Annotated in this window: 59 protein-coding genes, 1 rRNA gene and 1 riboswitch (1 of these 61 running past the window's edge); of the genes, 50 read left to right on the top strand and 10 right to left on the bottom strand. The window is 71.9% G+C overall.

The window, feature by feature from the left end:
- From BLR90_RS14470 to BLR90_RS14460, 3 genes are all read left to right on the top strand, one after another.
- A protein-coding gene (locus BLR90_RS14470) for a dihydrolipoyl dehydrogenase family protein (protein WP_091025944.1) crosses the window boundary here: on the top strand, window positions 1-842 show its 3' portion. It extends 532 nt beyond the left edge of the window; 842 of the gene's 1,374 nt are visible here — the last part of the coding sequence; its start codon lies off the left edge, out of view; its stop codon occupies window positions 840-842.
- A 112-nt stretch (window positions 843-954) separates the two neighbouring features.
- Window positions 955-2,283 (top strand): MinD/ParA family ATP-binding protein, encoded by a 1,329-nt coding sequence (locus tag BLR90_RS14465; protein ID WP_091025943.1) that lies wholly within the window; start codon window positions 955-957, stop codon window positions 2,281-2,283.
- A 35-nt stretch (window positions 2,284-2,318) separates the two neighbouring features.
- On the top strand, window positions 2,319-3,335 hold the full coding sequence (locus tag BLR90_RS14460; RefSeq protein ID WP_091025942.1) for an NADPH:quinone reductase: 1,017 nt from the start codon (window positions 2,319-2,321) through the stop codon (window positions 3,333-3,335).
- Window positions 3,336-3,379: 44 nt separating this feature from the next.
- Here BLR90_RS14460 and BLR90_RS14455 read toward each other — a convergent pair whose 3' ends face one another.
- On the bottom strand, window positions 3,380-3,781 hold the full coding sequence (locus tag BLR90_RS14455) for a YkvA family protein (protein WP_091025941.1): 402 nt from the start codon (window positions 3,779-3,781) through the stop codon (window positions 3,380-3,382).
- An 89-nt stretch (window positions 3,782-3,870) separates the two neighbouring features.
- Between BLR90_RS14455 and BLR90_RS14450 the strand changes: the two genes are divergently transcribed.
- Window positions 3,871-4,338 (top strand): NUDIX hydrolase, encoded by a 468-nt coding sequence (locus BLR90_RS14450; protein ID WP_091025940.1) that lies wholly within the window; start codon window positions 3,871-3,873, stop codon window positions 4,336-4,338.
- 50 nt (window positions 4,339-4,388) lie between these two features.
- Here the strand turns inward: BLR90_RS14450 and BLR90_RS14445 are convergent, their stop codons facing one another.
- Window positions 4,389-4,796: a PPOX class F420-dependent oxidoreductase gene (locus tag BLR90_RS14445; protein WP_091025939.1), complete on the bottom strand. Its 408-nt coding sequence runs from the start codon at window positions 4,794-4,796 to the stop codon at window positions 4,389-4,391.
- A 185-nt stretch (window positions 4,797-4,981) separates the two neighbouring features.
- Between BLR90_RS14445 and pyrR the strand changes: the two genes are divergently transcribed.
- The 20 genes from pyrR to rpe all read left to right on the top strand — a co-directional run bounded on the left by pyrR (window position 4,982) and on the right by rpe (window position 25,703).
- Entirely contained in the window at window positions 4,982-5,584 is a 603-nt protein-coding gene (gene pyrR, locus BLR90_RS14440; protein ID WP_091025938.1) for a bifunctional pyr operon transcriptional regulator/uracil phosphoribosyltransferase PyrR, read from the top strand.
- Window positions 5,581-6,537 (top strand): aspartate carbamoyltransferase catalytic subunit, encoded by a 957-nt coding sequence (locus BLR90_RS14435; RefSeq protein ID WP_091025937.1) that lies wholly within the window; start codon window positions 5,581-5,583, stop codon window positions 6,535-6,537. The genes pyrR and BLR90_RS14435 overlap by 4 nt, the downstream gene beginning before the upstream one ends.
- Window positions 6,534-7,820: a dihydroorotase gene (locus BLR90_RS14430; RefSeq protein ID WP_091025936.1), complete on the top strand. Its 1,287-nt coding sequence runs from the start codon at window positions 6,534-6,536 to the stop codon at window positions 7,818-7,820. Before BLR90_RS14435 ends, BLR90_RS14430 begins: the two co-directional genes overlap by 4 nt.
- Window positions 7,817-8,935 (top strand): glutamine-hydrolyzing carbamoyl-phosphate synthase small subunit, encoded by a 1,119-nt coding sequence (gene carA, locus BLR90_RS14425; protein WP_091025935.1) that lies wholly within the window; start codon window positions 7,817-7,819, stop codon window positions 8,933-8,935. Before BLR90_RS14430 ends, carA begins: the two co-directional genes overlap by 4 nt.
- 1 nt (window position 8,936) lies before the next feature.
- Window positions 8,937-12,269, top strand: coding sequence for a carbamoyl-phosphate synthase large subunit (carB, locus tag BLR90_RS14420; RefSeq protein WP_091025934.1), 3,333 nt, complete (start codon window positions 8,937-8,939; stop codon window positions 12,267-12,269).
- Complete coding sequence (locus BLR90_RS14415; RefSeq protein ID WP_245715328.1) at window positions 12,266-13,303, top strand: quinone-dependent dihydroorotate dehydrogenase; 1,038 nt, start codon at window positions 12,266-12,268, stop codon at window positions 13,301-13,303. The genes carB and BLR90_RS14415 overlap by 4 nt, the downstream gene beginning before the upstream one ends.
- On the top strand, window positions 13,300-14,124 hold the full coding sequence (gene pyrF / locus BLR90_RS14410) for an orotidine-5'-phosphate decarboxylase (RefSeq protein ID WP_091025932.1): 825 nt from the start codon (window positions 13,300-13,302) through the stop codon (window positions 14,122-14,124). Before BLR90_RS14415 ends, pyrF begins: the two co-directional genes overlap by 4 nt.
- The gene (locus BLR90_RS14405; protein ID WP_091025931.1) at window positions 14,121-14,567 is read left to right on the top strand and encodes a hypothetical protein; all 447 of its coding nucleotides are present in this window, start codon (window positions 14,121-14,123) and stop codon (window positions 14,565-14,567) included. Before pyrF ends, BLR90_RS14405 begins: the two co-directional genes overlap by 4 nt.
- A gap of 115 nt (window positions 14,568-14,682) precedes the next feature.
- On the top strand, window positions 14,683-15,003 hold the full coding sequence (gene mihF, locus BLR90_RS14400; protein ID WP_091025930.1) for an integration host factor, actinobacterial type: 321 nt from the start codon (window positions 14,683-14,685) through the stop codon (window positions 15,001-15,003).
- Window positions 14,996-15,604, top strand: a complete 609-nt coding sequence (gmk, locus tag BLR90_RS14395) for a guanylate kinase (RefSeq protein ID WP_091025929.1) — start codon at window positions 14,996-14,998, stop codon at window positions 15,602-15,604. Before mihF ends, gmk begins: the two co-directional genes overlap by 8 nt.
- A gap of 50 nt (window positions 15,605-15,654) precedes the next feature.
- Window positions 15,655-15,987, top strand: coding sequence for a DNA-directed RNA polymerase subunit omega (gene rpoZ, locus BLR90_RS14390; protein WP_091025928.1), 333 nt, complete (start codon window positions 15,655-15,657; stop codon window positions 15,985-15,987).
- A gap of 58 nt (window positions 15,988-16,045) precedes the next feature.
- The gene (gene coaBC, locus BLR90_RS14385; protein ID WP_245715327.1) at window positions 16,046-17,254 is read left to right on the top strand and encodes a bifunctional phosphopantothenoylcysteine decarboxylase/phosphopantothenate--cysteine ligase CoaBC; all 1,209 of its coding nucleotides are present in this window, start codon (window positions 16,046-16,048) and stop codon (window positions 17,252-17,254) included.
- A 75-nt stretch (window positions 17,255-17,329) separates the two neighbouring features.
- Entirely contained in the window at window positions 17,330-18,532 is a 1,203-nt protein-coding gene (gene metK, locus BLR90_RS14380; RefSeq protein WP_091025926.1) for a methionine adenosyltransferase, read from the top strand.
- A 107-nt stretch (window positions 18,533-18,639) separates the two neighbouring features.
- Window positions 18,640-20,688: a primosomal protein N' gene (locus BLR90_RS14375; protein WP_091025925.1), complete on the top strand. Its 2,049-nt coding sequence runs from the start codon at window positions 18,640-18,642 to the stop codon at window positions 20,686-20,688.
- A 48-nt stretch (window positions 20,689-20,736) separates the two neighbouring features.
- On the top strand, window positions 20,737-21,282 hold the full coding sequence (gene def / locus BLR90_RS14370) for a peptide deformylase (protein ID WP_091025924.1): 546 nt from the start codon (window positions 20,737-20,739) through the stop codon (window positions 21,280-21,282).
- On the top strand, window positions 21,282-22,208 hold the full coding sequence (gene fmt / locus BLR90_RS14365; RefSeq protein ID WP_091025923.1) for a methionyl-tRNA formyltransferase: 927 nt from the start codon (window positions 21,282-21,284) through the stop codon (window positions 22,206-22,208). Before def ends, fmt begins: the two co-directional genes overlap by 1 nt.
- A 24-nt stretch (window positions 22,209-22,232) precedes the next feature.
- Window positions 22,233-22,649, top strand: coding sequence for an MmcQ/YjbR family DNA-binding protein (locus tag BLR90_RS14360; protein ID WP_091025922.1), 417 nt, complete (start codon window positions 22,233-22,235; stop codon window positions 22,647-22,649).
- Window positions 22,642-24,030 (top strand): RsmB/NOP family class I SAM-dependent RNA methyltransferase, encoded by a 1,389-nt coding sequence (locus BLR90_RS14355; protein ID WP_091025921.1) that lies wholly within the window; start codon window positions 22,642-22,644, stop codon window positions 24,028-24,030. Before BLR90_RS14360 ends, BLR90_RS14355 begins: the two co-directional genes overlap by 8 nt.
- Window positions 24,031-24,048: 18 nt before the next feature.
- Window positions 24,049-25,014: a non-homologous end-joining DNA ligase gene (ligD, locus tag BLR90_RS14350; protein ID WP_371863154.1), complete on the top strand. Its 966-nt coding sequence runs from the start codon at window positions 24,049-24,051 to the stop codon at window positions 25,012-25,014.
- A 26-nt stretch (window positions 25,015-25,040) separates the two neighbouring features.
- On the top strand, window positions 25,041-25,703 hold the full coding sequence (gene rpe / locus BLR90_RS14345) for a ribulose-phosphate 3-epimerase (protein ID WP_091025919.1): 663 nt from the start codon (window positions 25,041-25,043) through the stop codon (window positions 25,701-25,703).
- On the opposite strand, the gene BLR90_RS14340 is transcribed toward rpe, so the two are convergent.
- Both BLR90_RS14340 and BLR90_RS21065 read right to left on the bottom strand, forming a co-directional pair.
- A complete protein-coding gene (locus tag BLR90_RS14340; protein WP_091025918.1) occupies window positions 25,634-26,077 on the bottom strand; it encodes a hypothetical protein in 444 nt (147 codons plus the stop codon). The genes rpe and BLR90_RS14340 overlap by 70 nt on opposite strands.
- 2 nt (window positions 26,078-26,079) lie before the next feature.
- Window positions 26,080-26,217 (bottom strand): hypothetical protein, encoded by a 138-nt coding sequence (locus tag BLR90_RS21065; protein WP_170254287.1) that lies wholly within the window; start codon window positions 26,215-26,217, stop codon window positions 26,080-26,082.
- Window positions 26,218-26,363: 146 nt separating this feature from the next.
- Window positions 26,364-26,519, top strand: a riboswitch (FMN riboswitch).
- An 80-nt stretch (window positions 26,520-26,599) separates the two neighbouring features.
- Here BLR90_RS21065 and ribD point away from each other — a divergent pair.
- From ribD to BLR90_RS14305, 7 genes are read left to right on the top strand one after another with little or no spacing between them, the layout of a single operon-like run.
- Window positions 26,600-27,634, top strand: coding sequence for a bifunctional diaminohydroxyphosphoribosylaminopyrimidine deaminase/5-amino-6-(5-phosphoribosylamino)uracil reductase RibD (gene ribD / locus BLR90_RS14335; RefSeq protein WP_245715326.1), 1,035 nt, complete (start codon window positions 26,600-26,602; stop codon window positions 27,632-27,634).
- Window position 27,635: 1 nt separating this feature from the next.
- Window positions 27,636-28,268 carry a riboflavin synthase gene (locus tag BLR90_RS14330; protein WP_091025917.1) on the top strand — a complete coding sequence of 211 codons (633 nt, stop codon included), beginning with the start codon at window positions 27,636-27,638 and terminating at the stop codon, window positions 28,266-28,268.
- Window positions 28,265-29,539 carry a bifunctional 3,4-dihydroxy-2-butanone-4-phosphate synthase/GTP cyclohydrolase II gene (locus BLR90_RS14325; protein WP_091025916.1) on the top strand — a complete coding sequence of 425 codons (1,275 nt, stop codon included), beginning with the start codon at window positions 28,265-28,267 and terminating at the stop codon, window positions 29,537-29,539. The genes BLR90_RS14330 and BLR90_RS14325 overlap by 4 nt, the downstream gene beginning before the upstream one ends.
- Window positions 29,539-30,027: a 6,7-dimethyl-8-ribityllumazine synthase gene (gene ribH, locus BLR90_RS14320; protein WP_091025915.1), complete on the top strand. Its 489-nt coding sequence runs from the start codon at window positions 29,539-29,541 to the stop codon at window positions 30,025-30,027. Before BLR90_RS14325 ends, ribH begins: the two co-directional genes overlap by 1 nt.
- Window positions 30,028-30,086: 59 nt before the next feature.
- Window positions 30,087-30,350, top strand: a complete 264-nt coding sequence (locus tag BLR90_RS14315) for a phosphoribosyl-ATP diphosphatase (protein WP_091025914.1) — start codon at window positions 30,087-30,089, stop codon at window positions 30,348-30,350.
- Window positions 30,351-30,360: 10 nt separating this feature from the next.
- The gene (hisG, locus tag BLR90_RS14310) at window positions 30,361-31,209 is read left to right on the top strand and encodes an ATP phosphoribosyltransferase (protein ID WP_091025913.1); all 849 of its coding nucleotides are present in this window, start codon (window positions 30,361-30,363) and stop codon (window positions 31,207-31,209) included.
- Window positions 31,193-31,654 (top strand): PH domain-containing protein, encoded by a 462-nt coding sequence (locus BLR90_RS14305; protein ID WP_091025912.1) that lies wholly within the window; start codon window positions 31,193-31,195, stop codon window positions 31,652-31,654. Before hisG ends, BLR90_RS14305 begins: the two co-directional genes overlap by 17 nt.
- Here the strand turns inward: BLR90_RS14305 and BLR90_RS14300 are convergent.
- From BLR90_RS14300 to BLR90_RS14285, 4 genes are all read right to left on the bottom strand, one after another.
- Window positions 31,642-33,366 (bottom strand): sulfatase family protein, encoded by a 1,725-nt coding sequence (locus BLR90_RS14300; protein WP_143016224.1) that lies wholly within the window; start codon window positions 33,364-33,366, stop codon window positions 31,642-31,644. The two genes, BLR90_RS14305 and BLR90_RS14300, sit on opposite strands and share 13 nt — an antisense overlap.
- 63 nt (window positions 33,367-33,429) lie before the next feature.
- Window positions 33,430-34,017 carry a uridine kinase family protein gene (locus BLR90_RS14295; RefSeq protein ID WP_091025910.1) on the bottom strand — a complete coding sequence of 196 codons (588 nt, stop codon included), beginning with the start codon at window positions 34,015-34,017 and terminating at the stop codon, window positions 33,430-33,432.
- Complete coding sequence (locus tag BLR90_RS14290; RefSeq protein ID WP_091025909.1) at window positions 33,995-35,236, bottom strand: amino acid deaminase/aldolase; 1,242 nt, start codon at window positions 35,234-35,236, stop codon at window positions 33,995-33,997. The genes BLR90_RS14295 and BLR90_RS14290 overlap by 23 nt, the downstream gene beginning before the upstream one ends.
- On the bottom strand, window positions 35,236-35,676 hold the full coding sequence (locus BLR90_RS14285) for a cellulose synthase (RefSeq protein WP_143016223.1): 441 nt from the start codon (window positions 35,674-35,676) through the stop codon (window positions 35,236-35,238). Before BLR90_RS14285 ends, BLR90_RS14290 begins: the two co-directional genes overlap by 1 nt.
- 40 nt (window positions 35,677-35,716) lie before the next feature.
- On the opposite strand from BLR90_RS14285, the gene BLR90_RS14280 reads away from it, so the two are divergent.
- The 8 genes from BLR90_RS14280 to pheT all read left to right on the top strand — a co-directional run bounded on the left by BLR90_RS14280 (window position 35,717) and on the right by pheT (window position 43,623).
- Window positions 35,717-36,211 (top strand): SseB family protein, encoded by a 495-nt coding sequence (locus BLR90_RS14280; RefSeq protein WP_091025907.1) that lies wholly within the window; start codon window positions 35,717-35,719, stop codon window positions 36,209-36,211.
- Between the two features lie 303 nt (window positions 36,212-36,514).
- The gene (gene infC / locus BLR90_RS14275; RefSeq protein WP_091025906.1) at window positions 36,515-37,198 is read left to right on the top strand and encodes a translation initiation factor IF-3; all 684 of its coding nucleotides are present in this window, start codon (window positions 36,515-36,517) and stop codon (window positions 37,196-37,198) included.
- A 77-nt stretch (window positions 37,199-37,275) separates the two neighbouring features.
- Complete coding sequence (rpmI, locus tag BLR90_RS14270) at window positions 37,276-37,470, top strand: 50S ribosomal protein L35 (protein WP_091026162.1); 195 nt, start codon at window positions 37,276-37,278, stop codon at window positions 37,468-37,470.
- Window positions 37,471-37,537: 67 nt separating this feature from the next.
- The gene (gene rplT / locus BLR90_RS14265; RefSeq protein WP_091025905.1) at window positions 37,538-37,930 is read left to right on the top strand and encodes a 50S ribosomal protein L20; all 393 of its coding nucleotides are present in this window, start codon (window positions 37,538-37,540) and stop codon (window positions 37,928-37,930) included.
- Window positions 37,931-37,934: 4 nt separating this feature from the next.
- A complete protein-coding gene (locus BLR90_RS14260) occupies window positions 37,935-38,780 on the top strand; it encodes a TrmH family RNA methyltransferase (RefSeq protein WP_245715325.1) in 846 nt (281 codons plus the stop codon).
- Window positions 38,781-38,812: 32 nt separating this feature from the next.
- Window positions 38,813-39,868: a sensor histidine kinase gene (locus tag BLR90_RS14255; RefSeq protein WP_091025904.1), complete on the top strand. Its 1,056-nt coding sequence runs from the start codon at window positions 38,813-38,815 to the stop codon at window positions 39,866-39,868.
- Window positions 39,869-40,027: 159 nt separating this feature from the next.
- Window positions 40,028-41,140, top strand: a complete 1,113-nt coding sequence (gene pheS / locus BLR90_RS14250) for a phenylalanine--tRNA ligase subunit alpha (RefSeq protein ID WP_091025903.1) — start codon at window positions 40,028-40,030, stop codon at window positions 41,138-41,140.
- 2 nt (window positions 41,141-41,142) lie between these two features.
- Entirely contained in the window at window positions 41,143-43,623 is a 2,481-nt protein-coding gene (gene pheT / locus BLR90_RS14245) for a phenylalanine--tRNA ligase subunit beta (protein ID WP_091025902.1), read from the top strand.
- A 25-nt stretch (window positions 43,624-43,648) separates the two neighbouring features.
- Here the strand turns inward: pheT and mgrA are convergent, their stop codons facing one another.
- Window positions 43,649-44,704, bottom strand: coding sequence for an L-glyceraldehyde 3-phosphate reductase (mgrA, locus tag BLR90_RS14240; RefSeq protein WP_091025901.1), 1,056 nt, complete (start codon window positions 44,702-44,704; stop codon window positions 43,649-43,651).
- Between the two features lie 30 nt (window positions 44,705-44,734).
- A complete protein-coding gene (locus tag BLR90_RS14235) occupies window positions 44,735-45,541 on the bottom strand; it encodes a maleylpyruvate isomerase N-terminal domain-containing protein (protein ID WP_245715324.1) in 807 nt (268 codons plus the stop codon).
- An 83-nt stretch (window positions 45,542-45,624) separates the two neighbouring features.
- On the opposite strand from BLR90_RS14235, the gene argC reads away from it, so the two are divergent.
- The 11 genes from argC to BLR90_RS14180 all read left to right on the top strand — a co-directional run.
- Window positions 45,625-46,662: an N-acetyl-gamma-glutamyl-phosphate reductase gene (argC, locus tag BLR90_RS14230; protein ID WP_218029390.1), complete on the top strand. Its 1,038-nt coding sequence runs from the start codon at window positions 45,625-45,627 to the stop codon at window positions 46,660-46,662.
- A complete protein-coding gene (locus BLR90_RS14225) occupies window positions 46,659-47,156 on the top strand; it encodes an ACT domain-containing protein (RefSeq protein WP_091025899.1) in 498 nt (165 codons plus the stop codon). The genes argC and BLR90_RS14225 overlap by 4 nt, the downstream gene beginning before the upstream one ends.
- A complete protein-coding gene (argJ, locus tag BLR90_RS14220; protein WP_091025898.1) occupies window positions 47,153-48,304 on the top strand; it encodes a bifunctional glutamate N-acetyltransferase/amino-acid acetyltransferase ArgJ in 1,152 nt (383 codons plus the stop codon). The genes BLR90_RS14225 and argJ overlap by 4 nt, the downstream gene beginning before the upstream one ends.
- The gene (argB, locus tag BLR90_RS14215; protein ID WP_091025897.1) at window positions 48,301-49,224 is read left to right on the top strand and encodes an acetylglutamate kinase; all 924 of its coding nucleotides are present in this window, start codon (window positions 48,301-48,303) and stop codon (window positions 49,222-49,224) included. The genes argJ and argB overlap by 4 nt, the downstream gene beginning before the upstream one ends.
- A complete protein-coding gene (locus BLR90_RS14210; protein WP_091025896.1) occupies window positions 49,221-50,411 on the top strand; it encodes an acetylornithine transaminase in 1,191 nt (396 codons plus the stop codon). The genes argB and BLR90_RS14210 overlap by 4 nt, the downstream gene beginning before the upstream one ends.
- The gene (gene argF / locus BLR90_RS14205) at window positions 50,408-51,343 is read left to right on the top strand and encodes an ornithine carbamoyltransferase (protein ID WP_091025895.1); all 936 of its coding nucleotides are present in this window, start codon (window positions 50,408-50,410) and stop codon (window positions 51,341-51,343) included. Before BLR90_RS14210 ends, argF begins: the two co-directional genes overlap by 4 nt.
- A complete protein-coding gene (locus BLR90_RS14200; protein WP_091025894.1) occupies window positions 51,336-51,878 on the top strand; it encodes an arginine repressor in 543 nt (180 codons plus the stop codon). The genes argF and BLR90_RS14200 overlap by 8 nt, the downstream gene beginning before the upstream one ends.
- Window positions 51,875-53,305, top strand: coding sequence for an argininosuccinate synthase (argG, locus tag BLR90_RS14195; protein WP_091025893.1), 1,431 nt, complete (start codon window positions 51,875-51,877; stop codon window positions 53,303-53,305). The genes BLR90_RS14200 and argG overlap by 4 nt, the downstream gene beginning before the upstream one ends.
- Window positions 53,305-54,744, top strand: coding sequence for an argininosuccinate lyase (gene argH, locus BLR90_RS14190; RefSeq protein WP_091025892.1), 1,440 nt, complete (start codon window positions 53,305-53,307; stop codon window positions 54,742-54,744). Before argG ends, argH begins: the two co-directional genes overlap by 1 nt.
- Entirely contained in the window at window positions 54,728-55,351 is a 624-nt protein-coding gene (locus tag BLR90_RS14185) for a DNA-3-methyladenine glycosylase (RefSeq protein WP_091025891.1), read from the top strand. The genes argH and BLR90_RS14185 overlap by 17 nt, the downstream gene beginning before the upstream one ends.
- Before the next feature lie 233 nt (window positions 55,352-55,584).
- Window positions 55,585-55,793 (top strand): 16S ribosomal RNA (locus BLR90_RS14180); the annotation flags it as partial.

The raw sequence follows: 55,793 nt of genomic DNA, 5'->3' as shown, positions 1-55,793 counted from the left end.
CGCTGGTCGTCATCGGCGGAGGCCCGATCGGGTGCGAGCTCACCCAGGCGTTCACGCGGTTCGGGGTCAAGGTGACTCTGCTCGAGGTCGCCGACCGGATCCTCGGCCCCGAGGAGCCCGAGAGCGCCGAGGTGATCCACGGCGTGCTCACGGCCGAGGGGGTCGACGTCAGGGCGGGCGTGAGCATCAAGCGGGTCACCCACGACGGCGCCTTCCACGTGGACCTGGGCGACGAGGTCGTGACCGCCGACCAGCTGCTGGTCGCGGCCGGTCGCCGCACCCAGCTCAGCGGTATCGGGCTGGAGACGGTGGGTCTGGCCGACGACCTCAAGGTCATCGACACCGACGAGCGGCTGCGCGCGGGCGAGCGGCTGTGGGCGGTCGGTGACATCACGGGCAAGGGGCAGTTCACGCACATCTCGATGTACCAGGCCGCGGTGGCGGTCCGCGACATCCTCGGTGCCGACGGCCCGTGGGCGGACTACCGCGCGGTCAGCCGGGTGACCTTCACCGACCCGGAGGTCGGCTCGGTCGGGATGTCGGAGCGCCAGGCCCGCGAGGCCGGACTGGCGGTGATCACCAGCGTCGCGGAGATCCCCGAGTCCAGCCGCGGTTGGATCCACCAGGCCGGCAACGAGGGGATCATCAAGCTGGTCGCCGACGCCGAGCGGATGGTGCTGGTCGGTGCGTCCGCGGTCGCGCCCTCCGGCGGCGAGGTGCTGGGGCTGCTCGCTGCGGCCGTGCATGCCCAGGTCCCGGTGGCCACGCTCCGCACCATGCACTTCGCCTACCCGACCTTCCACCGCGCCATCGAGGTGGCGCTCGACGGTCTGGACAGCTGACGGCTCCTCGGATGGGGCGGGGTTTGATCCGCCCCCAGGTGGACAGACTTCGCCCGACGGCCCACGCGGCCTCGCGTCTGCGTGTCCACCCGTCCCGGAGCGAAGGAGTCACATGACCCAGTCACCGCACCACCCACCGTTCCCCGAGAGCGACGACGTCTCCGACACCAGCGACCGGCTCTACACGCCCGAGGAGCTCGCGGCCTACGCCCCGCCGGCGCCACCCGCCCCGGCGGCCTACGGCGGCGACCCGTTGTCCGACCCCCTGTCCGACCCACTGCCCGGCTACCAGGCGGCCGCGCGCCCCGTCGGCCCGCCTCCCGCCGCCCCGCCGCCGCAGGCCCCGCCGCCGGCCGCGCCCCCCTTCGCTCCGCACCCGGCCGCCGCGCCGCCGGCCGCCCCGCCGGTGGCCCCGCCGCCCCCGCCGCACTCGGTCACCCCGGTGCCGGCCGCGCCCCCGGCCGCGCAGGAGCCGCCGGCCGACGGCGAGCCCGACGTACGCCGCTTCATGACGGCGACCGACTTCCTCGACCGTCGCGACAACGAGAAGGAGCACGGCCCCGCGAGCTGGGGCTGGCGCGGCCGCGTCCGCCGGTGGAGCGGCGGCCTGATCCAGCCCAAGATGGGCGCCGCCGAGCTGCGCTACGAGGACCACCGCCGGGCTATCCAGAAGGACTTCGACGGCCCGCGCACCATCGCCTTCATCAACCCCAAGGGCGGCGCGGCCAAGACGACCGGCGTACTCGCCGCCGGCTACACGTTCGGCACCGTCCGCGGTGGCGGCGTGGTCGCGTGGGACAACAACGAGACCCGCGGCACGCTCGGCATCCGCGGGACGCGCAGCGCCCACCGCAACACCACCCGTGAGCTGCTCGAGGACCTCGAGCGGTTCAGCGACGTCTACCAGTCGCGGATCGGTGACCTGGGCGCGTTCGTGCGCTCGCAGGGGGACGCCCACTTCGACGTGCTCGCCTCCGACGAGCGGCCCGACGTCACCGGCACCATCCGCGCCGACGACTTCAACGCGGTCCACCGACTCCTGGAGCGGTTCTACCGGGTGATCCTGGTCGACACCGGCAACAACATGCGCGCCGAGAACTGGCTGGCCGCGGCCGACGCCGCCGACCTGCTCGTGATCACGAGCACCGTGCGCGAGGACACCGGCTACAGCGGCCTGTGGATGCTGGACGCGTTGCAGGACGCGGGCATGCAGAACCTCAAGTACAAGGCGATCACGGTCCTGTCCGACCCGTCCGCCCAGGTCGACAGCAAGCTCGCGCACGACCTGGTCCAGGTCTACGAGCAGCGCACCCGCGCCGTCTTCCGCGTGCCCTACGACCCGGTGCTCGTCGCCGGCTCCGTCGTGCCCTACGCGCAGCTCTCCGAGGCCACCAAGATGTCGTGGCTCGAGGCGTGCGCGGGCATGGCGGCGGCGCTCTGAGGAACATCTGAGGCGCGAGGCGCCTTGGCACTGACATGCGTGCAGTCGTCTACACCGAGACCGGTCCGTCCTCCGTCCTGAGCCTGGTGGAGCGTCCGACGCCCGAGCCGGGGCCGGGGGAGGTGCGGGTCCGGCTGGTGCGGTCGGGCGTCAACCCGACCGACTGGAAGTTCCGGGCCGGCATGTCCCAGGGCTACGACGAGGTGGTGCCGGGCCAGGACGGTGCCGGCATCGTCGCCGCGCTTGGTGAGGGCGTGCGCGGGTTGGCCGTCGGTGACCGGGTGTGGCTGGTGCTCGCCCAGTACGGCCGGGCCGGAGGTACGGCGGCCGAGCTCACCGTCCAGCCCGCCGAGCAGGTGATCCCGCTGCCGGACGGTGCCGACTTCGACCTCGGCGCGAGCCTCGGCGTACCTGCCGTGACCGCACACCGCGCGCTGACCGGGGCGCAGGACGGGCCCACCCGGCTCGGGCCCGGCACCCTCGCCGGGCGGGTCGTGCTCGTGGCCGGCGGCGCGGGAGCCGTCGGCAACGCCGCGATCCAGCTGGCGCGCTGGTCGGGAGCGACCGTCGTCACGACGGTCAGCAGCGACGAGAAGGCAGCGCTCGCCACGGCCGCGGGCGCCCAGCACGTCGTCAACTACCGCACCGGCGACACCGCGCGGGAGGTCCTGGCGATCGCCCCGGACGGCGTGGACATCGCGGTCGAGGTGGCGCCGGCCCAGAACAACGCCCTCGACGTCGAGGTGGTGCGCAACCACGGAACGATCTCGATCTACGCCAACAACGGCGGTGAGACGTTCCCGATCGAGATCCGTCCGACGTTCTCACGCAACCTGCGCTACCAGTTCCTGCTGCTCTACACGCTGGACCGCGACCTCCTGCGGGCCGCGACCGAGGACGTCAGCGCGGCGGTGGCCGCCGGGGCGCTGCGGGTGGGGGAGGCCGCCGGGATGCCGCTGCACCACTTCGCTCTCGAGGACACCGCCGCGGCGCACGACGCCGTCGAGGCCGGGCTGGTCGGCAAGGTCCTGATCGACGTCGCTTCGTCCTGACCGAGGAGGGTGCTGCGCGCCGCGCCGGTGGTGCGGAGGTCGGTTCAGCGGGAGCTGAGGCGGCGTGCGGCGTCCAGGCCGGCGGGAGTGCCCGGCCAGTGGCGCTCGAGCGCCTCCGGCCCGGCGGCGCGTACCACGGACCGCAGCGCCAGGGCGACGACGAGCACGTCGTCGGCGTACCCGACCACCGGCAGGAAGTCCGGCACCAGGTCGACGGGCATCGCCAGGTAGGCGACCGTGAGCCCGATCCGCCAGCGCACTCCTCGGGGCAGGCTCGGGTCGGTGGCGAGGCGGCGCAACAGGCGGAGCACGTCCGGCAGCAGCCGCAGCGCCTCGCGCAGTGAGCCCGGGTCATCCTGGCGTCGCGCCACGGCGTACAGCGCCGCGACGGACGCGAGCCAGACGACGATCAGCCCACCGCCGACCGCGATCGCCGCCCCCCACATGGGGTCAGCGTGTCACGTGCTGAGTGGGCTGTGACTGGTGGGGCGAGCTGTCGCGGGGGTGGGCCAGCGCCTCGACGTAGCGTGGACGTATGCCGATCCCTGACTTCGTGGTCCGTCTGCGTGAGCACATCGGTCACGACCTGCTCTGGCTGCCCGGGGTGACCGCGGTGGTGCTGCGCGGCGACGAGGTACTGCTGGTGCGACGCTCCGACAACGGGCGGTGGGCGCCGGTCACCGGCATCGTGGACCCGGGCGAGCATCCTGCAGTGGCCGCCGCGCGGGAGACCGAGGAGGAGACCGGGGTCTCGTGCGAGGTCGAGGCACTGGTCTGGGTCAACGTCACCTCGGAGCGCACTCACGTCAACGGCGACCGGGCGCAGTACCTCGACCACACCTTCCGCTGCCGTTACGTCTCCGGGACGGCCCACGTCGCGGACGACGAGTCGTCGGAGGTGCGCTGGTGCCCGGTCGGCGACCTGCCGGAGATGGAGCCCGTGCTCGCCGAGCGGATCCACACCGCGGTCCGGCATCGGGGCGGCGTACGGCTGGACGGTTGAGGGCGCGGGTTTCCCATGCGCCCCAGCCTGACCGGCGAAACTGCGCCGCCTCAGTCCTTCGCAGCACCCCAGCCGTGCCAGCGGTCGACCTGCATCCAGGCGCTGACGCGGGGGCTGTCGCGCTTGGGGTAGGGGCCGCCGCCGTAGTGGGTGCTGAGGCGGTCGATGTCGACCAGGCCCTCGTCGTCGCGGATCTCGACGATGCGACCGATGAGCGAGACGTGGGTGTACCACTCGGCCTCGTCGAGGGCGGTCAGCGTGACGCGGGGGTCGCGGCGCAGGTGCTTGAGGCGGACCCGGGTCACGTCCATGTTGAGCAGGACGCGGTCGTCGTCCTCGAGGAGGTACCACGTGGCGACCGAGACCGGCTGGCCGTCGGAGCGGAGCGTGGCCACCACGGCCGGGTTGGGCTTGGTGAGCAGGGCACGGACGTCGTCGGGGAAGGGCAGCTCGGGCATGCGGGCCTCCTGGAGGAGCTGGGCGGGGGCTGTCCACGGTAGCCCCGTCCCCGAGAGGGTGTCCGAGGGCCGAGAAGCCGGAGAGCCGGTACGCCGCGGGGTCGCCCGGGCGGGTATGGTGGCGCCCGATCGACATCCTTTAACGAGCCGTCCTGTGAGGCGGAGAAGGAGGTCAAGCGCATCTCGTGTGTGCCCAGCCTGCAGACGCCAGCCCGACCGGTCGCGTCGTCCTCGACGCCCGTGACATCACCCGGGCGCTGACCCGGATCTCCCACGAGATCCTCGAACGCAACAAGGGCGCGGGTGACCTCGTCCTACTCGGCATCCCACGCCGTGGGGTGCCCCTTGCCCTGCGGATCGCCGAACGGATCTCCTCGGTGGAGGGGTTCCAGGTCCCGGTCGGGTCCCTCGACATCACGATGTACCGCGACGACCTCCGGATGAAGCCCGCACGGCCGCTGCTGCCGACCGAGATCCCGCCCGGCGGCATCGACGGCAAGGTCGTCGTCCTGGTCGACGACGTGCTCTTCTCCGGCCGCACCATCCGGGCCGCCCTCGACGCCCTCAACGACGTGGGGCGCCCCCAGGCCGTGCGCCTCGCGGTCCTCGTCGACCGCGGCCACCGCGAGCTGCCGATCCGCGCCGACTTCGTCGGCAAGAACCTGCCCACCTCGCTGGTCGAGCGGGTCAGCGTGCGCCTCGCCGAGACCGACGAGATCGACGCGGTGACGATCGACGGCACGATCGACGGGACGACCGACGCAACCCCTGAAGGGAGCCCCGCATGAAGCGGCACCTGCTGAGCGCGGCCGACCTGACCCGCGACGACGCCGAGCTGGTCCTGAGGACGGCCGAGGAGCTTCGCTCGCTAGCCGACCGGCCGATCAAGAAGCTGCCCGCGCTGCGCGGCCGCACGGTGGTCAACCTCTTCTTCGAGGACTCCACCCGCACCCGGATCTCCTTCGAGGCCGCCGCCAAGCGGCTGAGCGCCGACGTCATCAACTTCTCCGCGAAGGGCTCGAGCCTGTCGAAGGGCGAGAGCCTCAAGGACACCGCGCTCACGCTGGAGGCGATGGGCGCCGACGCGGTCGTCGTACGCCACGGCGCCAGCGGCGCCCCGCACCGGCTGGCCCACTCGGGCTGGGTGCGCTCGAGCGTGGTCAACGCCGGCGACGGCACCCACGAGCACCCCACGCAGGCGCTGCTCGACGCGTTCACGATGTGGCGCCACCTCGGCTCGCTCGACGGACGCCGGGTGGCGATCGTCGGCGACGTGCTGCACAGCCGGGTCGCGCGCTCCAACGCGCTGCTGCTCCACACGCTCGGCGCCGAGGTCACGCTGGTCGCGCCGCCCACGCTCTTCCCGGTCGGCATCGACACCTGGGGCGTCGAGACGTCGTACGACCTCGACGCGGTGCTGCCCAAGGCCGACGTCGTGATGATGCTGCGGGTGCAGCGCGAGCGGATGAACGCGTCGTTCTTCCCGACCGCGCGGGAGTACTCCCGCCGCTACGGCCTCGACGGCAAGCGGATGCGCACCCTCCAGGACCACACGATCGTGATGCACCCCGGGCCGATGGTCCGCGGCATGGAGATCACCGCCGACGTGGCCGACTCCGACCGCTCCGTGATCGTCGAGCAGGTCACCAACGGCGTCGCCGTACGGATGGCCGTCCTCTACCTCCTGCTCAGTGGCGCCGAGGGCGTCGCCGGCGCCGACGAAAGTGAGAACGACGCGTGACCGCGTACCTGATCAAGAACGTCGCCATCCTCGGCGGCGCCCCCACCGACCTGCTGCTCGAGGACGGCGTGGTCGCCTCCATCGGGGCGGGAGTCTCGGCCGACGGCGCGGAGGTTATCGACGCCACCGGGCTGATCGCCCTGCCCGGCCTGGTCGACCTGCACACGCACCTGCGCGAGCCGGGCCGTGAGGACGCCGAGACCGTCGAGTCCGGCACCCAGGCCGCGGCGCTGGGCGGCTTCACCGCCGTCCACGCGATGGCCAACACCGAGCCGGTGGCCGACACCGCCGGGGTCGTCGAGCAGGTCTGGCGGCTGGGACGCGAGGCCGGCTACTGCGACGTCTACCCGGTGGGTGCGGTCACCGTCGGCCTGGCCGGCACGCAGCTGGCCGAGCTCGGCGCGATGGCCGACTCGGCCGCCCGGGTCCGGGTCTTCTCCGACGACGGCAAGTGCGTGAGCGACGCGGTGCTGATGCGCCGGGCGCTGGAGTACGTCAAGGCGTTCGACGGCGTCATCGCCCAGCACGCGCAGGAGCCCCGGCTGACCGAGGGTGCCCAGATGAACGAGGGCGACCTCTCCGGGCGGCTCGGGCTGGCCGGCTGGCCGGCCGTCGCCGAGGAGGCGATCATCGCCCGCGACTGCCTGCTCGCGGCCCACGTCGGCTCCCGCCTCCACGTCTGCCACGTCTCCACCGCCGGGTCGGTCGAGATCGTCCGCTGGGCCAAGTCGAAGGGCTGGAACGTCACCGCCGAGGCCTGCCCCCACCACCTGCTGCTGACCGACGAGCTGGCCGCCAGCTACAACCCGATCTACAAGGTCAACCCGCCGCTGCGTACGGCGGCCGACGGCGAGGCCCTGCGCGCCGGCCTGGCCGACGGGACCATCGACATCGTCGCCACCGACCACGCCCCGCACCCGCACGAGGACAAGGACTGCGAGTGGGCGGCCGCCGCGTTCGGCATGCTCGGCCTCGAGACCGCGCTGTCGATCGTGCAGGAGACGATGGTCGACCCCGGCCTGCTCGACTGGGCCGGCGTCGCCGACCGGATGTCCTACGCCCCGGCCCGGATCGGCCGGGTCAGCGACCACGGCCGGCCGATCGAGCAGGGCGCGCCCGCCAACGTCGTCCTCTACGACCCCAGCGTGCGCCGCACCGTCGAGCCGTCGGAGTCCGCGTCGCTGAGCCGCAACACGCCGTACGCCGGCATGGAGCTGCCCGGCCGCGTCGTCGCGACGTTCCTGCGCGGCACCGCCACCGTCCTGGACGGGAAACTCCAGTGAGCGCCGCGCTGCTGGTCCTCGAGGACGGGCGGACGTTCCACGGTGAGGCCTACGGCGCCGTGGGGGAGACGTTCGGTGAGGCGGTCTTCAACACCGGCATGACCGGCTACCAGGAGACGCTGACCGACCCGTCCTACCACCGCCAGGTCGTCGTGATGACGGCTCCGCACATCGGCAACACCGGCGTCAACGACGAGGACCAGGAGTCGTCGCGGATCTGGGTGGCCGGGTACGTCGTGCGCGACCCGTCGCGGATCACCAGCAACTGGCGCTCCCGGCGCTCGCTCGACGACGAGCTGCGAAACCAGGGCGTCGTCGGCATCTCCGGCATCGACACCCGCGCGCTGACCCGCCACCTGCGCGAGCGCGGCGCGATGCGCGTCGGCATCTCCTCGACCGAGACCGACCCCGCGGCCCTGCTCACGCGGGTCAAGAGCGCCGACCAGATGAGCGGCACCGAGCTGGCCGGCGAGGTGTCGACGAAGGAGTCCTACGTCGTGCCGGCGCACGGTGAGAAGCGCTTCACCGTCGCCGCGCTCGACCTCGGGATCAAGACGATGACGCCCTACCGGATGGCCGAGCGTGGCATCGAGGTGCACGTGCTGCCGGCGACCTCGACCCTCGAGGAGGTGCTCGCGGTCAAGCCAGACGGGCTGTTCTTCTCCAACGGGCCCGGCGACCCCGCCGCGACCACCGACCAGGTCGAGCTGCTCCAGGGCGCGCTCGCCCAGGACCTGCCCTACTTCGGGATCTGCTTCGGCAACCAGCTGTTCGGCCGGGCCCTCGGCTTCGGCACCTACAAGCTCAAGTACGGCCACCGCGGCATCAACCAGCCGGTCATGGACCGCACCACCGGCAAGGTCGAGGTGACCGCCCACAACCACGGGTTCGCCGTCGACGCTCCTCTCGACGCGCCCACCGAGACGCCGTACGGCGTCGCGACGGTCAGCCACGTCTGCCTCAACGACGAAGTCGTGGAGGGGCTCGAGCTGCGCACCCCCGACGGGGAGCTGAAGAGCTTCTCCGTGCAGTACCACCCGGAGGCGGCCGCCGGGCCGCACGACGCGGCGTACCTCTTCGACCGGTTCGTCAGCCTGATGACGAAGGAGGCGTGACATGCCGAAGCGCGAGGACATCAAGAGCGTGATGGTGATCGGCTCCGGCCCTATCGTCATCGGCCAGGCCTGCGAGTTCGACTACTCCGGGACCCAGGCCTGCCGGGTGCTCAAGGAGGAGGGGATCCGGGTCATCCTGGTCAACTCCAACCCGGCCACGATCATGACCGACCCCCAGTTCGCCGACGCGACGTACGTCGAGCCGATCACCCCGGAGTTCGTCGAGAAGGTGATCGCCAAGGAGCGCCCCGACGCGCTGCTGGCCACGCTGGGCGGCCAGACCGCGCTCAACGCCGCGATGGCGCTGGACAAGGACGGCGTGCTCGAGAAGTACGGCGTCGAGCTGATCGGCGCCAGCATCGAGGCGATCAACCGCGGCGAGAACCGCCAGGTGTTCAAGAAGATCGTCGAGGAGCTGGGCGGCGAGTGCGCGCGCAGCGTCATCTGCCACTCGATGGACGACCTGCTCGCGGGCGCCGAGCAGCTCGGCTACCCGATGGTGGTACGCCCGTCGTTCACCATGGGCGGCACCGGCTCCGGCATGGCCTACGACGAGACCGACCTGCGCCGCATCGGCGGCTCCGGCCTGGTCGCCAGCCCGACCACCGAGGTGCTCCTCGAGGAGTCGATCATCGGCTGGAAGGAGTACGAGCTCGAGGTCATGCGCGACACCGCCGACAACGTGGTGATCATCTGCTCGATCGAGAACCTCGACCCGATGGGCGTCCACACCGGTGACTCGATCACCGTGGCGCCGGCGATGACGCTGACCGACCGCGAGTACCAGAAGATGCGCGACCTCGCGATCGGCATCATCCGCTCCGTCGGCGTCGACACCGGCGGCTGCAACATCCAGTATGCCGTCGACCCGGCCGACGGCCGGCTGATCGTCATCGAGATGAACCCGCGGGTGTCGCGCTCGTCGGCCCTGGCCAGCAAGGCCACCGGCTTCCCGATCGCCAAGATCGCGGCCAAGGTCGCGATCGGCTACACCCTCGACGAGATCCCCAACGACATCACCCGGGAGACGCCGGCCAGCTTCGAGCCGAGCCTCGACTACGTCGTGGTGAAGGTGCCGCGGTTCGCGTTCGAGAAGTTCCCCGGCGCCGACCCGGTCCTGACCACCCACATGAAGTCGGTGGGCGAGGCGATGGCGATCGGGCGCAACTTCACCGAGGCGCTCCAGAAGGCGCTGCGAAGCCTGGAGAGCAAGGACGCCGTCTTCGACTGGCACCAGGAGTGGGTCGAGCTCGACAAGGACGCCCTGCTGGCGGAGATCGCCATCCCGCACGACGGCCGGCTCAAGAAGGTCATGGACGCGATCCGGGCCGGAGCCACGCCCGAGGAGGTCCACGAGGCCACGAAGATCGACCCGTGGTTCGTCGACCAGCTCGCGCTGATCAACGAGGTCGCCGCCGAGGTGACCGAGGCTCCGCAGCTCACGCCCGGGCTGCTGCGCAAGGCCAAGCGGCACGGGTTCTCCGACCTCCAGATCGGCAAGATCCGCGGCATGACCGCTGACGTCGTACGCGGCGTCCGGCACGCGCTCGGGGTGCGCCCGGTCTACAAGACCGTCGACACCTGCGCGGCGGAGTTCGCCGCGGCCACGCCCTACCACTACTCGTCGTACGACGAGGAGTGCGAGGTCGTGCCGCGCGAGCGGCCGGCCGTGATCATCCTCGGCTCCGGGCCCAACCGGATCGGGCAGGGGATCGAGTTCGACTATTCCTGCGTGCACGCCTCCCTAGCGCTGAGCGAGGTCGGCTACGACACGATCATGGTCAACTGCAACCCCGAGACCGTCTCGACCGACTACGACACCTCCGACCGCCTCTACTTCGAGCCGCTGACGCTCGAGGACGTGCTCGAGATCGTCCACGTCGAGACGCAGGCCGGCCCGATCGCGGGCGTCATCTGCCAGCTCGGCGGGCAGACCCCGCTCGGGCTCGCGCAGGGCCTGGCCGACGCGGGCGTGCCCATCGTCGGCACCTCGCCCGAGGCGATCCACCTCGCCGAGGAGCGCGGCGCCTTCGGGCGGGTCCTCCACGAGGCCGGGCTGCCCGCGCCCAAGCACGGCATGGCGTCGTCGTTCCACGAGGCGCAGGAGATCGCGGCCGAGATCGGCTACCCGGTGCTCGTGCGGCCGTCCTACGTCCTCGGCGGGCGCGGCATGGAGATCGTCTACGACGACACCGCGCTCGAGGGCTACATCACCCGCGCCACCGCGATCAGCCCCGAGCACCCCGTGCTGGTCGACCGGTTCATCGACGACGCCGTCGAGATCGACGTCGACGCGCTGTTCGACGGCGAGGAGCTCTACCTCGGCGGCGTGATGGAGCACATCGAGGAGGCCGGCATCCACTCCGGCGACTCGTCCTGCGCGCTGCCGCCGATCACCCTGGGCGCGGCCGAGATCTCGCGGATCCGCGAGGCCACCGAGGCGATCGCCCGCGGGGTGGGCGTGGTCGGGCTGATCAACATCCAGTTCGCGCTCGGCTCCGACGTGCTCTACGTGCTCGAGGCCAACCCGCGTGCCTCCCGCACGGTCCCCTTCGTTTCCAAGGCGACCGCCGTGCCCCTGGCCAAGGCGGCGGCGCGGATCATGCTCGGCGAGTCCGTCGCGTCGCTGCGCGCTGCCGGCGTACTCGCGGCTGTCGGCGACGGGGGAGACCTGCCACCCGACGCGCCGATCGCGGTCAAGGAGGCGGTCATGCCCTTCAACCGCTTCAAGACGCCCGACGGCAAGACCGTCGACACCGTGCTCGGCCCGGAGATGCGCTCGACCGGTGAGGTCATGGGCTTCGACGCGGTCTTCGGTACGGCGTTCGCCAAGTCGCAGACCGCCGCCTACGGGTCCCTGCCCACCAGCGGCAAGGTGTTCGTGTCGATGGCCAACCGTGACAAGCGGACGATGATCTTCCCGATCAAGCGGCTCGCCGACCTCGGCTTCGAGGTGCTCGCCACCCAGGGCACCGCGGAGGTGCTGCGCCGCAACGGCATCACCGCGACCGTCGTGCGCAAGCACTTCGAGGGCGAGGGCCCGAACGGCGAGAAGACCACGGTCCAGCTGATCGCCGACGGCGAGATCGACCTGATCGTCAACACCCCGCACGGGTCGGCGGGCGGTGGCTCGGCGCGCATCGACGGCTACGAGATCCGCACCGCCGCCGTGCAGGCCAACATCCCGTGCATCACCACCGTGCAGGGGCTGGGGGCCGCGGTGCACGGCATCGAGGCGCTGATCGAGGGCAACATCGGGGTGCGCTCGCTGCAGGACTGGGCCCGCCGCGAGCCCTTCGAGACGCCTCGTCCCTCGGCTCCTCAGGACAAGTGACGTTGTATAGCCTGCTGTTCGACCACGGCCTCACGAGGATCGACCCCGAGACCGCCCACCACCTGGGCTTTCGCGGGATCCGGGTGGCGGCTCCGGCGCTGCGCGCGCTGGGGCGCCCGGGCGATCCCGTGGAGGCGCTCGGGCTGACCTTCCCCAACGTCCTCGGCCTGGCCGCGGGGTTCGACAAGAACGCCGTCGGCATCGACGCGCTGGCGGCGCTCGGCTTCGGCCACGTCGAGATCGGCACGGTCACCGGCGAGGCCCAACCGGGCAACCCGCGGCCGCGGCTGTTCCGGCTGCCGAGGGACCGTGCGGTCGTCAACCGGATGGGTTTCAACAACGACGGCGCCGAGGTCGTCGCCGCTCGCCTGGAGCGGCGCGCCCGCCGTGGCGACACCGTCCTGGGGGTCAACATCGGCAAGACCAAGGTGGTGCCGGACGACGACCAGGCGGCGGTGGAGGCCGACTACGAGAAGAGCGCCCGGCTGTTGACGCCTCACGCCGACTACCTCGTGGTCAACGTCAGCAGCCCCAACACACCCGGCCTGCGCAACCTCCAGTCGGTGGAGAAGCTCGAGCCCCTGCTCCAGCGAGTACGCCGTACCGCCGACGAGGCCTGTCCCCGGCGACGCGTGCCGCTGCTGGTCAAGATCGCCCCGGACCTGGCCGACGACGACGTGCTCGCCGTGGCCGACCTGGCGCTGGCGATCGGCCTCGACGGGATCATCGCCACCAACACGACGATCTCGCGCGACGGACTGCGCACCGACGCCGCCGAGGTCGGGCGGACCGGCGCCGGGGGACTGTCCGGGCGGCCGCTGACGGCGCGCGCGCTCGACGTCACGCGGATGCTGCGCCAGCGCGTCGGGACCGACCTCACCCTGATCGGGGTCGGCGGGATCACCACGGTCGACGACGCGCGGGCCCGGCTCGACGCGGGGGCCGACCTGCTGCAGGGCTACACGGCGTTCATCTACGAGGGGCCGCTCTGGCCGCGACGCATCATCAAGGGAGTCAAGGGAGTGACCAGATGACCTTCGGAGCCCGAGTGCACGCGGCGCTGGCCGCCCGCGGCCCGTTCTGCGTGGGCATCGACCCGCACTCCGGCCTGCTCCACGACTGGGGCCTGGCCGACGACGTCGCCGGCCTCGAGCGCTTCGCGCTCACCGTGGTCGAGGCGGTCGCCCCGGTCTGCTCCGTGGTCAAGCCGCAGTCGGCGTTCTACGAGCGCTTCGGCAGCCGCGGGGTCGCGGTGCTCGAGCGGGTGATCGCCGAGTCCCGAGCCGCGGGAGCCCTGGTGCTCCTCGACGTCAAGCGCGGCGACATCGGCTCCACCTCGCAGGCCTACGCCGACGCCTACCTCGACCCGTCCTCGCCGCTGGCCTCCGACGCGATCACCGCCAGCCCCTACCTCGGCTTCGGCTCGCTCGACCCGATGTTCGACACCGCCCGCAAGCACGACGCCGGCGTCTTCGTGCTGGCCCTCACCTCCAACAAGGAAGGCCCCGAGGTCCAGGGAGCTCGGGTCGAGGGCGGGGCCGACGGGCAGAGCGTGGGCGGCCTGATGATCGAGCACCTGCGCCGCCTCAACGACGGCGCCCAGCCGCTCGGCTCGTTCGGCGCGGTCGTCGGCGCGACCATCGGCGACACCGACGTCGACCTCGACTTCAACGGCCCCGTCCTCGCCCCGGGCTACGGCGCCCAGGGCGGCACCATCGCCGACATCCGGCGGATCTTCGGCTCGGCCAGCGGTCACGTCATCGCCAGCTCCTCGCGTGAGGTGCTGCGCCTCGGGCCCGACGTGGCGGCCATGCGCGACGCCGTCCACGTCGCCAACGACGAGCTGCGCGCGTGAGGGCCCTCGTCGCCGGAGTGCTGGCAGCGGCGCTGGCCGGAGGGCTCACGGCGTGCGGCGAGGACGACCCCTACGCCGACTACTGCGCGGAGGTGAAGGCGCAGCAGAAGGCGCTCACCGAGGCACAGGCCGCCGGTGGCCCCACCGCGCTCATCGACGCCCTGCCCAGCTTTCGCGCCCTCCAGGAGGAGTCACCGCGCGACATCGCCGACGAGTGGGACCTCCTCGTCGGCCGGGTCGAGGCCCTGGTCGAGGCGTTCGAGGCCGCCGACGTCGACCCCTCGACCTACGACCGGGACCAGCCGCCGGCGGGCCTCAGCGCCGACGAGAAGACCGCCATCGACGCGGCCGCGGGGGAGCTGACGGCGCCCTCGACCGTGCAGGCCTCCGAGGGCGTGCAGCAGCAGGCGCTCGACGTGTGCAAGACACCGCTCGCCTTCTGAGCGGTTTCTGCAACGTGTTCTGATCGCGCGATTGCCGCTCCGTCGCAGTTCTGACTAGATTGACCTCTCAGCGGCTCTTGCTCCCCCCGCCTTGACGACCGAAGGACCATTGCTCGTGGCTCTGCCCCCGCTCACCACCGAACAGCGTCACGCAGCGCTCGCGAAGGCCGCCGCCTCCCGCCGCGAACGCGCCGAGGTGAAGAACCGGCTCAAGAACTCCGGCGCCTCCATCGTCGAGGTGCTGCACCAGGGGCAGACCAACGAGGTCATCGGCAAGATGCGGGTCGTCGACCTCCTGCAGTCGATGCCCGGCCTGGGCAAGGTCCGCGCCCGCCAGACCATGGAGCGCCTCGGCATCGCCGAGAGCCGCCGGGTGCGCGGGCTGGGCACCAAGCAGGTCGCCGCTTTGGAGCGCGAGTTCGCACCGGGTGACTGACTCTCAGCACCAGCACCCGTCGCCCACCCGGCTCGTCGTGCTCGCCGGCCCCACCGCGGTCGGAAAGGGCACGGTCGCGGCCGCGATCCGCGAGCACCACCCCGAGGTGTGGATCTCGGTCTCCGCGACGACCCGCAAGCCGCGCCCCGGCGAGGCCGACGGCGTCCACTACTGGTTCGTCAGCGACGGCGAGTTCGATCGCATGGTCGCCGAGGGCGAGCTCCTGGAGTGGGCGGTGGTCCACCAGGCCGCCCGCTACGGCACGCCGCGGGCCCCCGTGGAGGCGACGCTGGCCTCCGGCCGCCCCGCCATGCTGGAGATCGACCTGCAGGGCGCCCGCCAGGTCCGCGAGACGATGCCGGAGGCGCTGTTCGTCTTCCTGAAGCCCCCGTCGTGGGACGAGCTCGTCCGCCGCCTGGTCGGCCGGGGCACCGAGAGCGAGGCCGAGCGGGAGCGCCGACTGGCCACCGCGCGCGACGAGCTGGCCGCCGAGGCGGAGTTCGACCTCACCATCGTCAACCACGAAGTACGCGTTGCAGCCGATCAGTTGGTAACCTTGATGACACTGGGTCCGGACGCGTCGTCCCACGACGCCGACTGACCCCACCAAGAACCCCGATCTCGGCCCACAACCTCTGCGAGGCTTTACGCGTGTCTGCGCCCAACATCGACGCTCAGGGTGTCACCAACCCTTCGATCGACGACCTGCTCACCAAGACCGACAGCAAGTACAAGCTGGTGCTCTACAGCGCCAAGCGGGCGCGGCAGATCAACGCCTACTACTCCCAGCTGGGCGAGGGCCTGCTCGAGTACGTCGGTCCGCTCGTCGACACCCACGTGCAGGAGAAGCCCCTCTCGATCGCGCTTCGCGAGATCAACCAGGACCTGCTGACCTGCGAGGACGTCGACCCGGCCGAGCTCGCCGCCGAGGAGGCCGCTGCCAAGCAGGCCGCCATCGACGCATCCTTCACGTCGAACGAGTGATCCGCTGAGCATCACCAGCTCTCACGAGGCCGCGCCCCCCACCGGGGCGCGGCCCCGTGTGGTTCTGGGGGTCTCCGGGGGCATCGCCGCCTACAAGGCCTGCGAGCTGCTGCGGCGGCTCACCGAGTCCGGCCACGACGTGACCGTCGTACCCACGGCGGCGGCGCTGGAGTTCGTCGGCGCGCCCACCTGGGCGGGCCTGTCGGGCAAGCCCGTGTCGACCTCGGTGTGGGACGACGTCCACCAGGTGCCCCACGTGCGGATCGGCCAGAGCGCCGACCTCGTGGTCGTGGCGCCGGCCACCGCCGACCTGCTGGCCAAGGCCGCCCACGGGCTGGCCGACGACTTGCTGACCAACACGCTGCTGACCGCGCGCTGTCCGGTCGTGTTCGCGCCGGCCATGCACACCGAGATGTGGGAGCACCCCGCCACCCAGGCCAACGTCGACACCCTGCGCTCGCGCGGCGCGCTCGTGATCGAGCCCGCCGAGGGCCGCCTGACCGGCAAGGACACCGGCAAGGGCCGGCTGCCCGAGCCCGCCGAGATCTACGACGTCTGTGTCGACGTCCTCGCCTCCGGCGCCACCGGCCGCGGGCTCGACCTGGCCGGGCGCCACGTCGTGGTGTCGGCCGGCGGCACCCGCGAGTACCTCGACCCCGTGCGCTTCCTCGGCAACCGCTCGTCCGGGCTGCAGGGCTATGCCCTGGCCCGCACTGCGCAGGCCCGCGGCGCCGAGGTCACCCTGGTCGCCGCCAACGTCGCCCTGCCCGACCCGGCCGGGGTCAAGGTGGTGCGGGTCGAGACGACCGCCGAGCTGCACAGCGAGATGGTGGCCGCGGCCGCCGGTGCCGACGCGGTCGTGATGGCGGCCGCCCCGGCCGACTTCCGGCCCACCGGCGTCAGCGCCGCCAAGATCAAGAAGGCCGACGACGGGTCGTCCCCGAGCATCGAGCTGGTCCAGAACGCCGACATCCTCCACGAGCTCGCCCACCACCGCAGCCGCCCCGACTCCGTGGTCGTCGGCTTCGCGGCCGAGACCGGCGACGACAGCGGCTCCGTGCGCGAGCTCGCCGCGGCCAAGCTGGCCCGCAAGGGCTGCGACCTGCTGGTCGTCAACGACGTGAGCGGGGGAGCCGTGTTCGGCTCTCCCGACAACGAGGCGGTGATCCTGGCGAGCGACGGCACCGCGACCGACGTACCCCGCGGGTCGAAGACCGCCGTGGCGCACGCCATCTGGGACCAGGTCGTGCGCCGATTCGGTGCGTGAGACCGCCGTCTTGCATGCTGGTCCCTCAAATATGATCGAGCTCATCGAGTTCGCCGAACGGGAGTGAGTAGCACTGTGGCTGGACGTCTTTTCACCTCGGAGTCCGTGACCGAGGGCCACCCGGACAAGATCGCTGACCGCGTCAGCGACACCGTCCTGGACTACCTGATGGCCAACGACCCCGACAAGGAGAACCTCCGGGTCGCCGTCGAGACGCTCCTGACCACCGGCCTCGTGGTCGTCGCCGGCGAGGTGCGCACCAACGCCTACGCCCCGGTCGCCGACCTCGTGCGCAAGGCCATCCTCGACATCGGCTACGACTCGTCCGAGAAGGGCTTCGACGGCACCACGTGCGGCGTCCAGGTCGCCATCGGCGCGCAGTCCTCCGACATCGCCCAGGGCGTCGACCAGGGCCACGAGGCCCGCGTCGGCGACTCCGACGACGAGCTCGACCAGCGCGGCGCCGGCGACCAGGGCCTGATGTTCGGCTACGCCTGCGACGACACCGACGTCCTCATGCCGCTGCCGATCGTGATCGCCCAGCGCCTCGCCGAGAAGCTCACCGAGGTGCGCAAGAACGGCACCATGAGCAACCTGCGCCCCGACGGCAAGACCCAGGTCACCGTCGAGTACGACGAGGACGACCGCCCGGTGCGCATCGACACCGTGGTCCTCTCCACGCAGCACTCCGAGGAGACCGACCTCACCAAGCTCGAGGCCGAGATCAAGCAGAACGTCATCGACCCCGTGCTCGACACGATCGACCTGCCCTCCGAGGGCTACCACCTGCTGGTCAACCCGACCGGACGCTTCGTCGTCGGCGGCCCGATGGGCGACGCCGGCCTCACCGGCCGCAAGATCATCGTCGACACCTACGGCGGCATGGCCCGCCACGGCGGCGGCGCCTTCTCGGGCAAGGACCCGTCGAAGGTCGACCGCTCGGCCGCCTACGCCATGCGCTGGGTCGCCAAGAACGTCGTCGCCGCTGGCCTGGCCCGCCGCTGCGAGGTCCAGGTCGCCTACGCGATCGGCAAGGCCAAGCCTGTCGGCGTGTTCGTGGAGACCTTCGGCACCGGCATCGTCTCGGACGAGAAGATCCAGGAGGCCGTGCTCCAGGTCTTCGACCTGCGCCCCGCTGCGATCCTGCGCGACCTCGACCTGCTCCGCCCGATCTATGCCATGACCTCGGCCTACGGTCACTTCGGCCGCGAGCTGCCCGAGTTCACCTGGGAGCGCACCGACCGCGCCGACGCCCTCAAGGCTGCTGTCGAGGCCTGACCGCTTGCTCCACACGTTGACCCGCCCGAAACTTTCGGGCGGGTCAACGTGATTTGGGCGCGACAGCGGGTGCGGGTCGGTCGGTGGGCGCTGGTAGAACTCTGGGCATGACCGGACCCGAGGAGCAGCCCGAGCTGCTCCCGGGCATGGTGCGGGCGACGGTCAAGGCGTCGCAGGCCAAGGCGCGGGCGACGAAGGCGCGCAAGGCCGCCGCCGCGGCCGTGGCCGACGTCGATCCCGTCGCGCGGGTGCTGGTCGACGTGCCGCTCGCCCACCTCGACCGGCCCTTCGACTACGCCGTGCCGGCGACCCTCGCCGACAGCGTCACGCCCGGGGTGCGGGTCAAGGTCCGCTTCGCCGGCCAGGACCTCGACGGCTTCGTGCTCGCGCGCACCGACACGACCGACCACCCGGGCACGCTCGCGCCGCTGCGCCGCCTGGTCAGCGCCGAGCCGGTCCTGTCCCCGGAGGTCGCCGCGCTCGCCGACGACGTCGCCGAGCGCTACGCCGGCACCCGTTCCGACGTACTCCGTCTCGCGCTGCCCCCGCGCCACGCCACCGTCGAGGCCGAGCCCTCCGAGCCGGCCCCACCGCTGGGGGAGATGCCCCCGCCGCCGGAGGGCTGGGCGGCGCATCCCCACGCTGCGGCGTTCCTCGGCCACCTGCGCACCGGGGGCTCCCCGCGTGCCGTGTGGGGCTCCGTCCCGGGCGCTGACTGGCCGGCGCTGGTGGCGCACGCCGCCGCCGAGACCTACGCCGGGGGCCGGGGCGTGCTCGTGTGCGTGCCCGACGGCAAGGACGTCGACCGCGTCGCCGCCGCGCTCACCGACCGGCTGGGCGCCGGCCACCACGTGACCCTGACGGCCGGGCGGGGGCCGGCCGCGCGCTACCGGGAGTTCCTCGCGGTGAGCCGAGGCGCTCGCCGCATCATCGTCGGCACCCGTGCGGCCGCCTTCGCGCCCGTCCACGACCTCGGCCTGGTCGTGCTCTGGGACGACGGCGACGACCTCCACGCCGAGCCGCGCGCGCCCTACCCGCACGTGCGCGAGACCCTGCTCCTGCGGGCCGAGCGTGAGGGCACGGCGGTGCTGCTCGGCGGGTTCGCGCGCACCGTCGAGGCGTCCCATCTCGTCAAGACCGGCTGGGCCCACGAGCTGGACCCCGAGCGCGACGCGCTGCGCCGCGCGGTCACGGTGAGCGTGGCCGGCGCCACCGAATGGGACCTCGAGCGCGACCCGCACGCGCGCGCCAGCCGGATGCCCCGCCAGCTCCACGCCTCGGTCGCCCGGGCCCTCGACTCCGGGCCGGTCCTGGTCCAGACCCCGCGGCTGGGCTACGTCACCTCCCTCGCCTGCGAGCGCTGCCGTACGCCGGCCCGGTGCTCCGCCTGCCAGGGTCCGCTGGCGCTCGGCGGACCTGCGGCGCCACCCGCCTGCCGCTGGTGCGGCACCGTCGACCCGGCCTGGTCCTGCGGCGAGTGCGGCTACCGCGGGCTGCGGGCCCCCGTCCTCGGCGACGCGCGCACCGCCGAGGAGCTCGGCCGGGCGTTCCCGGGCGTGCGCGTGCTCACCTCCTCGGGCGAGCGGGTGCTGGCCGCCGTCGACTCCGAGCGCGCGATCGTCGTGGCCACCCCCGGCGCTGAGCCGGTGGCGGCCGGTGGCTACACCGCGGTGGTCCTCCTCGACACCTGGCTGCTGCTCGGGCGCACCGACCTGCGCACCGACGAGGAGGCGCTGCGGCGCTGGTCCAACGCGGTCGGGCTGGTCCGTCCCGGCGGCGAGGCGATCGTGGTCGGAGACCCCGCCCACCCCGCGATCCAGGCGCTGGTCCGGTGGGACCCGGGCGGCTTCGCCGAGCGCGAGTCGGCACAGCGCCAGGAGGCCCACCTGCCGCCGGCGTCCCGGCTGGCGACCATCAGTGGCGAGCCCGGGGCCGTCGACGACGCGGTCACCCTGCTCGCGGCGCCGCCGAGCGCCGAGGTGCTCGGCCCGGTCGACCAGGCTGGTGACCATGGTGAGAGGGAGAGCCGGGTGGTGGTCCGGGTACCCCGCGCCCACGGCCCCGCCCTGTCGGCGGCCCTGGGCGAGCTTCAGCGGGTGCGCTCGGCGCGCAAGCTGGACGCCGTACGCATCCAGGTTGACCCGGTCGGTCTCTGAGCCTGAGGCCCCCGGAGCCGGCACCAGTGCCCTCCCTAGACTGGCGGTATGCCCGTCCAGCCGATCCGACTCTTCGGTGACCCCGTCCTCCGCCGTCCCGCGATCGAGGTCGTCGACTTCGACAAGGAGCTGCGCCGGCTGGTCGACGACCTCACCGACACGATGCTCGACGCGCCGGGCGCCGGGCTGGCGGCGCCGCAGATCGGGGTCGGCCTGCGCGTCTTCACCTGGTACATCGACGGCGAGCTCGGGCACCTGATCAACCCCAGCCTCGACCTCTCGACCGAGCTCCAGGACGGCCCGGAGGGGTGCCTGTCGCTGCCCGAGCTGACCTACGACTGCAAGCGGGCGCTCTCCGTGGTGGCCCGCGGTTTCGACGTGCACGGCGAGCCGGTCACGATCGAGGGCTCCGACCTGCTGGCCCGCGCGATCCAGCACGAGACCGACCACCTCGACGGGGTGCTGTTCATCGACCGCCTCGACACCGAGGCCCGGAAGGCCGCGATGCGCGAGATCCGCGAGTCCGAGTGGTTCGGGCTCGAGCAGCCCACCGTCCGGCTCAGCCCCCATGCGACCCGTGGGCTCGGTCTCTGATGCGGCTGGTCTTCGCCGGCACCCCCGAGGTCGCCCTCCCGGCACTCGACGCCCTGCTCGACTCCGGCCACGACGTGGTCGGGGTCGTCACCCGTCCCGACGCCCCCGCCGGGCGGGGCCGCAAGCTGGTCGCCAGCCCGGTCGCCCAGCGCGCCGAGGAGCTCGGGCTGCCGGTCCTCAAGCCCGACCACCCGCGCGACCCCGACTTCCAGCAGCAGCTGCGCGACCTGGCGCCCGACTGCTGCCCGGTCGTGGCCTACGGCGCCCTGCTGCCCCAGTCAGCCCTCGACATCCCGGCCCACGGCTGGGTCAACCTGCACTTCTCCTGTCTCCCGGCCTGGCGCGGCGCCGCGCCGGTCCAGCACTCGATCTGGGCAGGTGACGAGGTCACCGGCGCTACGACGTTCCGGATCGTGAAGGAGCTCGACGCCGGCCCCACCTTCGGCGTGATGACCGAGCGGATCCGGCCCACCGACACCGCCGGCGACCTGCTGGCGCGGCTGGCCGAGGGCGGGGCAGGCCTCCTCGTCGCCACCCTCGACGGCCTCGCCGACGGCTCCATCGTCGCCCGCGAGCAGCCGGAGGACGGCGTCTCGCTCGCGCCCAAGATCACCGTCGACGACGCCCGGGTCGACTGGGACCTGCCGGCGCACCTCACCGAGCGCCAGATCCGCGCGTGCACGCCCGCGCCGGGCGCGTGGTCCGTGTTCGAGGGGGAGCGGATCAAGCTCGGCCCGGTCACCGTCATCGACGAGCAGGTGCCGCCCGGGATGCTCGACGTCCGTAAGGCCCACGTCCTGGTCGGCACCAGCACCTACGCCCTCCGCCTGGGCGACGTGAAGCCGTTCGGCAAGAAGCAGATGGCCGCCACCGACTGGGCCCGCGGCGCCCGTCTCGAAAACGGGGCCAGGCTCGGTGCCTCGTGACCCAGGCTCCCCTAGGTTGGCGATATGAGTCGCGCGGCCACTCCCGACGACGTGGACGAGATCTGCCGCAGCCTGCCCGAGGTGGAGCTGGGCATCTCGTGGGTCGACCGTCCGACGTACAAGGTCCCGACCGGCCCCAAGGGCAAGGGGTTCCTGCTCTGCCGTGCGCCGCACAAGTCGGCGGTCGACCCGGAGACCGGCGAGGAGTACGACGACCTGCTGGTGATCATGACTCCCGGCCCGGCCGAGAAGGAGGCGCTGGTCGCGGACCCGGCGCTGCCGTTCTTCACGATCGACCACTTCAAGGGCTTCAACGCGGTGCTGGTGCAGCAGTCGCGGCTGGCCGAGATGAGCCGCGACGAGCTCGCCGAGATCATCACGGAGGCCTGGACGTGCAAGGCGCCCCGGAGCCTCGTGCGGAAGCTCTTCGGCGATGACTGACACCCCCACCAAGGGGCGCCGCCCGGCGCCCCGGGGCAGCGGACCCCGGCTGGAGATCGACCCCGCCCGGCTGGCCGCCTACGAGGTGCTCAAGGCGGTGCGGGTCGACGGCGCCTACGCCAACCTGGTGCTGCCCGCCGTGATCCGGCACTTCAAGCTCGACGCCCGTGACGCTGCCTTCACCACCGAGCTCGCCTCCGGCACGCTGCGGATGCGGGGCACGTACGACGCGATCATCACGTCCTGCGCGGACCGGCCGCTGCGCAAGATCGAGGACAAGGTGCTCGACGCGCTGCGGCTCGGCGCGCACCAGCTCCTGTCGATGCGGGTGCCCGACCACGCGGCGATCAGCACCACCGTCAGCCTGGTGCGCACCAAGGGCACGTCGGGGGCGGGAAACTTCGCCAACGCGGTCCTGCGCCGGGTCTCCGAGCACGACCTCGACGAGTGGATCGCGCTGGTCGCGCCGCACAAGTCGCCCAGCCGCTATGCCGCGGTGGCGTTCAGCCACCCCGTGTGGATCGTCGACGAGCTGCGCAAGTCGGTGGGGGAGGCGGAGCTCCATGCCGCCCTCGAGGCCGACAACCTCCCGCCCCGGGTGACGCTGGTCGCGCGGCCCGGGCAGGCCACGGTCGCCGAGCTCCCGGGCACGCCCACGGCGTACTCGCCCTACGGTGTCGTCCTCGAGGGCGGCGACCCCGGCGCCGTGCCGGCCGTCGCTGAAGGCCGGGCCGGCGTGCAGGACGAGGGCTCGCAGCTGGTCGCCGAGGTCCTGGCCACGGCTCCGCTCGACGGCCCGGACGAGCACTGGCTCGACCTCTGCGCGGGACCGGGCGGCAAGGCGGCCCTGCTGGCCGGGCTCGCGGGCCAGCGCGGCGCCGGGCTGCTCGCGCTCGAGCGCCAGCACCACCGCGCCCGGCTTGTCGCCTCGTCGCTGGCCGGCTCCAGCGGCGTGAGCGGCATCGTGACCGCGGACGGTACGACGCCGCCGCTGCGGCCCGGCTTCTTCGACCGGGTGCTGGTCGACGCGCCGTGCACCGGGCTCGGGGCGCTGCGCCGTCGCCCGGAGGCGCGGTGGCGCCGCAAGGCCGACGACCTGTTCACGCTGGTGCTGCTGCAGCGCACGCTGGTGGCCTCCGCGATCGATGTCACGCGGGTCGGCGGGCTGGTGCTCTACGCCACGTGCTCCCCGGTGCGCGCCGAGACCGACGACGTGGTCACCTCGGTGCTGCGTCAGCGCAAGGACGTCGTACTCGAGGATGCCCGCGCGCTGCTGCCGCAGGTGCCCGACTGCGACGGACACCTGCCCGGCACGGTGCAGCTGTGGCCGCACCGTCATGGCACTGACGCGATGTTCATGGCGCTGTTCCGGAAGGTCTGACATGGCGGCCCTGACATGGTGACCGGCAAGTCGCCCGCGATCGAGGTCGAGGTGGACGATCGGGTGATCCGCGTCAGCAACCCGGACCGGGTCTACTTCCCGGAGTCGGGTGCCACGAAGGCCGACCTGGTCGACTACTACCTCGCCGTCGGCCCCGGCATCGTCAACGCCCTGTTCGAGCGGCCCTGCATGCTGCATCGCTTCCCGAAGGGTCTGTCCGGCGACAAGGTGCACCAGAAGCGGCTGCCCGCCGGCGCGCCCCCGTGGGTCGAGACCGTGCGGCTGCACTTCCCACGCTGGGACCGGACCGCCGACGAGCTGTGCGTCACCGAGCTCGGGTCGGTGATCTGGGCGGTCCAGATGTCGACGGTGGAGTTCCACCCGTGGAACAGCCGTCGCGAGGACCCCGAGAGCCCCGACGAGTGGCGCATCGACCTCGACCCCGGCCCGCTCTCGGACTTCGCGCAGGTGCAGCGCGTCGCGCACGTCGCCCACGAGATTCTCGACGAGCTCGGTGCGGTCGGCTACCCCAAGACCAGCGGCGGCTCCGGGCTGCACATCTACGTGCGGATCCCTCCCGACCACGGCCACAAGGTCGTCCGCCGAGCGGCGCTCGCGTTCGCGCGCGAGGTCGAGCGGCGCGCACCCGACGACGTCACCACCACCTGGTGGCGCAAGGACCGCGACCCGCACCACCTCTTCGTCGACTACAACCAGAACGCCCGTGACCACACGATCGCGGCCGCCTACTCGGTACGCGGCGTCCCCGACGCCCGGGTCTCCACCCCGGTCCGCTGGGACGAGATCGACGATGTCGATCCCCACGACTTCACGATCTTCACCGTTCCCGCGCGCTTCGCCGAGCTCGGTGACCTGCACGAGGACATCGACGACCATCCCTTCGACATCACCCCGCTGCTCGACTGGGCCGACCGCGACGAGCGTGAGGGGTACGAGACGCCCGAGGAGCCGGAGGAGGCCTGAGGCCCCCTCGGCCCTAGGCTGGGCCCGTGGGAATCCAGATCACGCCGAGCATCCTCAACGCCGACTTCGCCCGGCTGGGCGAGGAGGTCGCACGCATCGGCAGCGCCGACTGGGTGCACGTCGACGTGATGGACAACCACTTCGTCCCCAACCTGACGTTCGGGCCGACCATGGTCGAGGCCCTCGCCCGCTCGACCGACATCCCCCTCGACGCGCACCTGATGATCGAGGACGCCGACCGCAACGCCCTGGAGTACGTCGACGCCGGCTGCGGGTCGGTCACGTTCCACGTCGAGGCGGCCAAGGCGCCCGTGCGGCTCGCCCGCGAGATCCGGGCCGCCGGCGCCCGGGCCAGCATGGCCCTACGGCCGGCCACCCCGATCGAGCCCTACGAGGACCTGCTCCCCGAGCTCGACATGCTGCTGATCATGACCGTCGAGCCCGGCTTCGGCGGCCAGAAGTTCCTGGACCTGTGCCTGCCCAAGATCCGGGCGGCCCGGGCGATGCTCGACAAGCACGGCATCGAGACCTGGCTCCAGGTCGACGGCGGGGTGTCCCTCGAGACGATCGAGCGCTGCGCCGAGGCGGGCGCCGACACCTTTGTCGCGGGTTCCGCGGTCTACTCCGCCGACGACCCCGACCGGATGGTCGCCGAGCTCCGGGCCGCCGCGGAGGCGGCGCGCTCCTGACCCGTCGTCGCGATCGCCCTGGCGGTCTCGAGCGGCATCGGGTCCAACGCCGCGCACACGGCTGCAGTGAGTCCTTCGAGTAGCGCGTACAGGGCATCCAGCTCGGGGCGGGCCAGGTGGTAGTCGAAGGCCCGCGCAAGAATCCCGACCTCCTCTGCCCGCGCCTCCCGGATCGTCTCCGACAGCGACTCCGCGCTGCGACCGAGATCGCACCGGCTCAGCCAGACGCGCGCCTCGACGATCTCGTCGGGATCACGCGGCAGGAAGGCCAGCGCCTGCGCGGTGTAGCTGCGGCGAGAGATCTCGTCGCGTCGCGCCCGGCCCGTGCGATGAGCGGCCACGCGGAGCAGGTGCTCGCGTGAGGCGTAGTGCATGGTCAACGAGCCGGGCTGATTCGGCTCTCCCGGCCGATCGCGCGCATGGTCAGTCCGGCGGCGCCGTCCCTGGCGAGGAGGTCGTTGATGGCGCGCACCACGGTGTTAGTGCGGGACTCGGTGTCGAGCAGGCGCGGCATGACGTCATGCCACCACGTCCTGCTCCCGGTTGCCGGCTCTCTCCACAGGCAGGGCCTCCACCTGGCAGCGGAGGGTGGCCGACATCCGGGCACCCGCACCGTCCGCTCAAGCGATGTGGCAGGCTTGTCCCTGACGAGCTAACAACTCGCGTGCTCTGGGGTCGGTGCAATTCCGAGCCGGCGGTGATCCGTTCGAAGCCTTGCTTCGCTCGGAAGTCCGCGACCCGGTCACAGCCAGTGACCGGTTGACCAGGTGTGATTCCTGGACCGACGGTTAAAGTCCGGATGGGAAGCGCACGCAGGTGACGTCGACGCACGAGCAGTTGGTGTGTCCGGCGCCGCCGTCCGCCCCGGAGTCCACGCACGGACCCGAGGGCAGGACATGACTTTCACGCCAGGCACCTTCTGGCCGGCCGAGCAGGCGGCGATGACCCGCGCCCTCGAGCTCGCGGTCACGCCCGGCGTCCCACTGGGGCCCAACCCGCGGGTGGGGTGCGTGCTGCTCGACGACACCGGAGCGACGGTCGCGGAGGGCTATCACCGCGGCGCGGGCACGGCGCATGCCGAGGCCGACGCGCTGGCCCACGCGGGCGAGGCGGCGCGGGGCACCACGGCGGTCGTCACCCTCGAGCCGTGCAACCACACCGGGCGCACCGGGCCGTGCTCGCAGGCGCTGGTGGCCGCCGGCGTACGCCGGGTGGTGTTCGCCCAGGAGGACCCCAACCCGGTCGCCCGCGGGGGAGCCGACACGCTGCGTGCCGCGGGCATCGAGGTCGAGAGCGGGCTGCTCGCCGCGGAGGCCCGTGAGGTCAACCGGGTGTGGACGTTCGCCACCGACCACCAGCGTCCGTTCGTGACCTGGAAGTTTGCCACCACGCTGGACGGCCGCAGCGCCGCCGCCGACGGCACGTCGCGCTGGGTCTCCGGCACGGCCGCCCGCCGCGACACCCACCGGCTGCGGGCGCTGTGCGACGTGATGCTGGTCGGCACCAACACGGTCGCCGTCGACCACCCCCGGCTCAGCGTGCGCGACGACGACGACCAGCCCCTGGCGCTCCAGCCGCTGCGCGTCGTGATGGGGGAGCGCGACCTAGCCGACCACGGTCTCGACCTGCACCTGCGCACCCGCGACCCGGTGACCGCGCTCAAGGAGCTCTTCGCCCGCGACCGGCAGCACGTCTTCCTCGAGGGCGGGCCGACCCTCGCTGCGGCGTTCCTGCGGGCCGGCCTGGTCGACGAGATCGTCACGTACGTCGCCCCCATGCTGCTCGGCGCCGGCAGCGCAGCCGTCGCCGACCTCGGAATCAGCACCATCGCCGGGGCGTTGCGTCCCACGGTCACCGACATCACCGTGCTGCCCGGCATCGAGGGCGAAGAGCCCAACATCCGCCTCACCATGACCCCGCAGGGAGCCTGACATGTTCACCGGAATCGTCGAAGAGCTCGGCACCGTCGCCGCCGTCGAGGACCAGGGCGACGCCATCCGGCTCACGGTGCAGGCGTCCACCGTCCTGGACGACGCCGGTCTGGGCGACTCCATCTCGGTCAACGGCTGCTGCCTGACGGTGGTCTCGCACGACGGCCTCAAGTGGACCGCCGACGTCATGCAGGAGACGCTCGACAAGACCAGCCTCCACGGCGTGCGCCCGGGCGACCGGGTCAACCTCGAGCGCGCGGTCACCGCCGAGAAGCGCCTCGGTGGCCACATCGTGCAGGGCCACGTCGACGGCGTCGGCCACGTCGTGAGCCGGACGCCCAGCGAGCACTGGGAGGTCGTCGAGATCTCACTGCCGGCGCCGGACGCGAAGGGGAGCCTCGGGCGCTACCTGGTCGACAAGGGCTCCATCACCGTCGACGGCGTGAGCCTGACCGTCGTCGAGGTCCGGGGCGACACCTTCACGGTCAGCCTCATCCCCGAGACGCTCGCCCGCACCACCCTCGGCCTGCGCCAACCCGGCGACCGGGTCAACCTCGAGGTCGACATCATCGCCAAGCACGTCGAGAAGCTCATCCAGGCATACGCGCACGACCCCAGCAAGGAGCAGTCATGACCAACCACCAGCACGGGAAGGTCCGCCTCGACAGCATCGAGCGCGCGATCGCCGACATCGCCGACGGCAAGGCCGTGGTGGTCGTCGACGACGAGACCCGCGAGAACGAGGGCGACATCATCTTCGCCGCCAGCAAGGCGACGCCGGAGCTGATGGCCTTCACGATCCGCTACTCCAGCGGGGTGATCTGCGTGCCGATGCCGGCCGACATGCTCGACCGGCTGGAGATCCCGCTGATGACGCCGCACAACAAGGACAAGCTCCGCACCGCCTACACGATCTCGGTCGACGCCCGCGACGGCGTCAGCACCGGCATCTCCGCGGCCGACCGGGCCCACACCGTGCGGGTGCTCGCCGACTCCGCGACCGAGCCGTGGGAGATCACCCGGCCGGGCCATGTGTTCCCGCTGCGCTACCGCGAGGGCGGCGTGCTCGTACGCCGCGGCCACACCGAGGCGGCCGTCGACCTGGCCACCCTCGCCGGCCTCACGCCTGCCGGGGTCCTGGTCGAGGTGGTCAACGACGACGGCACCATGAAGCGCGCGCCCGAGCTGCGGGAGTTCGCCGACGAGCACGGGCTGGCGATGATCTCGATCGACGACCTGGTGCGTTACCGGCGCCGCCACGAGAACCTCGTCGAGCGGGTCGCCGAGACCCGGTTGCCGACCCGCCACGGCGACTTCACGGCGTACGGCTACCGGATCACGGTCGACGGCAGCGAGCACATCGCGCTGGTCTACGGCGACGTGGGCGGCTCCGACCCGGTCCTGACCCGGGTGCACTCGGAGTGCCTCACCGGCGACGTGTTCGGCAGCAGCCGCTGCGACTGCGGCCCGCAGCTCGACGAGGCCCTGGAGCGGATCGTGGCCGAAGGGCGTGGCGTGGTGGTCTACCTGCGCGGGCACGAGGGCCGTGGGATCGGCCTGGTGGCCAAGCTGCAGGCCTACCAGCTCCAGGACGGCGGCCGCGACACCGTCGACGCCAACCTCGACCTCGGGCTGCCGGCCGACGCGCGCCACTACGGCACGGCCACCCAGGTCCTGCGCGACCTCAAGGTCGAGAGCGTGCGGCTGATGACCAACAACCCCGACAAGGTCGACAACCTCGAGGACTTCGGGATCAAGGTCGCCGAGCGGGTCCCGCTGACCCCGCACCCCAACGACCACAACCTCGCCTACCTGCTGACCAAGCGCGACCGCATGGGCCACCACCTGCCCGACCTCGACAACGACCGATCCGACCAAGCCGACCACGACAGGGGAGTCATCTGATGAGTGGCCACGGAGCACCCACCCAGGAACCCGTCGACTGCCACGACCTGCGGGTCGCCGTCGTCGCCGCGAGCTGGCACACCCAGGTGATGGACGGCCTCGTGGCCGGCGCCGAGCGGGCGCTGAGCGCCCACTCCGTCGAGGCGCCCGTCGTGGTCCGCGTCCCGGGCACGTTCGAGCTCCCGGTCGTGGCCGCGGCCCTGGCCACGCAGGGGTACGACGCCGTGGTGGCCCTGGGCGTGGTCATCCGCGGCGGCACGCCGCACTTCGACTACGTGTGCTCCGCCGCGACCGACGGCCTGACCCGGGTCGCGCTGGACCACCAGACCGCGGTCGGCTTCGGCGTACTCACCTGCGACACCGAGCAGCAGGCCCTCGACCGCGCCGGGCTCCAGGGCTCCGCGGAGGACAAGGGCTACGAGGCGACCGCCGCGGCGCTGCTGACCGCGCAGACCCTCAAGCGCGTCAAGCGCGGCTACGAGGCCTGACGTCTCGCGCCCCACGCCCGGGAGCGGCCGTAGCGCGCCCGGACCGTAGGCTGAGGCCCGTGAAGACGTTCGACGAGCTCTGGGCCGAGCTGAGCGACAAGGCTCGGACCCGCCCCGATGGATCCGACACCGTGCGCGCGCTCGACGCCGGGGTGCATGCCATCGGCAAGAAGCTGGTCGAGGAGGCCGCCGAGTCCTGGATGGCCGCCGAGCACGAGGGCAAGGAGCGGGCGGCCGAGGAGATCAGCCAACTGCTCTACCACGCCCAGGTGCTGATGCTGGCCAGCGGCATCGAGCTCGACGACGTCTACGCCCACCTCTGAAGGTTGTTCCATGTCCCTCTTGCGAGTCGCGGTCCCCAACAAGGGGTCGCTGTCCCAGTCCGCGTCCGACATCCTGCGTGAGTCCGGCTACCGCCAGCGCACGGACTCCAAGGAGCTGACGCTCATCGACGCCGAGAACGGCGTCGAGTTCTTCTACCTGCGCCCGCGCGACATCGCGCTGTACGTCGGCGAGGGCACCCTCGACGTCGGCATCACCGGCCGCGACCTCCTGCGCGACTCCGGCGCCAAGGCCGAGGAGTCGCTCAACCTCGGCTTCGGGCGGAGCACGTTCCGCTTCGCCGGGCCGGTCGGCAAGTTCACCGACCTGGGGCAGCTCGCGGGCACCCGCATCGCCACGTCGTACGTCGGGATCGTGCGCGCGTTCCTCGAGGAGCGCGGCATCGAGGCCACCGTCACCCGGCTGGACGGGGCGGTGGAGTCCAGCATCCAGCTCGGCGTCGCCGACGTGATCGCCGACGTGGTCGAGACCGGCAGCACCTTGCGCCAGGCCGGCCTGGAGACGTTCGGGGAGCCGATCCTGGAGTCCGAGGCGGTGCTCATCACCCGCAACGGCAACGTGCCGGCCGACTTCGAGATTTTCAAGCGCCGCGTCGACGGTGTCCTCGTGGCACGCAGCTTCGTGATGATGGACTACGACATCGAGGAGCAGCACGTGACGACCGCCGTGGCGCTGACGCCCGGCATCGAGGGTCCGACCATCTCCCCGCTGCATCGCGAGGGCTGGGTCGCCGTCCGCGCCATGGTCCCGCGGGCCGGCGCCCAGCGCCTGATGGACGAGCTCTACGGCATCGGTGCGCGCGGGATCCTCACCACCGACATCCATGCCTGCCGACTCTGAGCCGTCGCTGGTCCCGCTGCCGCACACGTGGCGGCCGCTGGGCCCGCGGATCGCCGGCATCGTGGCCGGCGCCGTCGTCCTGGTGATCACGGTCTTCCTGTGGGTGGGCTTCGACGCCGAGACGCGGGCCGCGGTGACGCCGTTCCAGCGGGGCACCGTGGTCGCGTTCGGGCTCCTGGCCGCCTCCGTGATCCACGCGCTGGCGCGCTCACGCGCGGATGCGGAGATCGACGGGCTCGTGGTGGTCAACGGCTACCGGCGCCACACCTACGCGTGGGAGCAGATCATCGCGGTCCGGATGCCGCCGGGAGCCCCGTGGGTGACCCTCGACCTCGCCGACGGCACGACCGCGTCGGTCATGGCGATCCAGGGTTCCGACGGTGAGCGCGCCAAGCGCGCGCTGCGCCAGCTCCGTGCGCTCGTCGACCGCCCTCAGAACCCGTAGACCCGCCGGACCCGCTGCCAGTAGCCGCGCGTCAGCTTGGCCTCGAGCGCGGAGCCGGCGCGGAGCACGCGCGGGAGCAGCACGCGGCACTCCGGGCCCACACAGCTGCGGGTGCGCCACCAGACGCGGCCCAGCGCGCGCTCGACCGCGGCGTAGCCGGGCTGTCCGTGGACGTTGTCCAGCTGGAGCGGGTCGCGCTTGAGGTCGTAGAGCTCGTGCTCGCCGGTGCGGTTGCGGATGTAGGAGTAGCGCACGGTGCGGATGCCGATGGAGGTGCGCGGGCCACCGAAGCCGGGCGTACGGCGGGCGGCCCCCTCGCCGTGGGTCGACTCGTTGAGCACGGGTACGGTCCAGCCGCGGTCGCCGCGCCGCATGGTCGGCACCCGGCTGGTGCCGTCGGCGCGGTACGGCGGGCGGGCGCCGGCGAGGTCGAGGATCGAGGCGGTGACGTCGATCGTGGTGATCGGGTCGTAGCGGTTGGCCTTGGTGCGCATGCCCGGCCCGGTGACCAGGAACGGCACCCGCAGCGACGGCTCGTGGGCGCGGACCTTGCCGCTGCGCCGCCGGTGCTCGCCCAGGTAGTAGCCGTTGTCGGAGGTGAACATGAAGACCGTGTTCGCCCACTCGCCGGAGCGCTTCAGCTCGCGGATCAGCCGATTCACCTGCCGGTCCATGACGTAGATCGCCTCGGCGCGCTGCCGGGTCAGCTCGGCGAGCGCCCCGCGCTCTCTCGCGTTGAGCTCGGGCAGCCGGCTGAACGCGTGGGGCTTGTCGGAGACGTCCGGCTCGCTCGACCCGCCGGCCTTGGGCATCCCGGCGCCGCGGGTGATCAGCGCGTCGAAGCGGCCGCGCACCGACGGGGGCCGGGCGGGGGTCCGGACGTCCTGGCGCCGGCCGCGGTCGTCGGTCAGGAACGACGGCGGGTCGTCGGGCTCACGCGGCCCCCCGAAGTGCGGGGCGACGTAGTTGACGTACATGAAGAACGGCTCGGCGCGCCGGCCGAAGCCGCGGGCCATGTCGACGGAGAAGTCACCGATGACGTTGGACTGGTAGCGACCGCGGTAGCGGTTGTCGATCTTGCCGTTCACGTTGAACGGGGTGTCCATGTAGTTGTAGGTGCTGCCGTGCACGCCCAGGCCGTGGGTGGCGTCGATCGACGCCCGCCAGTCGGTCCAGCCCCGAGGCACGTACTTGAAGGACCGCTTGCCGCTGACCTTGGAGCGAGCGGGGCCGTAGCGGTTGAGGTACTTGCCGACGAAGCCGGTCGAGTAGCCCGCGGCCCGCAGCGAGGTCGCGAGGGTGCGGGAGTCGTCGAAGGCGCCGTAGCCGTAGGGCGCCTCGTGCCAGTAGACGTGGTGGTTGTGGGCGTAGCGCCCGGTGAGGAACGACGCCCGGGCGGGGCAGCACAACGGGTAGGGCGAGAAGGAGTTCTGGAAGGTCAGCCCGTGGTTGCCGACCGCGGCCCGCAGGGACGGCATGTGCAGGAGCTCGTCGACGCGCATGTCGTCGGCCATCACGACCACGATGTTCGGCTTGCCGCGGGGCTTCTGGGGCGTGACCGGGCCGATGGCAGCCGCCTCCGAGACCGCCTCCGGCGTGGCCGCCAGTCCCACGTGGGGTACGGCGAGCCCGACCGCGACCATCACCAGCAGCAGCGCCGGCCCGATGATTTTGGGCGCGCTGAAGCGGCGGGGAGAGGACGACGGGAGCACCGGCACAACTTAGGTGACGCGTGGTGACGCGGTTTTGTTCGCCCCTCCCCGAAAATGGGTGGCTCAGGGGTTCCAGCGGGCGATCGGTGCCCGGCGACCCGTGCCGTCGACGACGAGGTCCGCGCGGGTGCTGGTGTCGTCTCGGGTGAAGTGCTCCGCCTCGTCGCGCATCCAGCGACGCCAGCGGTCCTCCAGCAGGGCACCGTCGCGCTCGAGCCCCCGGGCCAGGCGCAGGTCCGAAGGCGCCTCGACCCACACCAGCACGGTGCACAGGCCGGCGTACGCGCGGGAGCCCGACCCGACGCCCTCGAGCACCAGCAGCGGCCCCGGCTCGACGGTGACGGTCTCGACGTACTGGCCCAGGTCCCAGTCGTATCGCAGGTAGTGACCCGTGTGGTCCTCGGCCAGCGGGAGCAGCAGCGCGTCGAGCTGGTCGGCGACGCGGGGGAGACCCTCCCAGCCGTCGTAGAGCGCGTCCATGTGCACGACCAGGGCGCCGGCCAGCCGGCCGATCGCTGCGGCCAGCGTGGTCTTGCCCGAGCCCGCTGGGCCGTCGACGCAGATCAACCGGCCGGAGCCCAGCGTCGCGGGCAGCGCGCGAGCCCGCTGGAGCGCGGTCTCGGCGACGTCAGAAGGCGTGGCCGTGACCACGGTAGGTCCGGACCTCCTGGGTCAGCTCCCGGCCGGCGAGGAGGTGCACGGTGTTGGTGTGCTCGAAGAGCTCGCCGGACTTGGCGTGGCGGAACCACACCAGGTCGCCGATCGCGAGCAGCCCGGCCGGGTGGCCGGTGAGCGGGGTCTGGACCTCTCCGGCGCCCTCGAGCCCGGTCAGGTGGAGACCGGCCGGTGCCCACGGGATGGGCAGCCGGTCGGTGCCGGCCGGGCCCGAGGCCACGAACCCGCCTCCGTGGACGGTGGCGAGGTGCGGCGAGGGGCGGCGTACGACGGGCAGGCCGTAGAACGCAGCGGGCCGGGGCCGGAACGACTGGTAGTGGTCGAACAGCCCCGGGACGAGCAGCCCGGAGCCCGCGGCCACCTCGGTGACCACGGGGTCGGCCACGGTCGCCTCGACCGAGCCGGACCCGCCGGCGTTCCAGAACTCCAGGTCGACGATCTTGCGCAGGGCGTCCGAGATCTCGCGGCGGCGGACCTCCAGCTGGGTCATCGACATCGACTTCAGCCGCCGGACGACGAGGGACTTGGCCCGGGCGGTGGGCACGTCGTCGGGCAGCCCGGCGACCTGGCCCTCGTAGGTCATGACGCCGACCAGCCGGAAGCCGGGGCGGTCGAGCACGGCCTGGGCCAGCTTGACGACCGCGTCGGCGTCGTAGAGCGGGGAGCGCTTGGGGCCGACGTGCTGGCGGCCCAGGCGCAGGCCGGCGTCGATCTCGATCGCGACGCGGATGGGTACGGCGTGCGACCTCCGCACCGAGTCGACCACGTCGAGGTGGGCGAGGTCGTCGATCATCAGCGTGACCCGTCCGGCCGCGCGGGGCGACTCGACCAGGCGGGCCAGCGAGCGCCGGTCGACGGTGGGGTAGGCCACGACGATGTCGTCGGTGATGCCCTCCTCCTCGAGCCACAAGGCCTCGGCCAGCGTGTAGGCCAGGACGCCGTGGAAGCCGTCGCGGGCCAGCGCCCGGCGCAGCAGCGCGGGGACCCGGATCGACTTGGACGCCACCCGGATCGGGGTGCCGGCCGCGCGCCGCAGCAGGTCGTCGGCGTTGGCGTCGAACGCGTCGAGGTCGACCACCATCAGCGGTGTCGACAGGGGAGTGCCGTGGGTCTCGACGGCGTCCTTGAGCCGCGCCCAGAGGCGGTTGCGGTCGACGAAGGACGAGCCGTCGTGGCTGTCCTGCTCCGGCCCCATCAGCTGATCCCGCGCTTGCGCAGGAGCGCCTCGATCTCGGCCAGGTCGTCGTCGATCGCAGGTGCGGCGCGCTTCTGCCGGGCGGCCGGCAGCGACTTCTCGGACGGCGTAGGGGACTCCGTCCGCGACGTCGGCTCCGGGCCGCGGCGCTGCTCGAGTGCTCGACCGACGCCGAAGAGCACGACCCCGACCCCGGCCAGGACGACCCCGAGCCAGACGACGGGGCTGAAGACGAGAGACGTGGCCCAGTCGACGACCGCGTCACCGATCTCGGTGAGCATCTGGAGGGTCTTGGTGAGGTAGGCGGCGAGCGGCAGCAGGGTCAGCCCCGCACCCTTCAGCGCGGCGGGGAGACCGCGCCGCTGGTAGGCGATCCAGGTCCAGATTCCACCCAGCAGGGTGAGCGTCAGCGCAAGCGCTGCCCAAGTCACGTCGTCCACCCGCTCAGGGTGGCACATCAGCAGCAGCGACAATGGCTCTGTGAGCGAACGACGCCTCCTCGGTCCGGCCTTCCCCGACGACACCGGCCAGGCCGACCCCGACGTACGGCGAGCGCTGACGTCGTACGACGAGGACCCGGCGCTGCACGCCGACGCGCTGGCCGCGCTGGCCGGCGCCCGCCTGCTGGTGCCCATCGTCGCCGTGCTCGGTGAGGTCGAGGTGGGCGAGGACGGCCTGGCCCGCGACAAGACCAGCGACATGGCAGCGGTGCTGCTCGAGGGCGCCGACGGACGGCTGGCGATGCTCGCGTTCACCGGCACCGACGCGATGGCCGCGTGGGACCCCGCGGCCCGGCCGGTGCCCGTGGCCGCCTCGACCGCCGCCCAGGCGGCCCTCCAGGAGCACGCCGCGGCGCTCGTCGTCGACATCGCCGGCCCGGCCACCTACGTCCTCGAGGGCGACGACCTGGTCGGGGTCGCCTCCGGCTGGACCCTCACCCGGGTCGGCGACCGCTCGGCCTGGCTCCGTCCCTGATTGGGCTCCCGACGGAATGTTCGACTAGCATGTGGCGTTGACCGATCAGTCCAGGAAACTGGACCGATCACACAAGCGGAGTCAGCTTCATCGTCTCCCACCCGCATCGACCGAAACAGGTCGTCGGGTCCGGTCCCGCAGGCTCCGGCCTTGCGTGAGCGCCTAGCGCACGCGCAGACCCGAAGCCTACGGAGTCGCAGAAGCCTTTGAGGTGGACGCGATGCGACTGGCTTCCGCTTGAGACAGCGGGAGCCGTTCTTCATTTGAGGGCGGTTCCCGGGCCCCGAACACACTGGAGGACACATCAGCACCGAGCTTCGTATCAACGAGCGGATCCGGGTACCCGAGGTCCGCCTCGTCGGACCCAACGGCGAGACGGTCGGCATCGTGCCGACCGACCAGGCCCTCAAGCTGGCCCAGGAGGCCGACCTCGACCTCGTCGAGATCGCCCCCCAGGGCAAGCCGCCCGTGTGCAAGCTCATGGACTACGGGAAGTTCAAGTACGAGAACGCCCAGAAGGCCCGTGAGGCGCGCCGGAACCAGACGAACGTGATCATCAAGGAGATGAAGCTTCGTCCCAAGATCGACGCGCACGACTACGAGACCAAGAAGGGTCACGTGGTGCGGTTCCTGCGCGCCGGCGACAAGGTCAAGATCACGATCATGTTCCGAGGCCGCGAGCAGCACCGTCCCGAGCTGGGCTTCCGGCTGCTGCAGCGCCTGGCCGAGGACGTCACCGAGCTGGGCTTCGTCGAGTCGTCGCCCAAGCAGGACGGCCGCAACATGATCATGGTGCTCGGCCCGCACAAGAAGAAGGCCGACGCCCGCATCGACATGCAGGCCGAGAAGGACTCCAAGGCCGCAGAGCGAGCAGCGCTGGTCGAGGAAGAGCAGGCCGAGCGCGAGGCCGCACATGCCGCGGGTCCCGTGGCGCAGAAGAAGGAGCGCGGCCGCTCCGAGAACCTCGATCCCGAGATCGAGGCCTGAGACCCGGGGCCCAGCGCCCCACGAGACGTTCGGTGGTCGCGCCCGTCGCGACCACGACCGAGAAGAGAGAGACAGAGATGCCGAAGAACAAGAGCCACTCCGGTGCCGGCAAGCGCTTCCGCGTGACCGGCTCCGGCAAGATCCTTCGCGAGAAGGCAGGCAAGCGCCACAACCTGGAGAAGAAGGCCTCCAAGGTCACGCGTCGCCTGACGGGCACGGTGACGGTCGCCAAGAACGACACCAAGCGCGTCAAGAAGATGCTCGGCATCTGACCCTCGTCCACCCGTTCGTTGGTCGAGGCCTCTCGATCGAGCAACTTCAGCACCAAGGAGTAACACCATGGCACGCGTCAAGCGGGCAGTGAACGCCCAGAAGAAGCGCCGTACCACCCTCGAGCGCGCTGCCGGCTACCGCGGCCAGCGCTCGCGTCTCTACCGCAAGGCCAAGGAGCAGGTCACCCACTCCCTGGTCTACAGCTACAACGACCGCCGCAAGAACAAGGGCAACTTCCGCAAGCTGTGGATCCAGCGCATCAACGCCGCCGCGCGTGCGCAGGGCATGACCTACAACCGCTTCATCCAGGGCCTGCACCTGGCCGGCATCGAGGTCGACCGCAAGATCCTCGCCGACCTGGCTGTCAACGACCCGGCCGCGTTCACCGCGATCCTCGAGGCCGCCCGCGCGGCTCTGCCCGAGGACGTCAACGCGCCCAAGGTCGAGGCCACCGCGTAACCCGGTGGTTGAGGAAGGCGCGCAGCGCCTGTCTCGAAACCCGCTGGGCACTCCGCTGACGTCGGGCAACACCCGGCTCAAGGAGACCCGCAAGCTCAGCCGCCGCTCGGAGCGATCCGAGCGGCGGCTGTTCCTTGCCGACGGCCCGAAGGCCGTCGAGGGCGCGCTCGGCGCGGTGTCGGACTCTGGGGTGAGCTGCGTGGTCGAGGTCTTCGCGACCCCGGCCGCCACGGAGCAGTACGCCGCCCTCGCGGCCGCCGCGCCCGTCTGGACGCTGGTCGACGAGCGCGCTCTCGCGTCCCTCAGCGACAGCGTCAGCCCGGCGGGTGTCGTGGCCCTGTGCCGGTTCGTCGACCGGCCGTTCGCCCACCTGCTCGACCCCGCGCCGCGCCTGGTCGCGATCTGCGCCGACGTGCGCGACCCCGGCAACGCCGGGACCGTGATCCGCAGCGCGGACGCCGCCGGTGCCGACGCGGTGGTGATGGCCGGCAGCTCGGTCGACGCCTACAACCCCAAGACGGTCCGCGCCAGCGTGGGCAGCCTGTTCCGCCTCCCGCTCGCGGTCGAGCCCGACCCGGCGACCGCCGTGCGCGCCGCGCAGGCGGCGGGGCTCGTCGTACTGGCCGCCGACGGTGCCGGTGATGTCGACCTCTTCGAGGCCGGCGACCTGCTCACGCAGCCGACGGCCTGGCTGTTCGGCAACGAGGCCTGGGGCCTCCCCGACGAGCTGGCGGCCCTCGCCGACCACCGCCTCGCGATCCCGATCCACGGCCGCGCCGAGAGCCTCAACCTGTCGACGGCGGCGGCGCTCTGCCTCTACGCCTCGGCCACCGCGCATCGTCGGTCGTAGGGCCGAAAGCGGTCCGCTCGTAGGGTGCTCCCATGACCGGGGGCACCGAGAGCGCGCAGGCGCTGGCCGACGCGCTGCCCGACGGCGTGGTCCTGGCCGACGGTGACGGTGTGGTCACGCTGGTCTCCACGACGGCCGCGCGGATGCTCGGCGGTGACGTCGCCGGGCTGACCGGTCGGCCGCTGGGCGAGGTCCTGGCGCTCCAGGACCAGGACGGCCAGGAGTGGGCGGCGACCAACACGCCGTACGACGGTCTGGCCACGCGCACCGCCGTGCCCGAGCAGTCGTGGCTGCTGCCCAACGGCACCGAGGTGCTGGTCTCCGCACGCCTGCACCGGCCGTCGCTGCACGAGCCGGTCTCGCTGGTCGCGGTGACGATCCGCTCCGGGCGGGGCCGGGCCCGGCTCGACCGTGAGCGCTCCGACCTGGTCGCGACCGTCGCCCACGAGCTCCGCTCGCCGCTGACGGGCGTGAAGGGTTTCGTGCAGGCGCTGCTGACCCGGTGGGACAAGCTCTCCGACGACCAGAAGAAGCTGATGCTCACCACGGTGCACGCCGACTCCGACCGGCTGAGCCGGCTGATCGCGGAGCTGCTCGACGTGGCCCGGATCGACACCGGCCGGCTCCAGCTGCACCCGCGGCCCTCCGACGCGGCGGTGCTGGTGCAGCGGATCGCCGACTCCGTGCAGGCCGGCACCTCGCGCCGGATCGAGCTCGACGTCGCACCGGGGCTGCCGCAGGTCAACGTCGACCCCGACAAGTTCACCCAGGTCGTGACCAACCTGGTCGAGAACGCCGTGCGCCACGGGGAAGGGCGGGTGCGGGTCAGGCTCGCGCCGCTGCCCGACGCGGGTGACGGGCCGTCCGTCGAGCTGACCGTCGACGACGAGGGCGAGGGCATCCCCGTCGAGCTGCGTCGCCGGGTGTTCACGAAGTTCTGGCGCGGGGGAGTCCGCGGCGGCTCCGGCCTGGGCCTCTACCTCGTCAACGGCCTGGTCCGCGCCCACGGCGGGACCGTCACGATCGACGACGCACCCGGTGGCGGAGCGCGCGTCGTACTCACCTGGCCCGCGGGCAGCATGCTCTGAGTGGGGCGTCGGATCTCAGCATCTGCTGAGATCCCCGCGGTTCCGGGGAGTTGCAACCCCCCGGAACGACGGCAATCTCAGCTTCTGCTGAGATTCGCCCGCGCTGCCGGGGGACAACCCGTTCGCGCAGCGGAGAGTGACCTTCCTAGACTCATCCCCGTGTCCGGACCCAACAGCGACTACGACCCCGTGGAGGTCAGCACCTTGCAGCCAGAAGAGGTCGCGGCAGCCCGCGACGCCGCGCTCGCGGCGATCGCCGGTGCGACCGACCTCGAGCAGCTCAAGCAGGCGCGGATCGAGCACACCGGCGACCGCTCGCCGCTGGCGCTGGCCAACCGCGAGATCGGTGCCCTGCCGCCGCAGGCGCGCAAGGAGGCCGGCCAGCGGATCGGGCAGGCCCGCGGCGCGGTCAGCCAGGCGCTCGCGGCGCGCCAGGAGGTGCTCGAGGCCGAGCGCGAGGAGCGGATGCTGGTCGAGGAGACCGTCGACGTCACCCTCCCGGCCGACCGCTTCCCCACCGGCGCCCGGCACCCGATCACGACCGGCTCGGAGCTGATCGCCGACATCTTCGTGGCCATGGGCTGGGAGGTCGCCGAGGGTCCGGTGATCGAGGCCGAGTGGCTCAACTTCGACGCGCTCAACCTCGGGCCGGACCACCCGGCGCGCACCATGCAGGACACGTTCTGGACGGCACCGGCCGAGGACCACGTCGTGCTGCGCACCCACACCTCGCCGGTCCAGGCCCGCACCATGCTGAGCCGCCAGCCACCGATCTACGTCGTGTGCCCCGGTCGGGTCTTCCGCACCGACGAGTACGACGCCACGCACAGCCCGATGTTCCACCAGGTCGAGGGGCTGGCCGTCGACGAGGGCATCACCATGGGCCACCTCAAGGGCACGCTCGACCACTTCGCGACCTCGATGTTCGGCGAGGGCATCACCACCCGGTTCCGGCCGTCGTTCTTCCCCTTCACCGAGCCCAGCGCCGAGGTCGACCTGGTCTGCTTCGTCTGTCGCGGCACCGGTTTGAACGGGGCGGGTCCCGAGTCCTGCCGGACCTGCCGGGGCGAGGGCTGGATCGAGTGGGGCGGCTGCGGCGTGGTCAACCCGCGGGTGCTGGCCGCCTGCGGCATCGACTCCGAGCGCTATTCCGGGTTCGCCTTCGGCATGGGCATCGACCGCACGTTGATGTTCCGCCACGGCCTCGAGGACCTGCGCGCCCTGTTCGAGGGCGACATCCGCTTCACCACTGCGTTCGGGACGGAGCTCTGACCATGAAGACCCCCGTCTCCTGGATCCGCGAGTACGTCGACCTGCCGGCCGACGTCACCACCGAGCAGCTCGCTGCCCGGCTCACCGCCCTCGGGCTCAAGCTCGAGGCGATCGAGAAGCCCGGCGACCAGATCACCGGTCCGCTCGTCGTCGGCCGTGTGCTGACGATGGAGCCCGAGCCGCAGAAGAACGGCAAGACCATCAACTGGTGCACCGTCGACGTCGCCGACGCCAACGGGACCGGTGAGCCCCAGGGCATCGTCTGCGGCGCCCACAACTTCGCCCCCGGTGACCTCGTCGTCGTCGTGCTCCCTGGTGCGGTGCTCCCGGGCGACTTCCACATCGCCGCCCGCAAGACCTACGGCCACGTCTCCGCGGGGATGATCTGCTCGGCCGCCGAGCTGGGCCTCGGTGAGGACCACGACGGCATCATCGTGCTGCCCGCCGACGCCGCCAGCCCTGGCGACGACGCGTTCGCGGTGCTCGGTCTGACCGAAGAGGTCATCGAGTTCGAGATCAACCCCGACCGGGCCTACGCGCTGTCCCTGCGCGGCATCGCCCGTGAGGCCTCGCTCGCGTACGCCGTGCCGTTCCACGACCCCGCCGAGCGCCAGGTCCCCGAGCCCGACGCCGACGGCTACCCCGTGATCATCGACGACCCGTCCGGTTGCCCGGTCTTCGCCGCTCGCCGGGTGACCGGCTTCGACCCCACCGCGCCGACCCCCGGCTGGATGGCGCGACGCATCCAGCTCGCCGGGATGCGGCCGATCTCGCTCGGGGTCGACGTCACCAACTACGTCATGCTCGAGCTCGGCCAGCCCATCCACGGCTACGACGGCGACAAGCTCGACGGCGCGATCTACGTGCGCCGCGCCACCGAGGGCGAGCAGCTCACCACGCTCGACGGAGCCCGCCGCACCCTGTCCGTCGAGGACCTCGTGATCGTCGACGGCTCCGGCCCGGTCGGTCTGGCCGGGGTCATGGGCGGCGCGACCACCGAGCTGTCCGAGACCACTACTCACGTGGTGATCGAGGCCGCCCACTGGGACGCCGTCTCCATGTTCCGCACCGGCAAGCGGCACAAGCTGTCCTCCGAGGCCGGCAAGCGCAACGAGCGCGGTGTCGACCCGCAGCTGCCGGCCATCGCCGCCGACCGGGTCGCCGAGCTGCTGACGACGTACGGCGGCGGGACGGTGGAGCCCGGCGCCACCCTGGTCGGGATCGCACCGACCCCGCCGACGATCGAGATCGACGCCGACCTTCCGGCCCGGATCACCGGCATGCCGATCGAGGCCGCCACGACGGTCGCCCACCTCGAGGCCGTCGGCTGCGTCGTCGAGGCCACCGGCGACCGGCTCACGGTCACCCCGGCGACCTGGCGCCCTGACGTCACCGACCCCTACGACCTGGTCGAGGAGGTCGCGCGGGTCGTGGGCTACGACCAGGTGCCGTCGATCCTGCCGCGCGAGGCGGCCGGTCGCGGGCTCACCCGCGAGCAGCGGCTGCGCCGACGGGTCGGACGCCTGCTGGCCGGCGCCGGCTGTGTCGAGGTGGTGAGCTTCCCGTTCGTCGGCGAGGCCACCTTCGACGCCCTCGGGCTCCCGGCCGACGACCCGCTGCGGCACACCGTGCGCATCGCCAACCCGATCTCGTCGGAGGAGCCGTCCTACACGACGACCCTGCTGCCGGGGCTGCTCAAGGCGGCCTCGCGCAACCTCGGCCGCGGCGCCTCCGGCGTCGCACTGTTCGAGACCGGCACGGTCGCCTTCCCGGCCGACCGCGGCGCGGCCCCCATCTACGGCGTCGACTGGCGCCCGACCGACGACGAGCTGGCCAAGCTGTTCGAGGCCATCCCGCACCAGCCGCTGTTCCTGGCGCTCGTGCTGGCGGGCGAGAGCGAGCGGGCCGGCTGGTGGGGCTCCGGCCGCGAGAGCGGCTGGGCCGACGCGATCGGTCTCGTACGACGTCTCGCCGCCGAGCTCGGCGTCCAGCTCGACGTCCGCTCCGCGGCTCGCGCGCCCTGGCACCCCGGTCGGTGCGCGCGCTTCGAGGTCGACGGCGTGGAGCTCGGGCACGCGGGCGAGCTGCACCCGTCGGTGTGCAAGGCGTTCGGGCTCCCGGTGCGCAGCGCCGCGGTGGAGGTCGACCTCGACTTCCTGATGCGCCGCGCGGTCGACGTCGTACCCGGCCCGGAGCTCTCGACCTACCCGCTCGCCAAGGAGGACGTCGCCCTCGTGGTCGACGCCACCGCGACGGTCGCCGACGTCGAGGACGCCCTGCGTCACGGCGCCGGCGAGCTGCTGGAGTCGATCCGGCTCTTCGACGTCTACACCGGTGACCAGATCGGCGCGGGCAAGAAGTCGTTGGCCTTCGCCCTCCGGTTCCGGGCCACCGACCGCACCCTCACCGAGCAGGAGACCAGCGCCGCCCGCGACGCCGCCGTAACCGCGGCCGCCGAGCGCTGCGGCGCGGTTCAGCGCTGACCAGTCGGCGGCTCGGGCGACGAGGTCAGGTCTCGGACGACGCCGACCAGATGTTGATCCCCGAGTCGACGGCGTCCTGCTCGATCGCATCGAGCTCGGACGCGCTGATCTCGAGGTTGTCGAGCACGTCGAGGTTGTCGTCGAGCTGGGCCACGCTGCTGGCCCCGACCAGCACCGACGTCACCCGCGGGTCGCGCAGCACCCACGCCAGGGCGAGCTGCGCCAACGACTGCCCGCGGCCCTGGGCGATCTCGTTGAGCCGGCGGACGTGCGCCACCGCCTCGTCACTCAGCAGCGAGGGGTCGAGCGACTTGCCCTGGGCTGCCCGCGAACCCTCCGGGATGCCGTCGAGGTAGCGGTCGGTCAGCATCCCCTGCGCCAGCGGCGAGAACGCGATGCAGCCCACGCCCTCCTCGCCGAGCACGTCGAGCAGTGACGCCCCGTCGTCCGACGGCTCCTCGACCCAGCGGTTGAGCATGGAGTACGACGGCTGGTGGATCAACAGCGGCACGCCCATCTCGCGCAGCAGCCCGGCCGCCTCGCGGGTCCGCTCGGCAGAGTAGGAGGAAATCCCGGCGTAGGTCGCCCGTCCGGACTGCACGGCGGTCGCCAGGGCGCCCATCGTCTCCTCCAGCGGGGTCTCGGGGTCGAACCGGTGGCTGTAGAAGATGTCGACGTGGTCCAGCCCCATCCGGGCCAGGCTCTGGTCGAGGGAGCCGAGGAGGTACTTGCGCGACCCCCACTCGCCGTACGGCCCCGGCCACATGTCGTAGCCGGCCTTGGTGGAGATCACCAGCTCGTCGCGGTAGGGCCGGAAGTCGTCGGCGAAGATCCTGCCGAAGTTGGTCTCGGCCGAGCCGTACGGCGGACCGTAGTTGTTGGCCAGGTCGAAGTGCGTGACCCCGCGGTCGAACGCCCGGCGCAGGATCGCGCGCTGGGTCTCGACCGGCTTGTCGTCGCCGAAGTTGTGCCACAGCCCGAGGGAGACTGCCGGCAGCTTCAGCCCGGAGCGCCCGCAGCGCCGGTAGGCGTGGGAGTCGTAGCGGTCATCGGCGGCGCGGTAGGGCGGTGGTGTGGTCATGCCCCGATCCTGCACCCCGGCGCCACACGGTCAGGTGAGAGGCTCGCTGACCGCGCTGATCATGGCGTCGTAGACCCGGCGGTCGCCGCTCACCTCGATGCCCGAGTCGTCGCGCCGCTTCCAGAGCCAGGCGTCGAGGTCGGCCGCCTTACCTCGTACGACGGCAGCGGCGTCGCCCGGCTCGGCCAGCAGCAGGTGCGGGCCGTCGTAGTTCTTCCCGGAGTCGGGATCGGTGCCGAAGAACATCCCGGGGCGGACGAAGAGCGACTGCTCGACGTCGGTCATCTGGATCTCGACCAGCTCCTCGCCCATCTCGGTGCGGCCCCACTCGGGTGCCTCGCCGCCGTACATCACGTCCATCAGCTCGGCGACCCCGTCAGCGGCCAGCCGCGGGTCGAGACCGGTGACCTCGCCGGCGGTCTGCTCGGCGTCGAGCCGGTGGATGAGCGCCTCGTGCGCCTGGCGCCGGAAGGTGAAGCCGACGGTCTGCTCGGGAGCCCAGGACCACGCCGGCTCGGTCGGGTCGGCCGCCTCCAGCTGGGCGACCAGGCTGGCTGCGCACTCGTCGAAGAACGCCAGCAGCGCCGGGTAGGAGCCCGGACGGTCGGGGCCGGGGTCGTCCTCGCCGGGCCCGGCCGGGCGCTTGCGGATGACCGACGCCCAGAACCACTGCACGCCCGCGAGGTGCCACAGCAGGTCGGCGGCGTCCCAGTCGGGGCAGGCCGGCACCCGCGCGGCCGGGTCGCAGTCGGCCAGCACGTCGCGGAAGCGCGCGGAGTCGCTGCGGAGGTGCTCGAGGTAGTCCGGGAAGGCGAGTCGCGTCATGGCTGGAGGCATGTTCGGGAACCTAGACCCGGCCACGGACACTGTCTCGTCCTTTTCGGCCAGATCACGATAACCATGCAGTTCTATGTATAGTCATGCACATGACGACTGTGGCCGTGGCCGGTGCTAGTGGGTACGCCGGCGGTGAGGTGCTCCGCCTCCTGCTCGCGCACCCCGGCGTGGAGATCGGTGCCCTGACCGGCGCCTCCAACGCGGGGGAGCGGCTCGGAACTCTCCAGCCCCACCTCGTCCCGCTGGCCGACCGGGTGCTGGAGCCCACGGACCTCGGCACCCTCGGCGGCCACGACGTGGTCTTCCTCGCGCTGCCGCACGGCCAGTCCGGCGAAATCGCCGCCCAGCTGCCCGAGTCCACCGTGGTCATCGACTGCGGAGCCGACTTCCGGCTCCAGGACGCGGCGGAGTGGGAGACGTTCTACGGCGGCACCCACGCCGGCACCTGGCCCTACGGCCTGCCCGAGCTGCCCGGTCAGCGCGAGATCCTGGCGCGCGCCACCCGGATCGCCGTACCCGGCTGCTACCCGACCGTCTCGACGTTGTCGCTCGCCCCCGCCGTCGCCGCCGGGATCATCGAGCCCGACGTCGTGGTCGTCGCCGCGTCCGGCACCAGCGGCGCCGGCAAGGCCGCCAAGGCGCACCTGCTGGGCAGCGAGATCATGGGCAACGCCAGCGCCTACGGCGTCGGCGGCAGCCACCGGCACACCCCCGAGATCACCCAGAACCTCTCCGGGCTGCTCGACGGCGACGACCTCGTGCGGGTCAGCTTCACACCGCTGCTGGTCCCCATGCCGCGCGGCATCCTCGCCACCTGCTCGGCACCCCTGCGCGGCGACGTCTCGGCGGAGGAGGCCTACGACGTCTACGCCGCGGCGTACGCCGACGAGCCGTTCGTGCACCTGCTCGCCCCGGGGCAGTGGCCCCAGACCAAGTCGGTCACCGGCTCCAACGCCGTCCACCTCCAGGTGACCGTCGACCCCGCCGCCCGCCGGCTGGTGGCGGTCGGCGCCGTCGACAACCTCGCCAAAGGCACGGGCGGCGCCGCCGTCCAGTGCATGAACCTCGCCCTCGGCCTCGACGAGGGCCTGGGCCTCACGACAGTTGGGATCGCACCATGACCGAGAGCCAGAGCACCGAGCAGACCGGGAGTACGAGCGAAGCGAGTACTCCCAATGGAGCGACGGAGTCGCTCCACCCCACCTACACATTGCAGCAGTTCCCGGAGAAGCTCGCGGTCGTGAAGCTGCCGCCCGGCGCGGAGATCCCGGAGTGGGCCGAGTCGTCCTCGCTGTTCTCGATCACGGCGACCGCCACCGAGACCTCCCTGGTGTGCGCGGGCCGCAACGTGCCGACCAAGCAGGTGGCCCACAAGGGCATGACCGCCTTCGCCGTGATGGGGACCCTCGACTTCGCGCTGACCGGGGTGCTGGCGGCGCTGCTGGCGCCGCTGGCTGAGGCGGAGATCAGCGTCTTCACGATCTCGACGTACGACACCGACTGGATCCTGGTCCCGGTGGCCAAGGCGGAGGCTGCGGCCGAGGCGTGGCGACGACAGGGGCACACCGTCGACCTCGCCGTCCCCGTCAAGCCCACCCGGAAGAAGAAGACATGACCGTCACCACCCCCGCAGGCTTCCGGGCCGCGGGCATCCCCGCCGGCCTGAAGTCCACAGGAGCCAAGGACCTCGCGCTCGTCGTCAACGACGGGCCCGCCTTCGACTCCGCGAGCGTCTTCACCGCCAACCGCTGCAAGGCCAACCCGATCCTGTGGAGCCAGGAGGTGGTCAAGGACGGCGTCGTGCGCGCGGTCGTCCTCAACTCCGGCGGTGCCAACTGCTACACCGGCCCCGACGGTTTCCAGACCACCCATGCGGTGGCCGAGAAGGTCGGCTCCGTGCTCGGCGTCGCCCCCGGCGACGTCGTGGTCTGCTCCACGGGGCTGATCGGCCTCGCCAACGACCGCGACCACCTGCTCGCCGGCGTCGACACGGCGTACGCCGCCCTGTCCGGCGACGGCGGGGCAGACGCGGCGACCGCGATCATGACCACCGACTCGGTGAGCAAGCAGGTCGTCGTCGAGGGCGCCGGCTGGTCGATCGGCGGCATGGCCAAGGGCGCCGGGATGCTCGCGCCCCAGCTCGCGACCATGCTGGTCATCCTCACCACCGACGCCGTCGTGCCCGCCGCCGACCTCGACCAGGCGCTGCGCGCCGCGACCCGGGTCAGCTTCGACCGGCTCGACTCCGACGGTTGCATGTCCACCAACGACACCGTCACCGTGATGGCCAGCGGCGCCAGCGGGATCACGCCGACGCTGCCCGACTTCACCGACGCGCTGACGCAGGCCTGCACCGACCTCGCGATGCAGCTGCTGCGCGACGCCGAGGGCGCCGACCACGAGATCGCGATCACGGTGCTCAACGCGGCCAGTGAGGACGACGCCGTCGAGGCGGGCCGCAGCGTCGCCCGCAGCAACCTGTTCAAGGCCGCGGTCTTCGGCAACGACCCCAACTGGGGTCGCGTCCTGGCCAGCATCGGCACCACCCAGGCCGCGTTCGACCCGGCCGACCTCGACGTCGCGATGAACGGTGTCTGGGTCTGCCGCAGCTCCACGCCGGACGCCGACCCGGCGCTGGTCGACCTCAAGCCCCGCGAGGTCAGCGTGACCATCGACCTCAAGTCCGGCGACGCCCGCGCGACCGTCTGGACCAACGACCTCACCCACGCGTACGTCCACGAGAACAGTGCCTACAGCTCATGACCCAGACACCCGGCAAGCCCGACCCTGCCAAGGCCGAGGTCCTGGCCAACGCCCTTCCGTGGCTCAAGCGCTACCACGGCAAGATCGTGGTGGTGAAGTACGGCGGCAACGCCATGACCGACGACAACCTCAAGCGCGCGTTCGCCGAGGACATCGCGTTCCTGCGCTTCGCCGGCTTCAAGCCGGTCGTGGTGCACGGCGGCGGCCCACAGATCTCCCGGATGCTCGACAAGCTCGGCATCGAGTCGGAGTTCAAGGGCGGCCTGCGCGTCACCACCCCCGAGGCCATGGAGGTCGTGCGGATGGTGCTCGTCGGGCAGGTCCAGCGCGAGCTGGTCGGCCTGATCAACGAGCACGGCCCGCTCGCCGTCGGCCTCTCCGGCGAGGACGCCGGCCTGTTCACCGCCGAGCAGACCAACACCATCGTCGACGGCGAGGAGGTCGACCTCGGACTGGTCGGCGAGGTCGCCCACGTGCGCCCCGAGTCCGTGCTCGACCTGATCGAGGCCGGCCGGATCCCGGTCGTCTCCAGCGTCGCGCCCGACGTCGACGGCCAGGTCCACAACGTCAACGCCGACCTGGCCGCCGCCGCCCTCGCGGTCGCGCTCAAGGCCGAGAAGCTGCTGGTGCTGACCGACGTCGAGGGTCTCTACCTCGACTGGCCCAGCTCCGACGACGTGATCGGCGAGATAAACCCCGAGTCGCTGGCCGAGCTGATGCCGAGCCTGGCCAGCGGGATGGTCCCCAAGATGGGCGCCTGCCTGCAGGCCGTCCAGGGCGGGGTGCCGCGCGCGACCGTCGTCGACGGACGCCAGCTCCACGCCGTACTCCTCGAGCTCTTCACCAACGAGGGCGTCGGCACGCAGGTCCTGCCCGGCGTGGAGACGAAGACGCGGAAGGCGAGGGACACCCCGTCATGACCGACACCCAAGAGCACACCTGGGGCGAGCGCTACGCCGACTCGCTGATGAACACCTTCGGACAGCCCAAGCTGGTCCTCACCCGCGGCGCCGGCGCCCACGTCTGGGACACCGACGGCAAGGAGTACGTCGACCTGCTCGGCGGCATCGCGGTCAACGCGCTCGGCCACGCCCACCCGGCACTGGTCGAGGCGGTCACCGCGCAGCTGGGCACGCTCGGCCACATCTCCAACTTCTTCGCCAGCGAGCCGCAGGTCCGGCTCGCGGAGAAGCTCCTCGCGTTGCTGGACGCCGGCCCGGGCAAGGTCTTCTTCACCAACTCCGGCGCCGAGGCCAACGAGGCCGCGTTCAAGCTGACCCGCCGCACCGGCCGCACTCACGTGGTCGCGGCGCAGGGCGGCTTCCACGGACGCACCATGGGCGCGCTCGCGCTCACCTCGAAGGAGGCCTACCGCGCCCCGTTCGAGCCGCTGCCCGGCGACGTCACGTTCGTGCCCTACGGCGACGCCGAGGCGCTCGCCGCGGCCGTCACCGACCGCACGGCCGCGATCCTGCTCGAGCCGATGCAGGGCGAGGCCGGCGTCGTCACGCCGCCCAAGGGCTACCTGGCCGCGGCCCGCACGATCGCCGACGAGCACGGCGCGCTGCTGTGGCTCGACGAGATCCAGACCGGCCTCGGTCGCACCGGCCGCTGGTTCGCCCACCACTCGGCGGGCGTCACGCCCGACATCGTCACCGTCGCCAAGGGCCTGGCCGGGGGCATCCCGATCGGCGCCTGCATCGGGGTGGGGGAGTCCGGCACGCTGCTCGAGCCGGGCAACCACGGCACTACCTTCGGCGGCAACCCGGTCGCCTGCGCCGCGGCGCTCGCGGTCATCGGCACCATCGAGACCGACGGTCTCCTCGAGCACGTCACGGCCCTCGGCCAGAAGCTGCGCGACGGCCTCGCGGCCGACCCGCGGGTCACCGAGGTCCGCGGCGAGGGGCTGCTGATCGGGCTGGACCTCGCGGCCGAGGTCTCGGCCGCGGTCACGGCGGGCGCGCTCGCACACGGGTTCATCATCAACAACCCGACACCGCACCGCATCCGGCTCGCGCCGCCGCTCGTGCTCACCCAGGACGACGCCGAGGCCTTCCTCACGGCGTGGCCGGCGATCCTCGACGAGGCGTTCGAGGGCCAGTCATGAGGCACTTCCTCGCTGACGACGACCTGCGTCCCGACGAGCAGGCGCAGGTGCTGCGGCTGGCCGCCGACCTCAAGGCCGCGCCGTACGACGCCAAGTCGCTGGGCGGCCCGCGCACCGTCGCGATGATCTTCGACAAGCCGACTCTGCGCACGCAGGCGTCGTTCGCGGCCGGCATCGCAGAGCTTGGCGGCTACCCGATGCTCGTCGACGGGACCCTCGCCGGGATCGGCGTGCGTGAGTCGGTCTCCGACGTCGCCAAGGTGCTCGGCCGCCAGGCCTCCGCGATCGTGTGGCGCACGTTCGCCCAGACCGCTCTCGAGGAGATGGCCGAGCACGCCGGCGTCCCCGTGGTCAACGCGCTGACCGACGACTTCCACCCCTGCCAGCTGCTCGCCGACCTGCTCACCGTGCAGGAGCACAAGGGCGAGCTCGCCGGGCTGCGCGTCGCCTTCGTCGGCGACGCCGCCTGCAACATGGGCAACTCCTGGCTGCTCGCCGGCGCCACCGCGGGCATGCACGTCATCGTCAGCGGGCCCGAGGGCTACGTCCCGTCGGCGGAGATGTTCCGCCGCGCCGCCGACATCACGTCGTACGCCGGCGGGTCGGTGTCCGACGAGCCCGACCCGGTCGCGGCCGTGACCGGTGCCGACGTGGTCGTGACCGACACCTGGGTGTCGATGGGCAAGGAGGACGAGGCGACCTCGCGCGCCGAGGTCTTCGCCGCCTGGTCGGTCACCCCCGAGCTGCTCGCCCACGCCAAGCCCGACGCGATCGTGATGCACTGCCTGCCGGCCTACCGCGGCAAGGAGATCGCCGCCGAGGTGATCGACGGTCCGCAGAGCGTCGTGTGGGACGAGGCCGAGAACCGCCGCCACGCACAGAAGGCGATCCTGACCTTCCTCGTCGGAGCGGCGGGAGACTCGCATGAGTGAGTCCGCGGTCCGCCCCACCACCAAGAACTCCCGCCACCAGCTGATCATCGACCTGGTGACCCATCGCGAGGTCCACTCGCAGGGCCAGCTCGCCGACCTGCTGGCCGGCGAGGGCGTCCACGTCACCCAGGCGACGCTGTCGCGCGACCTCGTCGAGCTCGAGGCGGTCAAGGTCCGCGACGCCTCCGGCGCGCTCTTCTACGCCGTCCCCAGCGAGGGTGGCGACCGCCGGCCCTCCGCCCCCAGCGAGACCCGCGCGTCCATCCAGCGCCTCGCCCGGCTCTGCGGTGACCTGTTGGTCAGCGCCGACCACTCGGCCAACCTGGTCGTCCTGCGCACCCCGCCCGGGGCCGCCCAGTTCCTCGCCTCCGCGTTCGACAAGACGGAGTTCCCCGACGTCCTCGGCACCATCGCCGGCGACGACACCGTCCTCGTCATCGGCCGCGACCCGACCGGGGGAGTAGACCTCGCCCGGCGCTTCCTCGCCCTCGCCGAGCTTCCCACCCAGAACGACACAACGAAGGAACCCACGTGAGCAAGGTCCTGACCAGTCTTCCTGTCGGCGAGCGCGTCGGCATCGCCTTCTCCGGCGGACTCGACACCTCGGTCGCGGTCGCCTGGATGCGCGAGAAGGGTGCGGTCCCCTGCACCTACACCGCCCACCTCGGCCAGTACGACGAGGACGACATCGACGGCGTGCCCGACCGTGCCAAGGAGTACGGCGCCGAGATCGCACGGTCGCTCGACTGCCGGCCCCAGCTCGTAGAGGAGGGCCTCGCAGCGCTCGCGTGCGGTGCGTTCCACATCCGCTCGGGCTCGCGCGCCTACTTCAACACCACGCCGCTGGGCCGCGCGGTCACCGGCACGATGCTGGTGCGCGCCATGCACGAGGACGGCGTCGACATCTGGGGCGACGGGTCGACCTTCAAGGGCAACGACATCGAGCGCTTCTACCGCTACGGCCTGCTCGCCAACCCCGAGCTGCGCATCTACAAGCCGTGGCTGGACGCCGACTTCGTCCACGAGCTCGGGGGCCGCACCGAGATGAGCCAGTGGCTCACCGAGCGCGGCCTGCCCTACCGCGACAGCCACGAGAAGGCCTACTCCACCGACGCCAACATCTGGGGCGCCACCCACGAGGCCAAGACCCTCGAGCACCTCGACGTGTCGCTCGAGACGGTCCAGCCGATCATGGGCGTGAAGTTCTGGGACCCCAGCGTCGAGATCGCCACCGAGGACGTCACGATCCGCTTCGAGGCCGGCCGGCCGGTCGCCCTCAACGGCACGACGTACGACGACGCGGTGGCGCTGGTCCACGACGCCAACGTCATCGGTGGCCGCCACGGCCTGGGCATGTCCGACCAGATCGAGAACCGGATCATCGAGGCCAAGTCCCGCGGCATCTACGAGGCCCCGGCGATGGCGCTGCTCTGGATCGCCTACGAGCGGCTCCTCAACGCCGTCCACAACGAGGACACCGTCGCCAACTACCACACCGAGGGCCGTCGGCTGGGCCGGCTGCTCTACGAGGGCCGCTGGCTCGACCCGCAGGCGCTGATGATGCGTGAGGCCATCCAGCGCTGGATCGCCTCGCTGGTGACCGGAGAGGTGACTCTGCGGCTGCGCCGCGGTGAGGACTACACGATCCTGCGCACGGCCGGCCCGGCCCTGTCCTACCACCCCGACAAGCTCTCGATGGAGCGCACCGAGAACGCCGCCTTCGGCCCGACCGACCGGATCGGCCAGCTCACCATGCGCAACCTCGACATCGCCGACTCGCGGGCCAAGCTCGAGCAGTACGCCGGCCAGCCGCTCGACCAGGGCCAGGTCCTGGTCGAGAACGGCACGCTCTTCGGGGAGCTCCCTGCCGGCGGCTTCGACCGGATCACCGACAACCCGTCGGCGCGCGATGCCGAGGACGAGGCGCTCGACCACGCCGCGATGGAGTCCGGAACCGACTGATGGCCGACGAGACTCCCAAGGAACGACAGGGCACCAACGAGGGCAAGCTCTGGGGCGGGCGCTTCGCCGGCGGACCGTCGCCCGAGCTCGACGCCCTGTCGAAGTCCACGCACTTCGACTGGCGCCTGGCCCCCTACGACCTGGCCGGCTCCCGGGCCCACGCCAACGCGCTCCACCGGGCGGGGCTGCTCACCGAGTCCGAGCTGGCCGAGCTGACCCGTGGCCTCGGCGTCCTGGACGAGCGGTACGCCGCGGGCGACCTCGCCCCGGACGCCTCCGACGAGGACGTCCACGGGGCGCTGGAGCGGATGCTGCTGGACGAGGTCGGCGCCGACACCGGCGGCCGGCTCCGCGCCGGCCGGAGCCGCAACGACCAGATCGCCACGCTTTTCAAGGTCTTCCTGCGCGACCACAGCCGCGTGCTGGGGAGCCTGCTGCTCGACCTGGTCGAGACCCTGGCCTCCCAGGCGCGCGACCACCTCGACGTGGTCATGCCCGGCCGCACCCACCTCCAGCACGCACAGCCGGTGCTGCTCGCCCACCACCTGCTGGCCCACGCCTGGCCCCTGGTGCGCGACGTCGACCGGCTCCTCGACTGGGACGCCCGCGTCGCCGCGGACTCGCCGTACGGCTCCGGGGCGCTGGCCGGCTCCAGCCTCGGCCTCGACCCCACCGGGGTCGCCGACGAGCTGGGCTTCACCGGCTCCTCGCCCAACTCGATCGACGGCACCGCCGCGCGCGACTTCGTCGCCGAGTTCGCCTACGTCACCGCGCAGGCCGGCGTCGACATCAGCCGGCTCGCCGAGGAGGTCATCCTCTGGTCGACGCGCGAGTTCGGCTTCGTCACGCTGCACGACTCGTGGTCGACCGGGTCGAGCATCATGCCGCAGAAGAAGAACCCCGACATCGCCGAGCTGGCCCGGGGCAAGGCCGGCCGGCTGATCGGCAACCTCGCCGGGCTGATGGCCACGCTCAAGGCGCTGCCGCTGGCCTACAACCGCGACCTCCAGGAGGACAAGGAGCCGGTCTTCGACTCCGTCGACACCCTCGAGGTGCTGCTGCCCGCGTTCACCGGCATGGTCGAGACCCTGGTCTTCGACACCGCGCGCCTCGCCGAGCTGGCCCCGCAGGGCTTCTCCCTGGCCACCGACATCGCGGAGTGGCTGGTCCGCGAGGGCACGCCCTTCCGGGTGGCCCACGAGGTCGCAGGCGCCTGCGTACGCCGCTGTGAGGAGCTCGGCATCGAGCTGCACGAGCTGACCGACGAGCAGTTCGCCGAGATCTCGCCCTCGCTCACCCCGGAGGTACGCCTCGTCCTCACCGCCGAGGGGTCCGTCGCGTCCCGCGACGGTCGCGGCGGCACCGCCCCGGTCCGGGTCCGTGAGCAGCTCGCCGAGCTGCTCGAGCGCGTGGCCACCCAGCGTGAGCGTCTCGCCTGACCTGGCGGAGCTGCTGGGCGGCCCCGTCCACGAGGTCGCCCCGCTCCTTCTGAACGCCGTGCTGCGCCACGGAGACGTCGCCGTCCGCCTGACCGAGGTCGAGGCGTACGCCGGACTGGCCGACCCCGGCTCCCACGCGTTTCGTGGCCGCACGCCCCGCAACGAGGTCATGTTCGGGCCTCCCGGTCACCTCTACTGCTACTTCACCTACGGCATGCACGTGTGCGCCAACGCGGTCGCCGGACCGGAGGGGACCGCCGGCGGGATCCTGTTGCGGGCGGGGGAGGTGGTCGACGGGATCGAGCTCGCCCAGAGCCGCCGACCGCGGTCCAGCGACCGCGACCTGGCCCGGGGACCGGCCCGTCTCTGCAACGCCCTGGCCATCGCGCTGACCCACGACGGCACCGACCTCCGGACGGGGGAGATCACCCTCGAGCCGGGCACTCCGCCGCCTCGCTGGGAGGCTGGGCCGCGCGTCGGACTGCGGGGCGCTCCCGACCGTCCGTGGCGCTTCTGGACGCCTGGAGAGCCGTCCGTGTCGGCCTACCGACCGGCCACGACGCGGGTACGTCGACCCCGAGTTGACGAGCCAGAGACGACCCCGTAATGTTCTCCGGGTTGCCCCAAGCGGGCCCGCAAGGGCCACGTGACGAGGTGCGACCAGCCCCAGGCACACCAGCAATGGTGCCTGTCAGGTGTGTGTCTGATTTTTGAGAACTCAACAGTGTGTCATAGTCGATGAATTAGTTTGTATGCCCTCATCTTTGGATGTTTGGGTTGTTTTTTCGGCATTAATGATTCTGGCAATTGTCAGTTTTGTTCTTGTCAGTGATGGAATTTTCTACGGAGAGTTTGATCCTGGCTCAGGACGAACGCTGGCGGCGTGCTTAACACATGCAAGTCGAGCGGTAAGGCCCTTTCGGGGGTACACGAGCGGCGAACGGGTGAGTAACACGTGAGTAATCTGCCCTCCACTTGGGGATAAGCTTCGGAAACGGGGTCTAATACCTGATACGACACTCTCCTGCATGGGATGGGTGTGGAAAGTT

Origin of the sequence: Nocardioides szechwanensis (assembly GCF_900103935.1) — a bacterium.
GTDB classification, from domain to species: Bacteria; Actinomycetota; Actinomycetes; order Propionibacteriales; family Nocardioidaceae; genus Nocardioides; species Nocardioides szechwanensis.
The sequence above is the reverse complement of the archived record's forward strand: the minus strand, read 5'-3'. Positions and strand labels throughout refer to the sequence as shown.

Excerpts from the sequence above, each read along its gene's own strand:
- BLR90_RS14465 (WP_091025943.1), top strand. The coding sequence starts at position 955 with ATGACCCAGTCACCGCACCACCCACCGTTCCCCGAGAGCGACGACGTC.
- BLR90_RS14460 (WP_091025942.1), top strand. The coding sequence starts at position 2,319 with ATGCGTGCAGTCGTCTACACCGAGACCGGTCCGTCCTCCGTCCTGAGC.
- BLR90_RS14455 (WP_091025941.1), bottom strand. The coding sequence starts at position 3,781 with ATGTGGGGGGCGGCGATCGCGGTCGGCGGTGGGCTGATCGTCGTCTGG.
- BLR90_RS14450 (WP_091025940.1), top strand. The coding sequence starts at position 3,871 with ATGCCGATCCCTGACTTCGTGGTCCGTCTGCGTGAGCACATCGGTCAC.
- BLR90_RS14445 (WP_091025939.1), bottom strand. The coding sequence starts at position 4,796 with ATGCCCGAGCTGCCCTTCCCCGACGACGTCCGTGCCCTGCTCACCAAG.
- BLR90_RS14435 (WP_091025937.1), top strand. The coding sequence starts at position 5,581 with ATGAAGCGGCACCTGCTGAGCGCGGCCGACCTGACCCGCGACGACGCC.
- carB (WP_091025934.1), top strand. The coding sequence starts at position 8,937 with ATGCCGAAGCGCGAGGACATCAAGAGCGTGATGGTGATCGGCTCCGGC.
- pyrF (WP_091025932.1), top strand. The coding sequence starts at position 13,300 with ATGACCTTCGGAGCCCGAGTGCACGCGGCGCTGGCCGCCCGCGGCCCG.
- BLR90_RS14375 (WP_091025925.1), top strand. The coding sequence starts at position 18,640 with ATGACCGGACCCGAGGAGCAGCCCGAGCTGCTCCCGGGCATGGTGCGG.
- def (WP_091025924.1), top strand. The coding sequence starts at position 20,737 with ATGCCCGTCCAGCCGATCCGACTCTTCGGTGACCCCGTCCTCCGCCGT.
- fmt (WP_091025923.1), top strand. The coding sequence starts at position 21,282 with ATGCGGCTGGTCTTCGCCGGCACCCCCGAGGTCGCCCTCCCGGCACTC.
- BLR90_RS14360 (WP_091025922.1), top strand. The coding sequence starts at position 22,233 with ATGAGTCGCGCGGCCACTCCCGACGACGTGGACGAGATCTGCCGCAGC.
- BLR90_RS14355 (WP_091025921.1), top strand. The coding sequence starts at position 22,642 with ATGACTGACACCCCCACCAAGGGGCGCCGCCCGGCGCCCCGGGGCAGC.
- BLR90_RS14340 (WP_091025918.1), bottom strand. The coding sequence starts at position 26,077 with ATGCACTACGCCTCACGCGAGCACCTGCTCCGCGTGGCCGCTCATCGC.
- BLR90_RS21065 (WP_170254287.1), bottom strand. The coding sequence starts at position 26,217 with ATGCCGCGCCTGCTCGACACCGAGTCCCGCACTAACACCGTGGTGCGC.
- ribD (WP_245715326.1), top strand. The coding sequence starts at position 26,600 with ATGACTTTCACGCCAGGCACCTTCTGGCCGGCCGAGCAGGCGGCGATG.
- BLR90_RS14330 (WP_091025917.1), top strand. The coding sequence starts at position 27,636 with ATGTTCACCGGAATCGTCGAAGAGCTCGGCACCGTCGCCGCCGTCGAG.
- BLR90_RS14325 (WP_091025916.1), top strand. The coding sequence starts at position 28,265 with ATGACCAACCACCAGCACGGGAAGGTCCGCCTCGACAGCATCGAGCGC.
- ribH (WP_091025915.1), top strand. The coding sequence starts at position 29,539 with ATGAGTGGCCACGGAGCACCCACCCAGGAACCCGTCGACTGCCACGAC.
- hisG (WP_091025913.1), top strand. The coding sequence starts at position 30,361 with ATGTCCCTCTTGCGAGTCGCGGTCCCCAACAAGGGGTCGCTGTCCCAG.
- BLR90_RS14305 (WP_091025912.1), top strand. The coding sequence starts at position 31,193 with ATGCCTGCCGACTCTGAGCCGTCGCTGGTCCCGCTGCCGCACACGTGG.
- BLR90_RS14290 (WP_091025909.1), bottom strand. The coding sequence starts at position 35,236 with ATGGGGCCGGAGCAGGACAGCCACGACGGCTCGTCCTTCGTCGACCGC.
- rpmI (WP_091026162.1), top strand. The coding sequence starts at position 37,276 with ATGCCGAAGAACAAGAGCCACTCCGGTGCCGGCAAGCGCTTCCGCGTG.
- rplT (WP_091025905.1), top strand. The coding sequence starts at position 37,538 with ATGGCACGCGTCAAGCGGGCAGTGAACGCCCAGAAGAAGCGCCGTACC.
- BLR90_RS14255 (WP_091025904.1), top strand. The coding sequence starts at position 38,813 with ATGACCGGGGGCACCGAGAGCGCGCAGGCGCTGGCCGACGCGCTGCCC.
- pheT (WP_091025902.1), top strand. The coding sequence starts at position 41,143 with ATGAAGACCCCCGTCTCCTGGATCCGCGAGTACGTCGACCTGCCGGCC.
- mgrA (WP_091025901.1), bottom strand. The coding sequence starts at position 44,704 with ATGACCACACCACCGCCCTACCGCGCCGCCGATGACCGCTACGACTCC.
- BLR90_RS14235 (WP_245715324.1), bottom strand. The coding sequence starts at position 45,541 with ATGCCTCCAGCCATGACGCGACTCGCCTTCCCGGACTACCTCGAGCAC.
- argC (WP_218029390.1), top strand. The coding sequence starts at position 45,625 with ATGCACATGACGACTGTGGCCGTGGCCGGTGCTAGTGGGTACGCCGGC.
- BLR90_RS14225 (WP_091025899.1), top strand. The coding sequence starts at position 46,659 with ATGACCGAGAGCCAGAGCACCGAGCAGACCGGGAGTACGAGCGAAGCG.
- argJ (WP_091025898.1), top strand. The coding sequence starts at position 47,153 with ATGACCGTCACCACCCCCGCAGGCTTCCGGGCCGCGGGCATCCCCGCC.
- argB (WP_091025897.1), top strand. The coding sequence starts at position 48,301 with ATGACCCAGACACCCGGCAAGCCCGACCCTGCCAAGGCCGAGGTCCTG.
- BLR90_RS14210 (WP_091025896.1), top strand. The coding sequence starts at position 49,221 with ATGACCGACACCCAAGAGCACACCTGGGGCGAGCGCTACGCCGACTCG.
- argF (WP_091025895.1), top strand. The coding sequence starts at position 50,408 with ATGAGGCACTTCCTCGCTGACGACGACCTGCGTCCCGACGAGCAGGCG.
- BLR90_RS14200 (WP_091025894.1), top strand. The coding sequence starts at position 51,336 with ATGAGTGAGTCCGCGGTCCGCCCCACCACCAAGAACTCCCGCCACCAG.
- argH (WP_091025892.1), top strand. The coding sequence starts at position 53,305 with ATGGCCGACGAGACTCCCAAGGAACGACAGGGCACCAACGAGGGCAAG.